General features: G+C 55.6%; 43 protein-coding genes and 1 pseudogene. 7 read left to right on the forward strand and 37 right to left on the reverse strand.

The window, feature by feature from the left end:
• Positions 1 to 805: SDR family NAD(P)-dependent oxidoreductase (locus JWQ61_RS14000; protein WP_304361057.1), on the reverse strand; the 805-nt coding region annotated here is incomplete at its 3' end.
• A 302-nt stretch (positions 806 to 1,107) separates the two neighbouring features.
• Here JWQ61_RS14000 and JWQ61_RS14005 point away from each other — a divergent pair.
• Positions 1,108 to 2,070, forward strand: a pseudogene (locus JWQ61_RS14005) (tyrosine-type recombinase/integrase); the annotation flags it as partial.
• 303 nt (positions 2,071 to 2,373) lie between these two features.
• On the opposite strand, the gene JWQ61_RS14010 reads toward JWQ61_RS14005, so the two are convergent.
• The 15 genes from JWQ61_RS14010 to JWQ61_RS14080 form a co-directional block, all read right to left on the reverse strand.
• The gene (locus tag JWQ61_RS14010; RefSeq protein WP_304361058.1) at positions 2,374 to 2,898 is read right to left on the reverse strand and encodes a hypothetical protein; all 525 of its coding nucleotides are present in this window, start codon (positions 2,896 to 2,898) and stop codon (positions 2,374 to 2,376) included.
• Positions 2,895 to 3,551 carry a glycoside hydrolase family 19 protein gene (locus JWQ61_RS14015; RefSeq protein ID WP_304361059.1) on the reverse strand — a complete coding sequence of 219 codons (657 nt, stop codon included), beginning with the start codon at positions 3,549 to 3,551 and terminating at the stop codon, positions 2,895 to 2,897. The genes JWQ61_RS14010 and JWQ61_RS14015 overlap by 4 nt, the downstream gene beginning before the upstream one ends.
• Positions 3,548 to 3,814, reverse strand: a complete 267-nt coding sequence (locus JWQ61_RS14020; RefSeq protein WP_304361060.1) for a hypothetical protein — start codon at positions 3,812 to 3,814, stop codon at positions 3,548 to 3,550. The genes JWQ61_RS14015 and JWQ61_RS14020 overlap by 4 nt, the downstream gene beginning before the upstream one ends.
• Positions 3,798 to 4,157, reverse strand: a complete 360-nt coding sequence (locus JWQ61_RS14025) for a holin (protein WP_304361061.1) — start codon at positions 4,155 to 4,157, stop codon at positions 3,798 to 3,800. Before JWQ61_RS14025 ends, JWQ61_RS14020 begins: the two co-directional genes overlap by 17 nt.
• A gap of 248 nt (positions 4,158 to 4,405) precedes the next feature.
• Complete coding sequence (locus JWQ61_RS14030; protein ID WP_304361062.1) at positions 4,406 to 5,197, reverse strand: hypothetical protein; 792 nt, start codon at positions 5,195 to 5,197, stop codon at positions 4,406 to 4,408.
• Between the two features lie 19 nt (positions 5,198 to 5,216).
• Complete coding sequence (locus JWQ61_RS14035; RefSeq protein WP_304361063.1) at positions 5,217 to 6,035, reverse strand: hypothetical protein; 819 nt, start codon at positions 6,033 to 6,035, stop codon at positions 5,217 to 5,219.
• An 82-nt stretch (positions 6,036 to 6,117) separates the two neighbouring features.
• Positions 6,118 to 6,819, reverse strand: a complete 702-nt coding sequence (locus JWQ61_RS14040) for a hypothetical protein (RefSeq protein ID WP_304361064.1) — start codon at positions 6,817 to 6,819, stop codon at positions 6,118 to 6,120.
• Between the two features lie 28 nt (positions 6,820 to 6,847).
• Positions 6,848 to 8,467 (reverse strand): hypothetical protein, encoded by a 1,620-nt coding sequence (locus JWQ61_RS14045; protein ID WP_304361065.1) that lies wholly within the window; start codon positions 8,465 to 8,467, stop codon positions 6,848 to 6,850.
• 9 nt (positions 8,468 to 8,476) lie between these two features.
• Positions 8,477 to 8,905, reverse strand: coding sequence for a hypothetical protein (locus JWQ61_RS14050; RefSeq protein ID WP_304361066.1), 429 nt, complete (start codon positions 8,903 to 8,905; stop codon positions 8,477 to 8,479).
• Positions 8,906 to 8,932: 27 nt separating this feature from the next.
• Positions 8,933 to 10,606: a hypothetical protein gene (locus JWQ61_RS14055; RefSeq protein ID WP_304361067.1), complete on the reverse strand. Its 1,674-nt coding sequence runs from the start codon at positions 10,604 to 10,606 to the stop codon at positions 8,933 to 8,935.
• A 129-nt stretch (positions 10,607 to 10,735) separates the two neighbouring features.
• Entirely contained in the window at positions 10,736 to 11,212 is a 477-nt protein-coding gene (locus JWQ61_RS14060; RefSeq protein WP_304361068.1) for a hypothetical protein, read from the reverse strand.
• A gap of 21 nt (positions 11,213 to 11,233) precedes the next feature.
• Positions 11,234 to 11,827, reverse strand: coding sequence for a hypothetical protein (locus JWQ61_RS14065; RefSeq protein WP_304361069.1), 594 nt, complete (start codon positions 11,825 to 11,827; stop codon positions 11,234 to 11,236).
• Between the two features lie 3 nt (positions 11,828 to 11,830).
• The gene (locus JWQ61_RS14070) at positions 11,831 to 12,724 is read right to left on the reverse strand and encodes a hypothetical protein (protein ID WP_304361070.1); all 894 of its coding nucleotides are present in this window, start codon (positions 12,722 to 12,724) and stop codon (positions 11,831 to 11,833) included.
• A 3-nt stretch (positions 12,725 to 12,727) separates the two neighbouring features.
• The gene (locus tag JWQ61_RS14075) at positions 12,728 to 13,213 is read right to left on the reverse strand and encodes a hypothetical protein (RefSeq protein WP_304361071.1); all 486 of its coding nucleotides are present in this window, start codon (positions 13,211 to 13,213) and stop codon (positions 12,728 to 12,730) included.
• Positions 13,214 to 13,218: 5 nt separating this feature from the next.
• Positions 13,219 to 13,707: a hypothetical protein gene (locus JWQ61_RS14080; RefSeq protein WP_304361072.1), complete on the reverse strand. Its 489-nt coding sequence runs from the start codon at positions 13,705 to 13,707 to the stop codon at positions 13,219 to 13,221.
• A gap of 184 nt (positions 13,708 to 13,891) precedes the next feature.
• On the opposite strand from JWQ61_RS14080, the gene JWQ61_RS14085 reads away from it, so the two are divergent.
• On the forward strand, positions 13,892 to 14,230 hold the full coding sequence (locus tag JWQ61_RS14085; RefSeq protein ID WP_304361073.1) for an H-NS histone family protein: 339 nt from the start codon (positions 13,892 to 13,894) through the stop codon (positions 14,228 to 14,230).
• Positions 14,231 to 14,249: 19 nt separating this feature from the next.
• Here the strand turns inward: JWQ61_RS14085 and JWQ61_RS14090 are convergent, their stop codons facing one another.
• Genes JWQ61_RS14090 through JWQ61_RS14100 form a run of 3 tightly spaced genes read right to left on the reverse strand, consistent with a single transcriptional unit; the run spans position 14,250 to position 18,970 of the window.
• Positions 14,250 to 16,613: a hypothetical protein gene (locus JWQ61_RS14090; RefSeq protein WP_304361074.1), complete on the reverse strand. Its 2,364-nt coding sequence runs from the start codon at positions 16,611 to 16,613 to the stop codon at positions 14,250 to 14,252.
• Position 16,614: 1 nt separating this feature from the next.
• On the reverse strand, positions 16,615 to 17,445 hold the full coding sequence (locus JWQ61_RS14095; RefSeq protein ID WP_304361075.1) for a hypothetical protein: 831 nt from the start codon (positions 17,443 to 17,445) through the stop codon (positions 16,615 to 16,617).
• The gene (locus tag JWQ61_RS14100) at positions 17,432 to 18,970 is read right to left on the reverse strand and encodes a hypothetical protein (RefSeq protein ID WP_304361076.1); all 1,539 of its coding nucleotides are present in this window, start codon (positions 18,968 to 18,970) and stop codon (positions 17,432 to 17,434) included. Before JWQ61_RS14100 ends, JWQ61_RS14095 begins: the two co-directional genes overlap by 14 nt.
• A gap of 147 nt (positions 18,971 to 19,117) precedes the next feature.
• On the opposite strand from JWQ61_RS14100, the gene JWQ61_RS14105 reads away from it, so the two are divergent.
• The gene (locus tag JWQ61_RS14105) at positions 19,118 to 19,312 is read left to right on the forward strand and encodes a type II toxin-antitoxin system VapB family antitoxin (protein ID WP_304361077.1); all 195 of its coding nucleotides are present in this window, start codon (positions 19,118 to 19,120) and stop codon (positions 19,310 to 19,312) included.
• Positions 19,312 to 19,683 (forward strand): type II toxin-antitoxin system VapC family toxin, encoded by a 372-nt coding sequence (locus JWQ61_RS14110; RefSeq protein ID WP_304361078.1) that lies wholly within the window; start codon positions 19,312 to 19,314, stop codon positions 19,681 to 19,683. The genes JWQ61_RS14105 and JWQ61_RS14110 overlap by 1 nt, the downstream gene beginning before the upstream one ends.
• On the opposite strand, the gene JWQ61_RS14115 is transcribed toward JWQ61_RS14110, so the two are convergent.
• Genes JWQ61_RS14115 through JWQ61_RS14125 form a run of 3 tightly spaced genes read right to left on the reverse strand, consistent with a single transcriptional unit; the run spans position 19,684 to position 29,498 of the window.
• Positions 19,684 to 20,112 (reverse strand): hypothetical protein, encoded by a 429-nt coding sequence (locus tag JWQ61_RS14115; RefSeq protein ID WP_304361079.1) that lies wholly within the window; start codon positions 20,110 to 20,112, stop codon positions 19,684 to 19,686.
• Between the two features lie 12 nt (positions 20,113 to 20,124).
• Complete coding sequence (locus JWQ61_RS14120) at positions 20,125 to 26,973, reverse strand: SNF2-related protein (RefSeq protein WP_304361080.1); 6,849 nt, start codon at positions 26,971 to 26,973, stop codon at positions 20,125 to 20,127.
• 5 nt (positions 26,974 to 26,978) lie between these two features.
• The gene (locus JWQ61_RS14125) at positions 26,979 to 29,498 is read right to left on the reverse strand and encodes a hypothetical protein (RefSeq protein WP_304361081.1); all 2,520 of its coding nucleotides are present in this window, start codon (positions 29,496 to 29,498) and stop codon (positions 26,979 to 26,981) included.
• Between the two features lie 198 nt (positions 29,499 to 29,696).
• Between JWQ61_RS14125 and JWQ61_RS14130 the strand changes: the two genes are divergently transcribed.
• Positions 29,697 to 30,410 carry a response regulator transcription factor gene (locus JWQ61_RS14130; protein ID WP_304361082.1) on the forward strand — a complete coding sequence of 238 codons (714 nt, stop codon included), beginning with the start codon at positions 29,697 to 29,699 and terminating at the stop codon, positions 30,408 to 30,410.
• Positions 30,411 to 30,419: 9 nt separating this feature from the next.
• On the opposite strand, the gene JWQ61_RS14135 is transcribed toward JWQ61_RS14130, so the two are convergent.
• The 11 genes from JWQ61_RS14135 to JWQ61_RS14185 form a co-directional block, all read right to left on the reverse strand.
• Entirely contained in the window at positions 30,420 to 30,923 is a 504-nt protein-coding gene (locus JWQ61_RS14135; protein WP_304361083.1) for a hypothetical protein, read from the reverse strand.
• A 2-nt stretch (positions 30,924 to 30,925) separates the two neighbouring features.
• Positions 30,926 to 31,924, reverse strand: a complete 999-nt coding sequence (locus tag JWQ61_RS14140) for a hypothetical protein (protein ID WP_304361084.1) — start codon at positions 31,922 to 31,924, stop codon at positions 30,926 to 30,928.
• Positions 31,924 to 32,223, reverse strand: coding sequence for a hypothetical protein (locus JWQ61_RS14145; RefSeq protein WP_304361085.1), 300 nt, complete (start codon positions 32,221 to 32,223; stop codon positions 31,924 to 31,926). The genes JWQ61_RS14140 and JWQ61_RS14145 overlap by 1 nt, the downstream gene beginning before the upstream one ends.
• Positions 32,220 to 32,831 (reverse strand): tail fiber assembly protein, encoded by a 612-nt coding sequence (locus tag JWQ61_RS14150; RefSeq protein ID WP_304361086.1) that lies wholly within the window; start codon positions 32,829 to 32,831, stop codon positions 32,220 to 32,222. Before JWQ61_RS14150 ends, JWQ61_RS14145 begins: the two co-directional genes overlap by 4 nt.
• Entirely contained in the window at positions 32,831 to 34,882 is a 2,052-nt protein-coding gene (locus JWQ61_RS14155; protein ID WP_304361087.1) for a hypothetical protein, read from the reverse strand. The genes JWQ61_RS14150 and JWQ61_RS14155 overlap by 1 nt, the downstream gene beginning before the upstream one ends.
• A 92-nt stretch (positions 34,883 to 34,974) precedes the next feature.
• Complete coding sequence (locus JWQ61_RS14160; RefSeq protein WP_304361088.1) at positions 34,975 to 35,442, reverse strand: hypothetical protein; 468 nt, start codon at positions 35,440 to 35,442, stop codon at positions 34,975 to 34,977.
• Positions 35,439 to 36,221, reverse strand: coding sequence for a hypothetical protein (locus tag JWQ61_RS14165; protein ID WP_304361089.1), 783 nt, complete (start codon positions 36,219 to 36,221; stop codon positions 35,439 to 35,441). Before JWQ61_RS14165 ends, JWQ61_RS14160 begins: the two co-directional genes overlap by 4 nt.
• A 7-nt stretch (positions 36,222 to 36,228) precedes the next feature.
• On the reverse strand, positions 36,229 to 37,059 hold the full coding sequence (locus JWQ61_RS14170) for a hypothetical protein (RefSeq protein WP_304361090.1): 831 nt from the start codon (positions 37,057 to 37,059) through the stop codon (positions 36,229 to 36,231).
• 14 nt (positions 37,060 to 37,073) lie between these two features.
• On the reverse strand, positions 37,074 to 37,718 hold the full coding sequence (locus tag JWQ61_RS14175) for a hypothetical protein (RefSeq protein WP_304361091.1): 645 nt from the start codon (positions 37,716 to 37,718) through the stop codon (positions 37,074 to 37,076).
• Positions 37,718 to 39,154 (reverse strand): hypothetical protein, encoded by a 1,437-nt coding sequence (locus JWQ61_RS14180; protein ID WP_304361092.1) that lies wholly within the window; start codon positions 39,152 to 39,154, stop codon positions 37,718 to 37,720. Before JWQ61_RS14180 ends, JWQ61_RS14175 begins: the two co-directional genes overlap by 1 nt.
• 1 nt (position 39,155) lies before the next feature.
• On the reverse strand, positions 39,156 to 39,443 hold the full coding sequence (locus JWQ61_RS14185) for a hypothetical protein (protein ID WP_304361093.1): 288 nt from the start codon (positions 39,441 to 39,443) through the stop codon (positions 39,156 to 39,158).
• A gap of 166 nt (positions 39,444 to 39,609) precedes the next feature.
• Here JWQ61_RS14185 and JWQ61_RS14190 point away from each other — a divergent pair, with 166 nt between their 5' ends.
• Together JWQ61_RS14190 and JWQ61_RS14195 are read left to right on the forward strand one after the other, a co-directional pair.
• Positions 39,610 to 40,278: a hypothetical protein gene (locus JWQ61_RS14190; RefSeq protein ID WP_304361094.1), complete on the forward strand. Its 669-nt coding sequence runs from the start codon at positions 39,610 to 39,612 to the stop codon at positions 40,276 to 40,278.
• A 128-nt stretch (positions 40,279 to 40,406) separates the two neighbouring features.
• Complete coding sequence (locus JWQ61_RS14195) at positions 40,407 to 41,495, forward strand: GIY-YIG nuclease family protein (protein ID WP_304361095.1); 1,089 nt, start codon at positions 40,407 to 40,409, stop codon at positions 41,493 to 41,495.
• A gap of 50 nt (positions 41,496 to 41,545) precedes the next feature.
• On the opposite strand, the gene JWQ61_RS14200 is transcribed toward JWQ61_RS14195, so the two are convergent.
• From JWQ61_RS14200 to JWQ61_RS14215, 4 genes are all read right to left on the reverse strand, one after another.
• Complete coding sequence (locus JWQ61_RS14200) at positions 41,546 to 42,721, reverse strand: DGQHR domain-containing protein (protein ID WP_304361096.1); 1,176 nt, start codon at positions 42,719 to 42,721, stop codon at positions 41,546 to 41,548.
• A 2-nt stretch (positions 42,722 to 42,723) separates the two neighbouring features.
• Positions 42,724 to 43,356: a hypothetical protein gene (locus JWQ61_RS14205; protein ID WP_304361097.1), complete on the reverse strand. Its 633-nt coding sequence runs from the start codon at positions 43,354 to 43,356 to the stop codon at positions 42,724 to 42,726.
• 6 nt (positions 43,357 to 43,362) lie between these two features.
• The gene (locus JWQ61_RS14210) at positions 43,363 to 44,196 is read right to left on the reverse strand and encodes a Dam family site-specific DNA-(adenine-N6)-methyltransferase (protein ID WP_304361098.1); all 834 of its coding nucleotides are present in this window, start codon (positions 44,194 to 44,196) and stop codon (positions 43,363 to 43,365) included.
• A gap of 210 nt (positions 44,197 to 44,406) precedes the next feature.
• On the reverse strand, positions 44,407 to 45,909 hold a 1,503-nt coding region (locus JWQ61_RS14215), incomplete at its 5' end, for a hypothetical protein (RefSeq protein WP_304361099.1).

Here is a 45,909-nt window from a genome sequence, read left to right on the forward strand (position 1 = left end):
CCGACGGCGTCTTGATGCTCAGCTGCCGCACGTAATCCTGCGCGGTGTCGCGGATCGCCGCCTGGTCCAGGAACAGGCCCTGGGTCAGGAACCGGTTCATGCTCGACATGGCGACATTGGTCTTGACTTCCAGACCGGTCGCCAGGCCGAAGTGCTTGCGGTCTTCCGACAGGTAGCCTATGCCGTGCGCCACCGCATCCCGGGGCGATTTGATTCTCACCGCGGCGCCGTGCACCCGGATTTCCCCAGCGTCGAGACGGTCGGCGCCGAAAATAGCGCGCGCGACTTCGGTGCCTTTGGCGACAAAATCGGCCGCAACTGCCTTGGTCAGGCCGATCGCCGCCGCCTTGGTGGCGCCGTAGACGCAGCGGTTGGGCACGCCTTTGACGCTGGAGGCAGCCGACGCCATGTTGATGATGGAGCCGTCGCCCTGCGCCAACATGCCCGGCAGCAGCGTGTGGATCAGGCGGTACATGGAGGACACGTTGAGATTCCAGGAGAACTCCCAGTCCTGTTCGGTGCAATCGAGAATGCTGCCGTGATGGACAAACCCGGCGCAATTGAACAGCACGTCGAAAGGCAGACCTGCCTGCGCCAATGCGGCCTTGGCATCGGTGACGTCGAGATGCCGGGTGCCGAGCTCGGCGCTGGCGGCGTGGGCCAGTGCGGCGGTCTGGTTCAGCGCGTCCTGGTTGATGTCGGTCGCCAGCACATGCGCGCCTTCGCGCGCAAACATCAAGGCGCTGGCGCGTCCTATGTCCTGGCCTGCCGCCGTCACCAGGATGCGTTTTCCTTGCAGTCTCATTAACACAGTCTCCAGATTATTTTTGCCCATAGCATATTTGCTACCTAGCAATAATTGGTCCGTAGGTCCATTGGCTGGACCAATGATAATCGCAAAATCTTAGCTTTGCAATAAATAAATGGAAGTTGATATCGAAGCCTGATGCGAAATTACAATAAACTCAAACTCCAGGCTCGCATCGTGCCGACAGACTTGTCGAGATGCTTCGGATTCAGGTGGGCGCTGTCAATACTCAACTGCGCGAAAAAGAACCGTTCGCTCTTTTCACCCTTTACCATACCAAGTCTTTGACGACAAGGAAGCAGCTGATCCTATGAGCGATCGTCGAACGCGGCAAGGCGCTGTCGTCGCTGGCTATCGAAGATGCCACGGACTACCGTAGCTTCCTGCGCAAGCCAATGCCGCGCGAGCGCTGGGTTGGTCCGCCGCGGACGAGGTCATCGCCGGAGTGGAGGCCGTTCGTCCGCGGCCTGTCGGCCCGCTCGACCGCCCATATGCTGTCGATACTCGGCGCATTGTTTCGCTGGTTAATTCAACAGCGCTACGTACTGGCCAACCCGTTCGTCGGCCTCAAGGTGCGCGGCAGCAAGCGCACGACGACGCTGGAGACTTCTCACGCCTTCACCGAAGGCGAATGGCTGCTGATTCGCGCCATCGCCAACGGGCTCGAATGGTCGTATCGCTGGGAGGTGTCCGCTACTCGGCGATTGTGTTTCATGCTCGATTTCGGGTATGGGACTGGATTGCGCATCAGCGAGCTGGTCCATGCCACCCTACGAAACATCGAAGTCGATGTCGTCGGCGATCACTGGCTGCATGTCATTGGGAAAGGCGGCAAGACCGGCAAGGTGACTTTGCCACCGCTGGCGCGTACGGCGCTAGACCGTTATCTGTTGGAGCGCGGCCTGCCAGTCAGCCGGACGCACTGGAATCCGGCAACGCCGTTGATCGAAAGTCTGGACGGGAGCGATGCCGGCATCACAGCGGCGCGCTTGTGGGAGATAAAGCGCAGGTTCTTTGCCTTGGCGGCGGACACCATCGCTGGAGATCATCCGGCGGCGGCCGAAAAATTGCTGCATGCAACACCCCATTGGATGCACCACACCCATGTAACACATGCCTTGGAACGAGGCGCGGAACTGACGGCTGTTCGCGACAACCTGCGCCACGCTTCGATGTCGACAACACCGATTTACCTGCACACTGACGAAACCAAGCGGGCTCGACAATTCGGTAAGGCGTCTGGGATTGATACCAACTTCTAGATTACAGAGAATTATCAAAATGGCACCATGTTACCTGTAATGATGGCTTTACGCTCAGAATAGGCTATATGGCGTCAATTCACGCTCAATGGTAAATCTGGTTATAAAAAAAATCTTTATTATTTTTAGGCTTATTGTCCAAAATTGTACGAATCCCTACGGTCACCCGTTTTCATGGCAAGGTAACAATATCAGAACGTTGAAAAGGCCGCACAGGACAGCTTTAATCGAAGCTGGCGCTGGCGCAAAAACACAGCGGCCCTTGGCATAGTTGCCCCTGCAATCTGTTGCGTCCAACAGTCATTAAAACTGTTTGATCGCATTTGTGGCCGTTTGTAGATGTGCATAATACTCGCGCAGCCCTAACGCCAATTCTCGCCAGGCGTGACAACTGGTTGCGTTGCCGGCGTCGACGGCAGCGACCTGAGCAAGCGAAATTCCGGCGGGTTCTCGGTCAGAGTCGGTGGCAGGTCCGGGATCATCACCTGCCCAGGCGGCGTCGTACAAGCGCACAAAGCCGGTATTAACAGCAAAGCGAGCGTTATCTGCCTGTGTAATATAGATCGGCACTTGCTTTTCAACGATTTCTCCCTTGACGTAAATGGTCTTGATGCGATCAACGTACTTGATCTGTGTCTGCGCGACGACGACCCGCTGTGCTTTGGCGATTTTGTTTGAACGCTCGGCCTGTTGATTAACGTAGGCAATGTGTTTTTCACCCTCGCCCTGCTTGCCTTTGTTGTAGCAGATCGTCCCGAACACAGCAGCAGCCGAAGCGAGGGCCAGCCAACGCGCCCACCGTGGCAACACCTCTTTCAATAGGCTCATACGACCCCCAAGGAACTTTTGCATGCCACCCAGCGCGCGCGCCGCGCAGCCAAGCTTTCTGCTGTGATGCCGGCGCCATTAATCCGTGTCGACAGTCCATCAAAATCGCCCCTATCGGCATAGGCATTGCCACCAATCGAGTGCCAGAACCATCCTGCCGAGCGGGCCGCAAGTGCCCTGTCTGTGGAAAGCCGCTGCGGGACAGCAACGCAATCAACACAAAGTGCAGTCGAACATGCTGCATAGTTATCGCGAAACGTAATTTGCTTCAGGCCGCTGCCCCGGTAGCGCCAACCATCGCCGGAAGCGACATCGCCATTTCCGTAGCGATTAGCGTAGACGATGTTGGCGATCCGGATCTGGCGTTCCAGCGGTACGATCTTTTCTCCTGGCTGGCGACCAAACCCAACTGCATAAGCGGCAATACGCTTGCCAAAGGTGGCAATCAGCCCTTGCGCCGAATAATCAAACGACTCGGATAAGCGAGACAGCCCTGCACTTTCATGGCCGATTTGCGCAATGAAAGCCGCACACCTTGCCGGCGTGCCGATGCCGAACTCACTCATAGCCGCGTTGATCGGGATCGCCCAATCCGCAGCACGCGCAGTAGGAATCAGCAAAGCCGTTGAGAGCTGGGAGGCGGACAGATTCATCGTTTCCCCAGGCAGTTGCACTGATACCAGCGCCGCCAAAACCATACGGCCAGAACAGCGACCGCCACATTCGATACCACCTCAGATTGCTCGCTCCAGAAACCAAAGGTATCTGGCCGCACGATGTTCACGAACGACGTAATCGCGACCAGGGACAGCGCGACCGTACCGAACACCTTGGTTTCGAGTTGCGTGTTTAGTACCGCCCACAAGCAAAACACCAGCAGCACCAAGTTAGCCAGCATATTAATTAGTTGAATCATTTTTAGCTCCCAGATACCGGCGCTTGAGCGTGCCGATGATGTCCGCTTCGTTGATTTCCTTAAACATCTCGCGTGCTGTCGCCAGCGCAAATAAACCAACCAGAAATTCGATACCGGAATGAGTTCGCGCACCGGTAATCGCGAACCAATCGATCAGGATCGGCGCAATGTAGACTGCGCATGCCAGGCCGGCGGCGAAACTGGAAAGCTTCTGCCACCAGTTCAAGCCGTCGCCCAGAAATTTCAGAGCGACCGCCGATCCGACTGCCCCCGGCAATAGTGGTAAAACGTATTTCGTGATTCCCAGCCATACTGCCGCTAGCGTGCTTGTTGGTTCTGCCATCCCTCTTCCCATCAATGATCTGCGTCGGCAGGAACACCACATTGCCCTATCGACTAATTACCTTACCTAGTGACCCTATCGCCTTGATAACCCCATCCAGGCGCCCTACTAAAGCAAGCTGCACCTTTTGCTCCAGCTCCCGATTCTTCACCCAGGTATCAAACGTTTTAGATTCCAGAAAGTCCCTCGCATCCGAGATCCCCATACGCATCGCCTCTGGATACGAGGTGCTTGAATATAAACTCAAGCTAACCGCCATGTTGCGCAGGTTTTCCAGTAACTCTTTTCGCGAACTCACTGACGCAGGCTGAAACTGGAAATCGGGCCGGAGGCAACGACTCTGCCTCCGATCCCTCATGTGGTAATGCCACGAATCCCTCATCCATTTCGACCGTCTCAAAGAAGTGCATCAGCAGCTTGTTTCCACGGTGGCGCATGGCATATAGCCCCAAAAATTCCGATTCCGGATATTCACTGATCACCTGCATGCGGTTTTTCAGCCACTCCAGGTAGTTCAGGGAATCCGACGCTGGATCCGGGGTCAGCTCGCCCACCCGTAAAAGCTGCGCAGCCATGACGCCCAGCATCCAATGCAACTGGCCGGCCACCTTTGGAATATGGCCGTGCAATTGTTCAATGGCTTCCGCCATTGCGCCCGTCACGGGTGATATCTGCCATTCGTCGCCGCCATGGCTACCCAGGGCGATGGGGAAGTCCGGTGTGTCTCGACTGACATTCAAGTAGTCCATGTAATGGCCGTCGCCCAGCATGAAATTGGCGCCGCCGCCCTCTTCTCCTGTGGTGTGGGCCAGGTAGTGGCCGACAACCAACATGCGCTCCTGCACCGTCCAGTTTTTCGGGTCGGTGACATGGCGCTCCGTCGGCGCATCGGCCGACTCGATGACCATCTGCAGGAAAGTCGTGGTCGATTCTTCAAAACGCTCGGACGGCACGGCAACCAGCGCGCCGGCATTCACAATGGAGAGCTCGCGCAGTTTGACCGCGAGGCGGCGAGTTCTGAGGGGGGAGAAAGCAATCATAAAATTCAATATTCCTTACTTAATTGGATGAATAGGAACTCGGCGCCATGATTTTCTTCAGGTCGTCGCGATCCAGCGCGGTCAGGGTCGCCAGCGTCAAGGGAATGGTGATTTCCGTGTAATAACCGTCTTGGTCAATAGGGGCGTCAATCGGCTCGCCGATCGTCTCGATCACCATCGGCGCCAAGGTCCGCTGCTTATACTGAAAACCGATTAGCTGGGGCGCAACGGACGGGAACATGCTGTTGATCGCCCCGTCGATGCCATCGCCACCGCCGGCGGCGCGCGCAACCAGGCTATCGCCACTGAGTTTCTGTGGCAGCGCCCAGGCCCATAGCTGCTGCAGCGGTGCTGCCACCTCCCTTTTGGGATCGCTAAACGCGCGAAACACCAGTGACACATTGATTTTAATAGGTGGCATCCCAGTAAAAATCTGTGTCGAGTTCAATTTGGTGATGCCGGTGCGGCCTTCAAATTTCTTAATATTGCGCTCGATTGCACCGACATCGGCACTACCGGGTCCCGACTTCGAGTTCCGTCCGAAGAAGGAGTAAAAATCATTCATTCCGGGTAGTAACGCCCCTGACTGCAACATGGCAATCAAAGCCGGCGCTTTGCTATCAGGGCTGCTTTGCTCGAACGGGGATTGCCAATTCAAGGTCGCTTCCATATTGCCGCCGGCGGTCACCGGTGCATGCACCTCGATTTGTTCCTGCCCTTCCCGCAGCCCCTTGTTGTCAACCGGATAAATCTTGGCGATCAAATGCTCGGAGAGTCCTAGCCACTGGGAACCGAGGATTTGTTGGTCTGCCGTCGTACCATGCCCTGGTGCTGCCATATTTCTGCCTGACATAAAATTGCGGGCAGCCGATTCACCTGGCTGCCCGCTGTATTGAAGTGTTAATTCAAGTTGAGAACGATTACTTGCTCAAGCCCATCTTTCGGTTGAGCCGCATTGACTTCATGCGGCGCATGGTGGCGCTGGCCGTGTGCGCCTTCATCTGCGCCTTGCGAATGCTGACTTTCTGCTTGGCGGTCAGGCGAACGCGGCCCGAGATACGCTTGTTGATCCGCACTTTCTTCCCCTTGCGAATTACCATGCGCTTCTTGTAGGTGGCGTCCAGCACCGCGTCGCTGCCCTCGTCGCCAAATACAAAATTGTCGATATCGGCGCTGGACGCATCATCGCCATCCGGCATGCTAGCGGCCAGAAGATCCCGGATCCGGTCAGCGGCTGCTTCGTCCCAATCGTTGAGGAGCTTGCTGCAATCCTCATCCGAGACACCCTTCTCGGCCAGGTAGTCCCAGGCGAATTCCAATGCCGTCTCCAGCACGTCGGCCTCGTCGTCGCTCAGCTCACCGTCTTTGTTCGCGTCCACCAGGCCAACCATATTCGCCAGGAGGCGATCAGCCAAGGTTTCGTCTTCATCCAGATCATCGGTTTCAACCCACTCCTGGATGGTTGATGCGACGCCCAGTGCGATATGTGTCGCGGCGTAGTCCGCCGCGGCATTGCCGCCTTCGTCATCTGACGCTGAATCCAGTATCGTCTGCCGGCCTTTGTGCGCAACATCCTTGCCAAACAAGGTATTGCGGATCGCTGTTGCAGCTAAATGACTCATCTTCTTCCTTTCATTTTGTAAAGCCCGATTAGCGGGAAAGTGTTTGGGTAACGAACGTTTGGCGATTGGTGCCGTCATATTTCAAGGAATAGGACACGTCCATGCGATCCGCCGGCCGCAGCGCATTGGGTTGCACCACGTACTGAAACGCTTCCCCGTCCATCTCGGCGCTGGGCACAATCCATTTCGCCGTTTTGGCGTCCTTGAACAGCTTTTTGAGGAAGGCATCAGTCTTTTTGACGGACACTTCCATGGGGAGCTGCAATGCCTCTTTGGCAAAGCGCGTGACCCAGTCATCAATCGCGCTGGACATATCAGCCACTGAGATCAGCTTTTTCATGGAGACCGCCGTTTTAGCGCAAGTCAAGGAGTCGCTGAATACGTATTTGCCGCCGCCGTTGTATTTGGCGTAGATCACCGGATTGATCTTGGCATCAGCCAGATCGCTCAAGTCGTCGTCAGGCGTATGGATCTGCACAATACTCGTTCTATCCAGCGGCCAATTTTTACCGGCAATCGGATAGTTTTTTGGCGCAAAGCCATTGGCATCCGTTTGGGCATTGCGCAAGCAGCGCCGTGCCACGTTGTACGCCGAGGTGCCAAGCACCACTTTGCCATTCAAGCCCAGCGGGTCGTCAGACTTCAAGGGCGCCCAGTACGCCTGGCAGTAATGAGAATCGAAATTCAATTGCGCCATGAAGGCAATGGCCGCTTCTGGCGACAGCGTGCCTGGCACGTCCCAAGCAAACTGCCGATTGGTGTCATAGGCCAGCTGGGCCAAGGCAGATAGCAGCGCCGACGCGTGCGAACCGCCACTGACGATATAGGCGTAGTCGTGCTCCGTCTTCTGCAGCAAATCCCGCGCGCGCGCAAAGTCCGCTACACCGTAGGCGGTGCTGCCCTCGGTAAAATAGGCCATCACCGGAGAGATGGCGAACTTGGGCCGACCATTAGTATCTCGCCCGTAGGCATTCGAGGTCGGCGCAATCTGGGCGCCACCGCCCACCAGCACCTCAACGTTATCAGTCGTGCGCTCCACTACATCGGGCAAATAGGCGCTTTGCTGATAATCGTCCAGGGCGTCCGGATTGAGCGAACCCACAAATTCGTACAGCGCATTGCGGTCTTTGTCGCGCAATCGCAGTGTCACCAGGCGATTAGCGACGGGTGCGCCATTCTCCGTCACCGGGTCGGCGTGCAGCTCGACCACCACACCGTCGTTGTAACATTCAAGATGCTTTATCGATAACAAAAATGGCTTTTCGGTCGGTACGGCAGTAGCTACACTGAAAACAAGATCCGTCGCCGGCACTTCCGGCTGGGTCACGATGATGGTCGACAGCACGGCGGTACTGGTCGTCAGGCGCTGCACCACCGCTGAGGCTGCGCCCTTTTGCAAGGCTTCATAGACGTGGATATGCGCCTCATTGAGCGCCGATGCGCGCAACGACTCGCCGCGGCCGAGCTTCTTTTGGAAATTGCCGCGATTGACCCGGAACGGCTTGTCGATACGCCCGCGGGTGGCGCGCATGACGATGCCGAACACCTGATCGGAATTATCCGGCGCGTAGCCATCGGTCATATCCCGCAAAGGATTCAATTGCACGCCCGATTGAGAGCCAAGCTGCCGGTTAAAAGCAGTAGACATAGAAGATCCTTATTTTTTGTCGGTATTGGCCGCGTCGTCCGCTGGCATGTCCGCCGGCGACTTCGATTCAGCACCGGCCTTTTTCTGGCCTTTGCCGGCGGCGGGAGCCTTGGCGGCCACCTCTTCAGGTTGAGCGTCGTCCAACGCATCCAGTGCCATCGCATCAGCCCATTGGTTCAGTTCCGACAAGGAATCCACATCCGACGCAAAGCGCGTCAGCTGGGCGTGATCCTTGAACGTCACATCGATCTGGTTGTCTGGCGCGCTGAAGTTCGGCTTCAGCTCGGCTCGGATATCCGGAAACACCAGGTAGCGCGGTGTGTGATTCGTAAGTCGCAAGTCGAGAGGAAACTCGGATTTCCCGAATGCCTCTTCAACCAATGTATTGACGCTCTTCCCCGTCAGGGAAGAAGCGCCCAAATGTAATGTGCTTGCCATTTGTGCAGCTCCTTCGGTGTGGATGAATTAGTCGAGATTGATCACTTCAATGACAGCACATCCCATGGCCGACGGGAGATGCGGATTGACCGCCGTGAAGTTACGCGCATAAAAGCCTTGCTTGTAGCGCTGGTCTTCGTCGGCGTTCATGTTGATCAACATCGGCGCCACGGCGTCACCGAGGACGAATGGGTTGCGCGCCACCTGAGTCGAGCGACCGATACAGATAATCCGCGAGGTTTTATGATCCACGTCCACGATGCGCGGCGAGTAATACACTTCGTACAGGCCAAACAGGCGGCCGACGCGATAAATACCAGGACGTGCAGTCACGCCCGATGGCGTAAACAGCGTGTTCGGCAAGCCCAGAAGCATCGCCGCCATCTTCTTGGAGACGTACAAATGGGTGATGCCGTGATCCATAGTGTCTTCGGCCATTTGCTGGCTAGCCGCACCGAGAATGCAGGAACCGTCCTGCCAGATCTGCGCGCGGGTCTTTTCCAGACCCTGGGTATCCCATTTAAAATCCCAGACCATGGCGTTATTGGCGCCAATACGCGCGGCCTTCTCCAGCACCTGGTAATGACGCTCATTGGCAAACTGGTTGCGAATGGCCAGCATCGATTCGCCCATGGGATTCAAACCGATTTCGTTCGCCATCTGTGTTTGGCTATCGGTCGACACAAAGGCGTTGGCCTTCCATGGCGAGGCGCGCAGAATAAAGCGTGTCGCAATGGTATTGACGATCGGGATAATGCCCTTGTTGTTCTCGAAATCGATCACCGCTTCGGCGATCACTGTGGTGTTCGCTGGTAAGGCCGGCACAGTCGTGACTTTCACGGCGCCAGTATCCGAGTTCATCGAACCTGAAACAGTAAAAAGCGTGCCGCCCAGGCGGACATAGCCGCTAATCGGCGAGGCCGACGCTGGCGCATCAGCGCTGGTCTCTTTCGCCACCGGCAAGCCATTGATATAGATGATGGTGCGGCCCTTGAGCAACTTGGCCGACGGCGCATCCTGATCGCAGGTATCCGCCGCCAGTTGAATCGGCGTAACCTTGCCGCCGAAGTCGTCACCGGTACGTTTCAACAGGTGGGTACGCTGTGCGGAGGTATAGGCCCGGCCGCTCAGGACGCCGTCCATTAGGTCGCCGGCGCCATAGTGACCGAAGGTGCTGCCGGCTTCGTGTGAGACGATCACCAGTGGCGCTTCGTTAGAACCGATATCGGCAGGCAGATAGTTCGCTACAGGAATGGCTTCAGCCATGGCGGCAGTGATTGAGATCACGGCGCGATTTTGTTGCAAGGACATGGGATCGTGCGCCAGGTTGGACGCCGAGTCGAGCTTGTACCTGGAGCGCGCATTTTCTGATGTCGCGTAGGCCTGGTGAATAGCCCATTGCAACACGTCCGCAGTCGGTTCCACCCCGTGTTCTGCCTCGTAAAAGGCGGCACCATCCAAAATAGCGCCGGCGATGCCGGCACGGCCTTCACCCAACTCATCAAAAAGGATCTGCAGATCCTCTGGAACCTCGACACCGGTAATCGATGCGGACAGGCTCTGGGCGTCGGCAATGAATGCGCCGGCGCTGGCAGAATCAAACACGCCGGTGCTGCTGACCGCTGTTTCCTTCAATTTCGTGTAAAACGTACTGACTTTTTCTGTTTTTGCGTTGTTATATTCCGCATGTTGCTTTGGCATAGATCACCCTTGTCGTAATTAAGATTTGCCCCAATGTCGGCGCAGGTGAAGTACCCACGCGGTATGTGCAATTCCATTATTACGCGGTGACGCAGTGCTATTTTTGGCGGTTTTCCATCTTCGCGGAATTTAGGCCAATGCTGCAATATCTTCCGTGATGGCAGCGATGGCGACATCCAGCGCAGCCGATTTTTCCTGTAGAGCGACTTCCATTTTTGGCGCCGCTGTCCGTATGCTGTCCGGTAACTGGATACGCACCTTCGCCATGGCGGCCTGGAATTTCGAGCGACCGGCATCCATCATGCCGACCATCTCGCCAATGGCCGCTGCCTGGTCTTCCTGGCTTTTAAGCGGCACAATCTTCCCGTTCAGCTTGACCTGAAATATATCTCCCGATTGCTTAATGGAAAACGTCACCACCTGGCTATCGGCAAACGTCAGCACCATTTCGCGGTAGGAGACACCGGATGAGCGCTTGATATTGGGCGACACGTCGCCCTGGACGATATGGGAGCCCGCACGCGCGAAGTAGCGCACCACTGCGCGCGTCGCCGCATCTTTCTTGCTGCCCATGTCGTCAAAACTGAAAATGAGATTCTTTGCCATACCGTTCCTTGTTATTGTTGATTATGCTTTTGCCCGGCCAGTAGGTGGGCCGTCGTGTTCGTCGTGATGGTGCGATTCCACCCCAATACCGTTGCTGACAATCTCTCCGCCGGTATTCTCAATGCCACCGTGAATTTGTGCTCCTGGGCCGCCACCGCCGTTAGATCCCGCCAGCCCAGCCTGATAGGTGAGCAAGCCGACAGACGTCACCTTCTCGGAAAACGTCGCCTGCGGCGTTTTCACGTCGACCATCTCACTGGCATTGATCTCGTAGCGTGCGCAGTTGACACGGAATATCCCGTCCGCGGTCAATTCGATGTTCGCGTGATGCCAGCGCCGCCAGTCGATCGCATTGCCGGCCCTGGCATTGCGAAAGCCGGTAATGATCGGATAGCGCGGATCGCCGCCCTCGAATGCCAACCAGACAAGATCACCTGGCACGATCTCGATCTCGGTCGCATGGCTGGCCGCTTTGCTCTTGTCGCCAATCGGATACTCAATTTCCGCCAGCGGCAGCACATCGGCGCCATCTGTCAGGCCGGGAATTTCGACACGACACTCACGCGAGGCCGCCAAGTAGGAGTAGACAATGCCGGGGATACGGGAAGGCAGCATGCGTTATTCCTCCAGCGTGCCAAGCCAGAACTTGGAATACAGGCGGCTGTCACCGCCGTCCGATCCGCTCTCGAAGGCATGCGCAGCAGTGATGATGGCGTAGTTGATCCGCTCTATCTGAATGACCTTGCCGGCATTAACAGTCGGGAGATAGTCGGATTTCAAGATCTTTTTCTGAATCAAGGCGCGCGTCATGTTCCACAGCATGCGGGTATCGGTCCTTGGTTGATAACCAATAGCACGCACCTTGGAACGATTGCCATAGACAAATGTACCGGACGCATCAATCGAAAAGAAAGACGGCACCTCGTGGCGCTCCATGAAGCCGCTATCGATATTCTCAGTCGTATCCTGCTCCAGACGCAATATAGGCTCTTGCTTAAAAATGTCCTGCAGACGAATGAACGTGACTTCACGGCCATCCGTATAAATGGCGCCACCCTCTTCCTGCAGCACCTTGGCGACTTCGTAGCTCGGCACGCCGCCGGCATAACAGGCAAAGCGTGCAATCGGATAATCCGCATTGATCTTGACGCGTGCGCCACACGCGCCGTAAATACTACCCAGCGTGGCGCCCTCTTTGATTACTGCCGTCTTGCGACGGAACGCGATTTGATGACAAGGCTCAAACAGCGCCACAATGTGTAAAGCAGCCATCTGTTCGCTGCCCTGGACGTTGGCCGACACCTTGCTGCGCTGAACCTGAACGATGCGAAATACGTAGCCCTCACTGGCGATGCTGATGGTTTCACCTTGCTTGAGCCCCGCTACCGTTGCCTCTGTCGCCCTGACGACGGCTTCTAGCGTCATCGGCACCGGTGCTAGATCAGAATGCAGACAGGCGCTCAGCAACAGATCGCCGCGCAGCACCGTGCCCGATGACAGGATCAATTGCATGGTCTACACCGTCACGATAGGCATGCAGAACATCAGGCGCTGCACGTCCACCTCCCTTTGAACGATGTCTTGGGCGATTTCAGAGGCCGAGCGGCCATAGACGTCCACGCCGAGCGAGCGCGACGCCTCCAGGTAGACGGCGTTTTCGCGCTCGACGTAGAGAATGAACAACGGACGCACAATCGCCCATTCGCTCTGCGTCAGCGGCGTGTCGATCTCGACAAAGTCGCTCGTCGGGTACAGGTTGTCCGGAACAGGAAAACGTGGGTACGACGATGAAGACTCCCAGGGATCACGTGCTTCCGACGACATCTCTGCAACAGCCACCGCTGGCAGCAACGCGTCAAATGCGCCATAGCCACCGCAATATCTGGCGGCGGCCAGCGCCTGGGCAAGCACCGTTTCTTCTTCCAACACGATGCCCACCGGCCGTTCCTTTGCCAGAAAGAGCAAGGCCAGCTCCTTCAGCGCTTTAGAAAACTCCGCCATGACGCTTAAATATTGCCCGGAATTTCTTCATTGAAATAATGGAAAAACAGCGTGCCCGAGATATTGAGCACCTGCGAACGGTTTTCCCAATCACGGTCCGGGTTATCCAGCTGGATGAAGCAATCGTAGATCGGCTTCGCAACAGAGAACTGGGACGGCGTGCCTTCATACACCTTGGCATTGAACTTGCCGCCGGTACGAATCAGGTTCAGCATCATTTTAGAGACGTGGCCGGCCTTGGTCTCCATCAAGGTGATTTGGCCTTGCTGGTTGATTTTGACCTGTTGCGCCTCCCATTTCGCCGCGCCGAGCGGCATGGGGATTTCAATTTCACCGGCGCTGGAGAGCTCAGGCCACGGAAACTGCTTGGTCAGCAGCCACATTTGCTCAAAACCCTCGATTTCGAAGGCGGCGTCGCTGGAGATGGCTTTGTCGCCCATCGCCCGAGCGGTGTTGTACAGGCTCTGCAAGTAAGCGGGATTGGATACGGTCATGGTGCCCTCATGCGGGTAAGTTAGATGATGGGCCTAACTTTACCGGCTCATGAAAGCCTAGGACGGGGACGTTTTCCATCTTTGCACAAATCATTTCTTATCAAAACCTGAATGGCACCTTATGTCTGACAAAATCTGATATGTTCTTAATTCCGCAATATTTAATACCGTTTGAATACATTAAATGACTACGAAAACCATTATGAATATATCAAACCTATCCATTATCGAACTACGCGCACTACTTGAGAAAATTGAAGAAGAAATAAAAATCCAAGAACATGACGAGCGTATTCAGGCACGACAAAAGATATTAGCCATAGCGCAACAAGCAGGTATTTCGCTAGAAGATCTGCTCACAGCATCATCGCGTCCTAGCAACCGCCCTGCGAAAGCCAAAGTTGCCGTGCGCTACCGTCACCCAGTAAATACTTCCTTGCAATGGACCGGTCGCGGTCGTCAGCCCAAATGGATACAGGAATGGGAAGCAAGTGGTCAGTCTCTAGATGCCTTGAAGGTATGACCAATCTCCTATTTAATTGCTAGCCACCTACTGACATCCCCCCCGTCACTATATGAGCAATTTTTCGGTCACGTAAATCTTGTCCGACATCAGACTTTGGCGCCACGACCGTCACCGATGCATTGGACGGTCTGGCATTAAGCTGCGTCGCCGGCAATATTGACGCGATCTCGGGGATATCCGGCATCTTCGCTATAGCAGGTGCGGTCGGTATGTTCGGAACGGCAGAGATATTCGGCACCGCCGGCGTTTGTGGCGTCATCGCTAGCGAGGGCATAGTACTCTTCGCCTGCATCGCTCTCGCATCCTGCGCGAAGAACTCGCCCATGCGCATTTTGTTGCCCATATTGTTATAGGCAACGCCGGCAGAGATCGTCCCGTCACCATACAGGCTTTTATTGTTTTTGATGACGGCCTCAATCCGCAAGCGCTCGCTATCGCTGACCTCACGACCACCCACCAGCGCATCCCGCACAGAGGTTTCTGGATTATTTTTCACCGCTTTCAGGATGCGGCCAGCATCCCCGTCACCGAGATTGTGATACGCGAAGACGTTCGCCGCGTCGTCCGTCCCGCCGAGCTTCCTCCCCTTTGCAATATTTTCCCGAGTAAATTCAGCTAGCATGCCAGCCTGAATTTTAGGATCGCTCCGGTACTTCTCTGCATCTTGCTTCGACAATTTCCCGGCGCCATCAACACCATACTTGCCACCATACTTATTGATCATGTCGGTCCAAGTACCATCGATAAACTGGCCGTAGCCGTGGGCGCTCGACAGCTTCTTACCGTTTTTCTGGATCGGGGCGGCGTCCTTATTGAAGCCACTCTCGAAATGCGCGATCTGCGCCACCACACCAGGATCGACACCAGCGGAGCTCGCCCCGCCGACCAGGTAGTCCTTCGCGGCCTGCCAGCGCTCATTGACCACCCGGCCAATGGGTGCGGCCATCTTGGCAACCCGCTCTTGTCCATAATTGGCAGCGGCGCCAGCGGCGGCCGTCACTGGTTTGACCACATGCTGATCAACAGTCTCCACAGCAGCAACAGCCGTATTCTTGACTGCCGTAGCGGCATTGGTCACGTTCGTCTTGACATCAACACCAGTTTTTTCTTTGACAACCTCGTTAGCAGCGTTTCCCGCCTGAACGGCGAGATCCTTCACCACATTGGCGGCATTCCTGGCAATGTCAAATTTATCCTTAAAAAAGCCCGTAATCGCATCCCAGCCGTCACTGAATTTCTGAACGCCAGCGTCCCAGGTTGCCGTGATCTTGCCGCCGATCTCTTTCCAGTCAAAGGTGGATAACCATTCGCCGGTGACTTCCCCCAGCTTGTCACCGATGAAACCGCCGATCATCGCGCCAATCGGACCGCCAAAAGCCAGCCCTATGCCGCCGCCAATCAACGCACCGATGCCACTGCCGGCCCCGACAAAGCGGCCTTTCCGATTTTCTGCCTGCGTTTTGTCAGGATCATCGCTATCGAACATGCTGGCCAGCGCAGAACCGCCCGCCAGCATTGCCCCCAGCAACGGCAAGCGTCGGAACGCCCCTTTACCCAGCCCGAATAGCCCCTTACCACCCTTGCCTAGCAAATTCCCCAGCATCCCGAGTCCGGGAATTTTTGACGCCAAACGGTTCAGCAATCCTCCTGAGCTGCTGCCGGCGGCGGGCTTCTTCTCAATCGCGGCCAGCTTGCGCAGTTGCGCCTTGTTGAATTCCGTCTCATCCCGACGTAACCCCCGTAACTCTGTCCAGAGTCGCTTGAACCAAATAACCTTCTTCTTTTCTTCTCCATCGCGGCCAAGCATCTTGCCGAAACCACGTCCGACCGGCGTCACAATCGCACTGAGCTCCTTGGCGGCGGCGATGGCAGGATCCACATCCGGCGCGCGGTCGATCGCATTCGATGCCATGGATCCCACCGCGCCGATTCTTCCGGAAACAGCCGAGCGGCCATCGGTACTATCGCCCTTTCCATTGCGTTCACTCGGCTGATCTTGCCCGGCGCGCGGCGCATTTGGCGTAATCGCCCGATCTGTCCGCACGAACCTGCCATTGGCATCGCGGCGCACAGTTGTAGGAAAGGCCGCCCGCAGCACATCCTTACTGACAACCGCCGTCTTCAGCAACGATGTGGGCTGTACAACCGCCCTGGAGGTGATCTGTACCACCTTGGCAGCCGCGGCGCTTTGACGGCGCGGTAACGCAAGAGCTGGAGCCGTGCTGCTCTGGGTAGCCCGTTTAGCGGCAGCAGCACTTGAGGTGAGCGCCTGGCGGATGCCACGCACGTCATCCAGAATAGCCGCCCATAATTTCAGCGCTTCGCCCCAATCAGCAGGATCACCTACCAGGAAGCCAAAGCTATCGGATTGAATGGTCATGTCAGGCTACCGGAAAGAAGGAATCGAACTGCGAGAACGTCATTTGAATTTCTTGCACCGTGTCGTCTCGCCGCGACAGGTCAAATTCAATGCTGGCCGGGCGCATATATAGAACGCTCTCGTAGCCGCCGCGATTGCTGGCATCGGTAATAAAGGAATGCAAGATACGGATCTTGACCAGGTATTCGATGGGTACGCCGACGCACCCGTCCCGCTTGGTCGCCGCTGCCGCCTTCGATTCAAACCATTTTTTGAGCGTACCCACCGAATCGTCCATGGTCGTGAGTCGCAGATCGACAGATTCCAAGCTATGCACCGAATCTATCGACGCGGATCCGATCCGCATCTTGTCCCCAGTAATCGTCCAGGGCGAATAATTTACTTCAGTCGCAAACAGGTTGAACATGCTGGCGCCGTCGCCGATCATCAGCTTCGATACCAACGAATCCATGCTGGAAGGCATGAGATCGGTGATTTCAATCAGAAACAGGTTTTTCTTGGCATACCGGGTTGCCGAGCATTCATCAAAAATCGCCTTGGCTTCCGCCGGCGTGATGCCGCCCAGGAGCGGCGTCGGCGTGGCCCAATAGGCTGCCAACGCGGCCAGGCCGTCCACGCGCGGGAAATAATTCGCGAGTAGACCTGAATCCAGGACAGAGAGTGCGGCACCGCCGAGATCGCCGCTTAGCAGCTTATTGCCGACACCCAAGCCCGTATTGACCAGCGCGCCCAAGCGCGGCGGTAGATATTTCTTGGCCTGGCCAATGGCCGCAATGGCGCCGGCGCTCTTCGGCAAGACAATGCTATTGGCAACGTTATCAAACAGTCCCAATGTCGCTCTCCTCGACAGCTTTAGCGGCCATGGCCTTGGCGTAGGCAGCCGCCTCATCTTCATCAAGCAACATTTGCTTCGCCAGGAACATGGCGGTCGTCTCTTCATCCAGACCCATCTCTTTAATCTGGGACATGACCTGCGCCAGCATGGCCGCTGAATTTGCCGACTCCAGGCGCGTTCGCTGCTTCTCTGCTTCCATGGCCGAAATCGAACCGTAGAAATTGATGTTCCAGGGACGCTCTTCCTCAGAAAAGACAATCCCATACCGGTGCATCGTGTGCAGATCAATCACCGAATTGAAGAAGTCGGACAGCGCGCCACGGATGATGCGAGATTTTTCCGCCACTTGGGCGCTGACGCGGAAGAAGCCGCCGTCGCCCAACCCGCCGGATAGCTGATCGGCGAAACCCACCATCGACAGGTCTACCCCCAGCGCGCCACCCAGGAGGCGCGCATGCATCATCACATCCTCGATCGACAGCTCGCCATTGCGACCCGAATCGCCAACCAGCTGCGACAGGTTCGTGAGCTGCTTGTCGCCGTGGTACGGCAGCACCGTAGTAAACTTCTCCAGAATCGGCTGACCATGTTCAATCGCCCACTGCGCACGTTGCTTAGCCTGCTTCAGCATGGTCATGACGCCATCGCCAAATTTCTTCTTCTGGTCTCCCGTCATGCCGTCGCCATTGAACCCCAGCACGCGCTCATCAATCGAATCGGCGAAGCGCTGGCCGATCAAGCCAAGCAATGAGGCATACAGGTGGTCATATGCTTCTTCCGCCTGGTGCAGGAATGAGCCACCCACCATCGACGGCAGGATCGGCAGCTCATCCAGGTCATTCTCCGACAAGGCCATCTTGATAACCTTGTCCTGCACCGCAAATTGCGGTACCCACACCAGCCGCGGCATCTTGAGACGCAGTAGCTGCGTTGTATCCAGCCGCTCGATAGCCTTTGCCCCCGAATACACCATGTATCCTACGGTGCGGTTGCCCTTCTCATAAGCTTGCACCATGGGTGGCCGGACAATCTCACCGAAATACAATTCACGGATGCCACTGCTGTCCACATAGGGCCGGGCATAGCTGTCCCCGAAGGTCGCGCCGTTATAGGCCATGCAATGCGCCATTTGATTGAGCTTGGGCGTTAAGGCAGCATCGATCTCATCAACCATCTTGGCGAGCTTGATATTTTTGATAGTCTCGGCTTTTTTTTCGATGAACACCGTATTGCCGGTCGTCTCATGCCCGCCGAGTGCAGACGTGACGATCAGCGACAGCGCGCCGGACACAATGGGGTCGCCTTCCATAAACGACCATTTCTGATAAATCTGCGCGCGCATACGGGCGGCGCGGCGACCAGTACCCAGGAGAGACTGCGATGCAGCCCCAAAATCAAAAGCATACGGGTCATCTTTGCCCAGGTCGTCCACCTTCTCGACGTTCCCGGAAAACCATTTTTTTGCCGACGTGCCCATTTTACCGAAGAGGCCGGGCGCATTCTTCTCAGTGTCTTTTGCCATGTTCGCTCTGAATCGTCTGTATTCAGCATTGTCGGGCAAAAGATGCGCACGACTATTCGGCGGTTTCCATCTCGGAAAATACATAAAGAACCAATTTAATCATCAATTGATGCTATAATTGGTTCATTTATTTACTAGGAGCCCCCTATGCGTACCACAGTCAATTTAGATGATGCCCTTCTTGCCCGCGCGCAAACATTGTGCGGCTTAGATGAACGCAATGCCCTGCTGAAGGAAGCGCTGAACGCATTAATTCAGCGCGAAAGCGCGCGTCGCTTGGCGCGTTTAGGCGGCAGCGAACCACAATTGCAAGAAATATCACGTCGCAAAAGCGAGGCGTAATGATATTGGTCGATACATCCATCTGGATTGACCACTTGCGCGCCGGCACTCCAGCACTCGCTGGACTATTAGAAATGGGAAGGGGTTATTGTCACCCTTTCGTCATCGGCGAGCTCGCATGCGGCAGCCTCGGCAACCGAAATGAAATCTTAAATTTATTGCAATCGCTACCGCAATTACCAACTGCCACGAACGAGGAAACATTGTTCTTCATTGAACAACACAAACTCATGGGGCGTGGCATTGGATACATCGATACGCATCTGCTGGCCAGCACGGCAATCCATGCTGCCCGCTTATGGACCCGAGACAAGCGCCTCAAGGTCATCGCCGATGAAATGGGGCTGGCGTTTGAACCTATGACGCACTAATTACAAGGGCGTCATCTCGACGCTCTCATCCATCAACACGTAAAACTCGCCATTGCCGAAAAGGTCGAATTGCCGCACGCCTTGAAATTGGGTAGCACCGTACACCTCAGCAAACTCAAAGGCGGCAACGATCGTAACGTCGGCATCAAACTCCCATTGCTCATTCTGACCACTATATGTGCTCGCCAGCAACGGCTCAAGCTCACCAGAGTACGCGTAGCCACGTGCGATCAGTGCTGCCTTCAATGCCCACCAATACGGACCAAAGCGCAGATAATTCTGCGGCGCAGCGCGCACTATCTTGTTGGCAAGCCTCGCCATGAACTCGCTATGCGATTGACCTGGATTGTTTTTATCAAACTCCACCCGATAGTCCACCAGCTTGTCAGCTAGGTAGTCCTGATCGGGCAAATAATTAATGAATTGCATGTGTATTTCCTATTAAGCAATAGAGATGTTGTAGCTGCGAACCTGATCCGCATAGTCCCGCAGGATCGTTTCATAGACCTCGCGCGGCACCACCCACGAATTGACCGGTGCGCTCTGTAACTGCCTGGACGGCCACTTGCCTCGGAACATGGCCTTAAAGCCCATCGTCAGCGCAACCGATTTAATCGTATCCTTGAATGCCATCGTATTGCCGATGATCGCCACGTATTTTTCTAGTGGCGGCATTACATCAGTGACTGTCGCGGCAGGCACCTCGGCAGCCGGCGTCGGCGCTGGCTGCGTGAGCGCCAGGAATTTACGACGATAAGCGGCGTTCACCAATACTGAAAACGTCTCTCTGTAATGCGCGTCGATCGCCGGGTCGTCCCAATCCAGCGCCGCATAATAGGATATATACGCCTGTTTGCACAACCACACCAATTCCTCCGACGTGGTGGCGGCCTCGATGGCGGATACCATCGTGGCGTAGTCAATCGTGCCGATCACGCCATTGACCGCTCTCACCAGCGCCTCAACCAAGTCCGCGTCATCTTCGTCATGAAAAGCTTTCAGCGCCACCGCACTCACTTTCATCCCTTGTGCAATGCCGTACCGTAGCAGCATTTTTGCGGTTTTCTCTAACGACGGCTTGCTGTAACGCTCAACGGTGGCATCGTCCGGCACCAGCACACGAACGTTGCCATTCTGATCTGTGACGTATTCAACCTTCCCCTCCTGTTCGGCGACGATACGCTTAATCAGCGGCAAAGACTGGTCCGCCCCTTGTTTCAGCACGAGTGGAAACATCGGCTCCGGTAAAGTGACTTCATCGGGAAGCGCGCTAATCCTCGGCCCCACCTTCAAGGCGGCTTTCACATCCGCATTCAACGCCGAATACAAAAGCCCGATTGTGGCAGCATTCATGCCGCCTTGACCGCGCGTAATCAGCCCGTCGTCAACAGCCGCGGCCCGCAACACCGTGGCACGGTAGATGGCATTATCCGGGTGTTCCTGGGTAATGATATTGCCGCTAAAGACAATACTTTCATCCGCGCGCTGGAGCTTCGCCGCTTCGGCATCGATTGTACGTACGCTACTTGTCTTGCCATCTTCCACAATCCACAGGCGATTCTTGCGATCAATCACGAAGTCCCCTGTACCGACGATCTGATTGCGGATAATCTTTGCCTCACCGGTTTTAGCTTGTTCAATCCGGCCCAGCGACACGCCGGCGTCGGCACAGAGGCTCAGCGCCTTTGCTTCAGATTCATCAGCAAGCACGCGCGCCGTCGTCGTCTCAGCATCCCAGTTTTGCGCAATCGGCGACTCATCAACGACGGCGAACTGAAACGAGGTATAACGATTGCCGCCGGCGGAACTGGCAACGCTGCTCATAATACCGTTGCGATTGATCCCCTTGACTACCTGCGATCCACGCGCAGTCTCTACCCAGCTAGTTTGCCCAAATGCCTCTTCCAGTGTCTTGAGGCGACTGTCCGTGGCAATCGCGATACTTGCTTTGATCGGATTGGCGATCCGGTCATACACTGCCTGGGCCTTCGACAGCAACTCAGCGGCACGCGCGGTCTGCGCCGGATCCTTGGCGTCGGCATAGCGTGCATATCGCCCTTTCACCGCCGTCAGCTTCAGATAAGCTTCAGCGGCATCGGCTACCTGCTCGCCCAGGTAGATACCGACAGTCGGGTAGCGCGCCACGACTTCCCGCTGCGCCATCATGGTCGAGAGGTTGGCCGTCAGTGCGTCTTTGGCGCTACGTTGCCGCTCCACCGCCTCACGGCTGGCGATTTTTTCGCGTACAGCACGCATACCCTCAGCGCTGCCGGCAGCCTCGGCCAGCATCTCCACATCCTGATTGGAAATGCCGCCAGCAATTTTTACCGAATTACCCTTGCCGGACATCAGCTCGCCGATCCAGTCGGCCTTCTTGCTGACGATGCCGCGCTTGTACTCATCGAAGGTACCGTCGGCGTCGTAATGATAAATCGTCACGCTTTGCAGCTTATTCTCCTGGCGCACGCCGCGCCCGTTGCGCTGATGCAGACTATCCGGCGTCCAACCAACGGTCAGATGGTGGATGGCCTGCGTGCCCTTTTGCAGGTTGATGCCGACTTCGGCCTTCTTGTTGGCGATCACGACCGTAAAGCGGTTTTGTTCGCCTTCCGCATTAAAACCGTCTTGCACATCCTGCATCTGGCCGGCGTCCTTGATCGCCTCGGCATTGACGATGGCAATTGCGCCGGACGGAATGCCGCAGCGCTTGCCCAGCATGATGCGGATCTTGTTATGCAGCGCCAGCATGTCGCAAAACACCAACTGCTTCGCCTTGCCGCCGGCCTTAGGTGCAGCCTGCTCCTGCTGGAAGTTGCCCAAGAACGCAGCCAGCTTGGGCGGGATCGTGACATCCAAGTCCAATTTGAGGGCGGTCGCAATCTTGAGGAACACGTTTTGGGTGGACTGCGACTCGGTATCGATCACGATCTTTTCGCCGTCGATCGCAGCCACGACTCGGACTGTCAGCACCTCAACATCAGCGCCATCGCCGTCACCGCCGCCCTTCTTGATCGTCCGTTTTACTATACTCTCGTCACTTTGCATCAAGGTAGGCCGATTACGCTCTTCCGTCACCTTCTTGGCATTGAACTGATCGACGGCCTGCTGGGCGATCTCCGCTTGCGAAGCCGGGAACAAGTAGACCGAAGTCTGGCGCGCGGTTTCTGGATCCGCAATGAGCTTACTGACCTTGTTAATAAAATTGAATGGGTGCGCCACCAGCTCCGGCGTCTCGCGGCTTTGTTTTAGGTAAGCAAACAATTCATCCTGTTCGTGCGGTGAAACAGGCTTTTCGCGGACGAGACGCGACGCCGTGCTATACAGCCGCTGCATGCGCTTCAGCTCCTCCGTCATCGCTTCCGGCAACTCGACCGCCGTGGGCAGCTCCTGCGCTTCTGGGATCGACAAATCCACCTCTTTCGCCGTCTTGATGTTGGCAATCTGCCCCAGCACATCGCGCAGTAATGCCGTATTTTGCAAGCCACGGAATACGCGCGACAGACGCTCCGTCCCGGCAAGGGATGTCGTTTCTTCTTCCGTGATGTCGCAGAACGCTTCCATGAAAGCATCAGCCCCGCACACGCCGCCCATGCGCCGATTGACTTCCTGCTCGCCCACCGCCAGCGTCAGCATCGCGTAGATTTCCAGCGGGCTGTTCGTGATCGGCGTGGCTGTGAGCACCAACACGCCGTCGCCCAGCTTGCTTTTACCACGCACATACCAAGTTTTGATCTGCGCATCGAGGCCGCGGTCAGAGGTCACTGGCGCCGACAGGAACTTGGCGCCCTTGAAATCCACTGTGGTCTTGCTGTTCTTCATCGTATGTCCCTCATCGAACACCAGCGAATCCACGCCCATGTCTTCGAAGAACGGCACCGCTGCCGAACCCTTGCCGCCGGACTTGGTGACGCCGGCCAGCTTGCCTTCCTTGATGATTGAGGCGGCCTTGCTCTTCGTCTCATCGCCGTCATAGGAAGCGTCGTGCTGCTTCAAATGGCTTTCGTAGTCTTCCAGCGTGGCAGTGCGCATTGGAATCATGGCGAACGCTTCCAGCGTCATAAAGATCTTGCGATGGCGGTTTTCCAGAACAATATTGAGGTCACGCGCGTAGTTACCAGAATTCAATTGTGCGGAACCGTCGGCGGCTGTCTCCAAGCCGACAAACAGGCAATCCTCGGTCGACGCGTAGCAGCTCTTGGTTTCCTTCTGCCAGTTGGTCAAGGTTGAGTTAGGGACCACAAAGAAGGTTTTCTTCTTCACACCGATACTCTGGATGTGCTGCATGGTCGTCAATGAGGTAAACGTTTTACCCAGGCCGACGTCGAAGCCCAAGATCCCACCCATACGCTTGGCATACCGGCGAATCGTGGCATTCTGGTAACCATGCGGTTGAAATGCGGGGTTTAAGCCGGGAATTTCCAGCGGCGTCGTATCGTCCACCTCGCGGAAGAACAGATTATCAGGACGTTCGAACTGCGACTTCAGGCTAGCCTGGATGCTGGTATTGGCTTTCGTCCAGGCGTCAAACTTCTGATTGGTCTGGGTAATGAGCTGTTTTAGGCGCTCGATGCGCACCGGCTCCAGGGTCGAATCGATGGCCTTGTCTTCCTGCTTGGTACGGGTGCTGAGGCCGCCGCTCTTGACGTATTCGGCATAACGTTTCAGGTTGCGGAAATCCTCATCCGCCATCTTGCCCTTCGTACCCTCGAAGCCGATCACCGGCCCGTCCGCGCTAGACACGACGGCAAAGCCCGGATGCAGATACTTGCGCAAGAACTCGGCCTTACGTTCGATCTCGACAAATGGCGTCGCCAGGTTCATCGTCAGCGCCGTCACATCGGGCTTGACCAGGCGCTCATCGGCGGCCTGCCGCTGGCGCACCAGCTTGTCGCGGATGGCGGGATCCGTCACCGCCTCAATTTCCGCCGTATTTCGCTTCAAGAAATCGGCGTAGTTGCCCGCATAATAATCTTCGGCGGACATGGCGCTCTGGCCGTCCGGCGAAATACACCAGGCGTCGCCGCCCATCGGGTCGAAGTCACTGCCCAGCACGTCTTTCAAGTGTGCCAGCGCGATAAAGCCGGCGTCGTCTGCATGCTCGTACTTGGCCCGCTCGTATTTCTGGGTGGGTGCCAGCTCAGCGACCGCTACTTCGGCCAGGGAAGTTCCCATCCAGCGATTGCTGAAGGCGCGGATCTTGACGTTGTACCAAATGCCCAGGAGTGCTGCAGCATCGCGCAACGCTTTCGGCACACTGGACGGCACGACCTTGGCGCCCTTGACCTGGCCCTTGATCGCCTCGCCCAGTTGCGGATAGACCTCGGCATAGTTAAATGGCTCTTCAGGCGCATGCTGATTAACGACGTCCCGCAGTGCCAGCGCTGTTTTAAGGACATCGAATACCGCCGCCTGTTCGCTCAGATTGACCGCATTGTCGATACCGACGACGCAATCCTTGACCCATGCTGGCATACCCTGATAATCCGCCTTCTCGATCATGTAGGCATATAGACGACTGGCATCATTCCATGTAGCGGCCTGAGTGACGGCACGCAGCGGCGAATACAAGCGATCGGCCATATCGACCATCTCGGCGTCTGCCGGCGACTGTTTCACTGGCGCAAACACGCCGTTCTGATAGACCATCGTACGGCCAGCGACCGCAATGGCGTCACCATCGCTGTAACTGATGGGCAGCGTCGGCGTCGCGTTCAAACTGTCCCAATCGATGCGCGACTCGCCAAAGCGTCGCAGCAACTTCGAGATGTTTCCGATGCTGTCATCGCTGACAACCTTCTCGACCTCGCCGAAACGCCCCTTGTCCACGGTGATTTCGCCCAGCATGAAACGCCGGCCAGCGCCCTTAAAGTAGCCGCCGGCCAGAAATTCGTCCCACAGCACACCGGCCTCGTGCAATTTATCAGGATCCTGCTGCTGCAGTTCCTCGATCTTCTCGGCGGCCTCGTTGCTATATTTGCGGAACACAATCACGTCGGTAGTCACATCGGCGCCCGTCGCATCGAACATCTTGTTGGGCAAGCGATATGCACCCATGAATTCAGCCTTCAACGATGCCTTGTAACGCAGCTTCTGCTCGCCGACACTGCTGACAAAGGCTTTACTGGTGATGAAACAGGCCAGACCGCGCGGGCGCAGTTTCTCTAAGGAACGCAGGATAAAGTACGCTTCCAGTGATTCGCTTTGATAGCGAGGATCCTTGAGCTTTTCTTTTCCGCGCGCGGCATTGTCGCCAAACGGCACATTGGTCACGACCGCATCATAGATCTCGTCCGGCGTATTGGCGGCCACGGCTTCGAAGGCGCTGACCGTGACGTGATTGCGCGCGCTGCCATTGACCAGCTGATTGACGCGACCAGAGGTTGCGTCCAGCTCCACCGCATCGATCACGGCATGCTGCGGCGAGGTTGCCCCGAAAATGCCGGTGCCGGCAGCGGGATCGAGCACCTTGCCGCCCGTAAAACCCATATCAGCCATCAACGACCAGACACCCTCGGCAAGCGGCTTCGGGGTGTAATACTCGTATTGGCTTCCGGTCTTGCCATCAGCGCCCGTCATGCCGCCGCCATTACCGGAATACCCGGCCAGGATGGTTTTTTGTTCCGCGCTCAATGCCTCGGTATCGATCTGGCCAGCATCAATCTGCTTGAGCAACGCCAGGGCTGCCTTATTCTTCTTCTGGCGCGCGGACGGTTTGATGTGCTCATCGAACTCAAAATAGGACGACGTATCGGTACCTGCCGCAGCGTCGGACAACTGCGCCCGGCCCAGCAGCGCCATAATCTCGCTGACGCGCGCGGCCAGCTTCAGCATAGTGAGTTGATCCGATACTTGATCGCTGCCCTTGAGCTTGCTGTATTGCACCACCAGGCTACCCAGCTCGGCAGTCAAGCGTAACGTGGTCAGCGAGCCGGCGTCATCCAGCAACGCCCCTTCAACCACGCTCGGGTCGGTCAAGCCCTGGAGATATTCCGGCACGTCGACCGCACGCACCTCGATTGTCGACAGTTCGCCGCCTGATGTGTCTTGAACGGTGACAAATCCACTGCCATCGCGAAACGCATAGCTTGCGTATTCGTAAGGCGCGTCTGCCGCCGACGCATTGCGATATTGGATCTGCCGGCCAGAGATAAACTGGGTGACGAATTCAGCGTCCACGGGAACAACGCTACGCTGCCCCTCCCAGGCTTGCTGAAACGCCGCATCAAGAACCACAGGCGCATCGATCATTTCACTTGTTTCTACAGCACGTACATCTAATACTTGGTTCATGGTGTTCAATTGCTCAGTGTTTGGGAGGCTGCTGCCATCATGGCGGCGGTATAGGTAGAAACGGCACGCTGCCATTTCGCAAGGATCTCGGCGTCGTCGGGATTGCGCGTCAGGATGGCTTCGATATTGGTCGACAGCGCCGGATCAAAGATGTCGACCTGGCCGTCGATCACAGACTGCAGGAATGCTTCGTCTGCCGTCATTTCGGCTGGCAGCTCAGGAATTGCGGGCGCGGATTGTTCAACCGGCGTCGGCTCATTTACCACGGCAGGTTCAGCGACCGCCTCTTGGGTAACTTCCACCGGCGCTGGAACGGCTTCGGCTTCGGCAACGATTGGCAATTCGGTCACCGGCTGCGACTCTGGAACTGGCGTTGGTTCTTCTACAGCCGCTTCCGGTGCGGTGGCGGCCATTGGCGCCACTAGCTCAGCCGATTTTCGCTTACCCTTCGAAAAAGCCCGCTCCAATGCATACTGAATGCCCAAGGCGTTCGTTTCCAGCTTGACGACATATTTGCCGCGCTTACCGGCGACGGTGATCGTCGCGCCGTCAATGGCATCCACCACGCAATTGGTATTAACCTTAAAATCGTTGAAGACCAGCGTGCCCAATGTAGTGCCCACCCGGAGGTTCAACTTGCCCTCGGCATCGGCCAGCGCCTTGCGCGCGCTCTGATTACGAATGAATTCCCGAGCGTAGTAGACCTCCATACCAAAAATTCCACCCTCAACTTCGCCTTTACCGACCTCCGTGTCGCCGGGACGCAAATAGCTACCAAAATCCGTAATCACGGACGCCAGGACGTCGGTGGTATAGAACTTGCCGGCATCTAACGCACGTTGAACGGCTTCAATGACCTTTTGCATATAGGGCTCAATCGTTCCAGCTCCATTGGTCGCGGCACGCCAGCGCGCGGAAGCCTCGGCGATGTTTTCGGATAGGGGGTAATAGTCGCCATCGTCGGCTTGATCGCCTGCGGGATCCGCCACCGCCGCAGGTGCGACAACAGCCGGATCGGTTTCGGCAACTGGATCAACTGTCACAACCGCAGGGATAGCGGGAACAAGATCGGCGGCCGCCAGCGGCAATACCACTTCGGAAATTGGATTGTTCCCCTCCGGCGCTTCAACGGCCGGTGGCGCCACGATCTCTTCCGGTGTAATGTCGCCCGTCTCGACCGAAACAGGATCCGCGACAGGTTCGGGCGGTGTCGCAACCACGACAATTGGTTCAGGGGCTGATTCCGAAGCTGGCTCAGTGATCGGCTCAGCGACAGGATCAGCGATAGGTGCCGCCGGCGTGGTGCTGATACTATCCGGAACACTGGGCGTAGACTCCTTCTCGACGCGCCTGACTTCCAGCTCGCGCTGCAACCGTGCCAAGGTAGCTTCTTTTTCCGTGATCGCTGTCTTCAATGCGTCAATCGCCTGCATGCGCGCAGAGCGCTTCGCATTGGCGCGCTGGAACGTGGCCGAATTCCGTTCGGCTAAGCGCATCAGGCGATTTGCCACCTCGCGCACGTTCAGATCAACGCCACGCTCAGGGGCAGCAACAATTGTCACGTCCTTCTTGTTGAGCATCCACTTCCAGGAAATGAGATCGTCCGTTGGCGTGATCTTTTGCGGCGTCACATCCGGATTGTGAAAGAAGATACTGAGCGTCTGCCCATCCGACAGTTCGTAGACCACCGCTACATTGGCCGTTCCCCGCTGCTTGAACGGTTCGGTGATCTGCATGGCGACCGGCTTGACAGTGCCGCCAGTGCGCTCCATGACGTTTTGCAGGATCTGCATCTTGCGCTCAAGCTTCGCAAATGGCGTCACCAGCGCATCGAAGGTATAGACACCTTCCGCATCATCCAGAATATCCGTCACGCTCAACGGGTCGTACATCAACCCGTCATCATCGTGGCGCCGAATGTCGTACAGCAGCCCGTCATAGGTATTGCCAATGGGAGACTCACCGTCCCACATTACTTTTTTCATGTTGTCGTACCCTAAAATTGGAAGAGACGCCGCGTTGATCGGCTTGGTGTGGTTGCCATGCTTGGCCCACCATTTGAGTTGAGAAATGGGAATCGGGACGATGTCACCCAGCCCTTGCCAGCCTCGGTGATAGCTTTCCAGATAGGCGCAGAATGCCGATTGCGCATCCGGAAAGCCCAGCATGATTTTGTGCTCATCAAACGCACCTGCCTGCTGATCGACCTGGTTAATCACAAAAGCGGCTCGGGATTCTGGGTAATAGCCGATGAATACGTCCAGCGCGTCTCCATCATTGCCAGTCGTACCAACGAGATAGCCGTAATGCGCTGACATTCTGTTCTGCCATGGCCGGCCGGCAGCATCGACGCCGGAGCGAAACGATCCGCGCGGCTGCTCGATGGCGACGGCCATGCCGTGAAGGGTTGTTCTACCTACTTTGTAATTACTCGCCAGTTTCTGCGCCTGAGTCGGCTCCGGCAGATTGTTGTGCCCCATTGCGCCACGATGGGCGTCGGCTTCGATGCGCGTGAATTCGTCCATGTACCCCCTTCATTGCAGTGCATGATAGGGGTAACGGGAGAGCGATTTTAGGAGTGTTTTCCAGCGAAGATAAGGCGAAGAAATTGTAACGTTTATTGGCTGAATTTATCGTCGTTGTTTTTAGTTCAAAATGAGCTAAAACATTCTCAACATTTCTATTTTGCACTACTATATCAGTACAACGTATCTGGGATGATTATGAGAATTGCTATTCTTGACGATGACCTCTCTCAACTCAACTTTGTTTGTCAAATACTGGAAAGTAAAGGACACAATTGTCATGCATTTCAAAGCGGAAAAGAGATATTGAAAGAGCTGCATCGAGAAAGCTACGACATGCTCATTCTGGATTGGCAGGTTCCCGACTTAAGCGGGATGGACGTATTGCGCTGGGTGCGAGAAAAATTATCTAAAACTCTTCCGGTATTATTCATGACGAGCCGCACAGGCGAAGACGATATCGTCGAAGGTCTAACTGCCGGCGCTGACGACTATATGACAAAGCCAATCCGGCATTCCGAACTGGTCGCGCGTACTCAAGCCTTGCTGCGACGTGCATATCCGGTCAAAAATTCGAGCGAACAAATCGTATTTAATGACTATTTGTTCGAGACAAATGCCATTCGCATCACCGTTGCTGGCGAATCGATTGAAATAACGCAAAAGGAATTTGATCTTGCGTTGCTATTCTTTTACAACCTCGGTCGCCCGCTCTCACGTGCCTATATTCTCGAAAAAATATGGTCGCGTGACATCGAAATTCCTTCACGAACAATGGACACGCACGTCTCGCGCTTGCGAAGCAAGTTACACTTACGACCAGAAAACGGATATCGACTGGCTCCCGTATATAGCTATGGATACCGCTTGGAGCAACTAAATTCCAAGGACGACACACTCCAATTGGCCTAACGTTTTGAATTATTCGGCTTTAAATCCGTCGATATAAGTCAGGTCATCACGCTTGTTCAGTATGTATTTTCTGTTATACGGTGCAATATTGATGTCGCCATCAATCGCCACAATTTCATAGGCGATTTTTACCTTCGCATGCAGCAGGATGTACAGCACGTCCTTGGTCTTTGCCGTAAAGTGCGCGGGATCCTCCACCGGCCTCAATGCCTCGATCAGCGCGACAATTTGCGGCTCGGCGTTATCCAACGCATCGCCACGGGTAACCACCGTCGATGGCTGGAAATTCTCGACAATCAGCAACTTGGCGTCACCCAACAGGTCCCATTCTACATCCGGCTCGTCTGACGAATCCAACACGCCGAGACCACCCAGCGTCGGCATACCACCCATGCTGCCGTCTGCGTGACGCAATACGCGTTGTCGAAAAGCGTGACATGGAATGCCGTTCGGATGGCGCAACGTGACGCTACGCGCCGCCTTGTTGATTTGCGTTGGAACGCTATGTAACATGATTAGCCCTTCAATTTCATTGTGATCACGTTAAAGTCCGCTTGGGAGAGCTGGCCGGCATCCTTGAGTTTTTGGAGTGTCTTTTGTGCCTCAATAACCGCCATGCCTGCCGCCTTATCCGCCTTCTTTGCTGCAGCCATCACGGCACTCTTCAGACTTGCGGAAGATTTTCTCGGTTGCTTGACGTGGATAGCGCGATTTTTGCGCGCTTGTGCTGCAGCGATCTCGCGTGCCTTGGTTTGCGCAATCACCGCTGACTGTTTGATAGCGCCCTTTTGTCCGCGCTCCACCATGCCAGCCACGATCCCTCGCACGGCCAAGCTGCTGCTGAATTCTTTCATCACGCGCAGCGCATGCTTGCAAGCCACGCCGCTAAGCCTAGGATTCCGCAATTTGGGATAGGCGGCTTCCTGCCGGCCTTTGACGAAGCCGCCCACAGTGGCGATATAGCGATACCAGTAGGTAAAACGGCCGCAGTCGCATTCAAACTTCAAGGGGCTGTCCTTGACGAGCCATTTAGCCAGTGCCTTGGGATCTGTCGGCGACGCTACCGCCGCATCGAAATTCATGATCTCCACCGAGACATAATGCCGGGTGACATCCGAGTCAGGCGAAGCGTCTGTCACAAACCGAATATCTCCCCTGTTCGTTCCCGTCGGCACAGCCATCCTGATCTGCTCATTGGCCCGCTCCCGGTCCTCCGGTAACGACAGATTGATAATTTGCTGCGCCGTTAAGCCTGGCTTGAGCTTGCTGCCGAGCGTCTTGGCGTTCTTCCTAAAGACCACCAAGTCATCGTTGGTAATCAGTCGCACCTCACCACCCAAAGAAGTCAGTAACAGGCGTTCCGCGCTATATTCGCCTTTGACCTCATGCGGACGGAGGAGATTGACTGCCTTGGCACGACGCTCCGCATCGGCCTTTCGGAGCTGATCCGCAGCCTTCGCTGAACCGCGAATGCCCAGTACTGCGGCCAATTTCGCGCTATTGATGTTTGCCATTAGCCGAAGCTCCCAAACCGCGCAGTCGTCTTCAGCGCCAGCAGCTGAGACTCCGTCGGCAGCACCAGCAATTGCTCCGGCAATTCCTGCTCGACAGAATCCAGGCCGGCCGCCGCCATCACCACCAGGAACTCATCCGGACGCCCATAGACGCGCCGGGAGATCAAGGTCATATCAAAGCGCTCGTCGGGCTTGGACTGATAGCGGATCGCCATACCCCATACCGGTGTTTTTTCCACAAAATCTCGCACCTGGCGATAAAATATCGCTGTCGATGCCGTGTTCTTGTTGACGCTCATGCTGAAACCAATGCAGTGCTGGCGTCATCAGGTGCAACCGGCCAAACGACGGGATGTGGAAAATGCGTTTGCTCCGGAACGCGGTTCAAATTCACCCGATATTTTTTCCACGCTTTGAGCGCGATAACATCGTCATCACTGGCCACCTCCACATCGACTCGGTCCTGATACTTGGTTACCTGGTCATTGGCGCGACGCAGCTCACGCGCAATACGTGATAGCGCCGCATCCAAGAGCTCGGTATGAGTTGGAAAATAGTCCGGTGCCGGTCCGCGCTTACCAGACTTACACTCGGCATAAATTGCACGTCCGTGTATCTCAATATCATCTTCGCATGCTAAGAAAGTCAAATAGTCATCCCTGGCATCAAATTTGACCGAACATCGATATCCATTTGGAAGCCGTACGATATTTTTGATCTCGGAATATGCGAACGGATCGACCTGTTCTAGCGCAATTGCTGGCGCTGGCAGTTGTGGTGGCACCACAACTTTCGACGCTGGGATGGGCATAGGATCGACAATAATAGGCAATTCCGTCTCTGCCGTGATCTCTTCATGTTGCCCATTTTCTGACACCAACTCCATTGGTTTTTCTATCATTTCCATTACGCTACCCTTTGCCATAAAGCCGTTCGTGTGCCGCCGCCGCCATCGCCGCCCGACCCGAAGTCGTAGGCATAGCCGCGCGGTTCCCACGCGCCGGCGACCTCAGGAGAAGTCCAGTTCTTGTTCAGGATGTACCCGCCAATGCTTTGGTTTTGTAATCCCGGACCGGTCAGTTGGTTCGCATAGACGGCATTGACGGCGGAGCCGACCGCCAGCGCGGTGCGGTTGTAGATAGAGAACTCGTTGTGACCGGCTTCGATGGCCAGAATGTAATAAGGCTGATTGCCCAGCGGATTCTCCGCGTACCGTAGCGGCATACCAGCCCATTTATCGGCGTTACCTGCACTGGTCGCATAGTTGGCGCTATTGGCATAGCTGACGTTGAAGTTAGACGGGTTGTAGACGCGTACATCACCTGGCGCATTGCCGCCGAGAAGCCAGGAGGGCTGGCCACCCATGCCGGACCATGCCAGGGCGATGCCGGCGCCGTTGACTTTGCTGCCGGGATCGAAATTACCGGAATGCCAGAACTTGCTCCAGCCGCTCCAGGTCGTCCCCTTGCCGGACCGATACCAGACATTGTTACTGTCGGTAAATCCAAACTGATGTGCGTTACCGCCGCTGAAATCCACGCCTTCGCCCCAAGGGCGAAAGGTCATGGCGCCGTGATATGAGCCGCCATCATTCAAACCGGCAGCGGCGTTGCTCTTCATGTCGAAGTAGGCGCCGACATTGCGATCCTGGGGCGCGTAGTTGCTGGCGCGGGTGTCCCTGGAGGCAACTATGTCGGCGATACCAGCAGTGCGGGCATAACCCACCCGCAGATTATTGGTCGTCATCAGTCGGGCGCTGGTCGGGCCGTCGCTGCCCCATACCCAGGCGGTTTGTCCACCTGAATCGCCCCACATAAATTTCATCCAGTCGGCGCCGTTGGTCACCGAATTGGCTTTCTGCGCCGAATTGACGTCGAAATTCAAAGGGTCATACAGGTTGACGTCGCCGGCGGCGGCACCGCCCAACAGCCCGGACGGTTGCCCGGCAAGACCTTTCCAATTAATGCGAATTGACCGGTCCCCAAACACAAAGCTACCCATGTCCGTTTTGTCGACCGTGGCCTTTAGCCCTGCGCCATCTGACCAGCCAACCTTGACGGCATTCGCCGTTTGACCAATACCGGTGCCTTGCTGGATCGGCGTAAACCCTAGCTTGTCTTGCTTGGCGCCTGGATCAAACGTCGCGGCATCCCAGAGCAGTTTCCAGTCATGGCCCTCAAAGGGATTATTGGCGCCCAGGTAGCCGGTACGTTCCCAGGTGCGGTGGGCAATCGTGGCCTCTGCATAGACCTGCTGCACGAACTGACCGCCGTTCTCGGTGGTCAAGGTGCCGTAACCATCGGCGCCCATCGGCAGTCTGGTGGCCGCGATGACGCCGCGATCATTGGCTACCGAGACATCGCGCACGCCTGTTTCCAGCAGAATGTCGCAGTCGGTATCGCTATTGGTATACGCTGGCAGCTTGCGGTAATACCGGCTATCGCCACGTACCTGAGTTAGATATTGCGGATGAGGATCGCCGGCAGTCTCGTGTGCACCAATCAATTGAATTGCCGTATTAACGTTCGGATCGACCAACACCGACACTGAATCAGACGGTAGTGCGGTTAAGCCCAGCGTGTAAGAGACAGTGGTAACACTGTCATCTGCAAAATACAGAATGGGCTGATCCGACTTGCTGTAGACCGCGAACAGAGTGTCGCCAGCATAAAAGCCGATTTCACCACACCAGAATGGTGATCCAGCGGGCGCGATCGCTTCAGCATGCACCTGAATCTGCGTCGGAGACACCTTACCGCCGCCGGCAATTGCTACCCGCATCATTTCATGCTGCAAGCCTATTTCGGCGCCATTCGGCCTATATTTACCCGTACCGAAAGCAATATGGCTGACGGCAACCTCAACCCCGGTTTTAGGGACATTAATCGCGGCCATCACGCCGGCCCCGGTGAGGGTCGGGCTAATCGTTCTTGGTTGCGTCTTGATTTGGGAGCTCATCGGATGGAGAGCGATCTTGATGACCGCCGTAGCTGAAAATGTTGGTGCTATTTTCTGCTACGCCGTTCCCTACTATTGGTGATGTTTTCCATTCAGATCGTGATGAACCCGCCCTGCCCAGCCTCGAGAAACCAGTCTTGCATTTCCATCGCGCTGCCGATGCCCAACGCCTTCTTGACATATAGCGCCGTCGCCAGCACCGCCACCTGCCCACACGTGATATCCGGCGACACGCGGTACAGACGCTTGCCAAAATCGCTCATGCCGTCCGGTTCCAGCTTCTGACGTGGATCACAGCGCGCGGCCTTGTCGTCAATCATCAGTGTTTTGCCATTAGAGCGAATGAAAAACTCTTCGATGGCGTCCATGAAGTCGACATCAGTAAACAAGCAGTCCCGTTCGGCCAGGCCGACGCCACCGATCAGAATCGCATCGCTGAAACGGTCGGCGCGGTATGCCGCCTCTTTACTGACCAGCAATATGTCCGATTCCGCCTCGTAGAAGGAATACACAGTCGCGGGCGCCATTCCATAGCCGGAGATCGAGGCTTGAATCTTCATAGTTTCGGCGTCCCATGATGCCAGGACACATCTGGCGCACCATCAACAACATGACTATGGACGTTCTGCACCAAGTCGTGCGAGACCACTTTCCCTACTGCCGGATAGCCATGCGGATTATCGGCACTGCCATCGCCCTTCCCGTCGTTCGGTTCCCCCGCCTTTGGCTCAGAAAACAATGGAATCGTCTCTTTCAGCGTCAGATCGATCGCCAAGATCGTCAGGTTCTTCTGGCCAGAGTCGATATTCATGGCCGGCACGTCAGTCGCCTCTAGCATCACCGGCCATTGATGATTGATGCCGGCAAAGCGGTATGTCGCATCAAACCGGCGATTGACGACCGCAGCAATAAACAAAGTGAACTGGGCGGCCATGCTGCGTGCCGTCTCATCCTCGGCGGCGCAAATGACAATCTGGGCACGGCGTTCGCCCTGCATCTGCCGCAGCTGAAAAATCCGATTGTGCGGATCTCCTGGCAGCGTCACCCACTCCGACTCCGGTACTTGCCGAGAAAAATCCCCCAACACCGGCGAATAATCCTTGCCAGTCGCCACAATCATGACCGGCAGATGGGCGCTGCTGCCCGGCCCGCCGTCATTGTCGTTCTTGCGCCAGGTGGCTAGCATGTCCTGCACCTGGTCAATCATCCGATCCGGCGCCCAGACGATGCTCTTACTGATTCCCCGCTCAGCAAATGACTTCATCGCCCTGGTGGTTGGCGTGAGCGAGACGTAATAGCGTCCCATGTACCGGCCAAAGGCTTCTTTCAATTCAAGCATGGGATCCTCAGCGGCGCAGCAGGCGATTGACCAGATTGTCGACACCTCGACCCTCTGGCTGATCCGGCACAATGATGCCAGGCAAGATCGCCCGTTTGAATTCAGCAGCATCTGCGCGCATCGCATTCAACCCGGCCTTGCTGACCATCATGGGAAGCGATCCAGCCGAATCCAACGTGGCCTGTCTACCGACCAGCATAGCGAGGTATTGCTCGTTTTCCTCCTCCAGTCTGGCAATGACCGTCAGCGCACGCTCATGATCTGCCCGAGCATCCCCTAAACTGGCTTGTGCGCTGTCCAGCAGCGCCAGCATGCCGTGCAGATTCTGGTTGTAGTCGGCAATCACAGCATCGTCCAGAATCGCGCCACCGTCATCTGCGCTTGCCGCATCCAACACGTAGCCGCGGTTGTCATCGAAGTTGGGCTCATTGACGTAATCGAAGCCAAAGAAGCGCCCTTCGACCTCGCTCAATGCAGACGAGAAGCCACCCTTTTTGCTTTCGAACATCTTTTGCGCGGTACGGCCAGCATCCGTCTCCAGGAACTCTTCCTCATGCTCGATGGTGCCATCTGGGAAGGCCTTCAGATGCACCGTCGCAATGGCAGGCTCCAACTTGACCAGTTTACCCTGATAAATCCCACCTTCCGGAGGCATCATGCCAAATTTGACGCGCGGCCAATGGCCGTAATAACCAAACATGTCGCGCTTTTGAATTCGCTCCTGCGTCCTGGCACCATTGATAAAAGCGGCTACCTTGCCGATATTGAATTGCCGCGGCTTCCCCGTCAGTTCGCGACCGCGCTCATTGAGGTTGTACTGAATCACACCTGTTCGCATCCTACTCTCTCCTGTCAGTGCGGTGAAGGCAGCAACACTTCGCCTTCAGCTCGATAAAATTGCTGCGCCATGGCGCCGTTAAAAAGACCTATCTCATTCTCAAAGCGCTTTAGCAGCGATAGCTGCAGCACATACTTGGCGGCAATCACCGCGCGCAATGCGGGCGCCACCATCGGAATATTCATTCCCATTTCTCCTTCATCATCGATCGACACCCGGATCCGGCTGGTCAGATAATGGGTAGCGCTAGGATCTGCGCTGCCAATGCTGCTAGCACTGCTCAAGGCCGTTGGATAGGACTTGTTCTTATCCTGCCAAAGCTGCTCGACAATCCAGCCATTCGGCCAGAGCAGTTGCAGATACATCCGAAGGAAATGCAATCCCCGCTTGGGATTGCGCGCGCGCCAGGCTTTATAGAGATAGCGCATGGCCGGCTCTTCGGTACGAATCAGCGCCAGCCCCTCCCGTTTGACGTGCCGCTCGATCAAGGGCAAGGAACCCAGGTGCGGCACGCCGTAGACGTTTAACTCTCGCTCAGCATCCCGCAAGTGGGTCTCGAACAGAAACAGGACAAGCTGCTTTAGCTCAGCTTCCAGCGCATTGGCATCGTGGCTGTGCTGGAGCGGCGCAAGCGATGGGATTCTGCTGTCGACGCCCATTACTGGCCCCAGGAACCAAGGTTGTAATTGGCCAAAGTCACGGAGACGTGCAGGCTATCCGGCGTCATGTAGCGGAAATGTTCAGGCAGCTGCTTACCTTGCATCGGTGTAATCGTCACTGAAAAATCACTCCCCGAATCCTGCAACGCCTGAACGTTGTTCTTGAGCAGCGCGTAGATCGCCTTGTATTTCACCACCAGCATGCCGGCGCGAATTGGCACAGCCTTCTCACCGTATTCCTTCAGCAGTACATCCAGAATCTGCTTTTTAACAGCAACGGCATCATGAATACGCGCTACCTCGGCGACGATGGTCATACCGATAGCAAGAATGGCTGGAGTGATGAACACGATGCGATAGGAGTCGTCGGCGGCTTTGATGACGCGCACAATCTCTTGTTCGATCGATTCGCGCGTGGCGCCATCGGGTGGAACAAAAGAGACGAACAGCCGGTTGATATTGTCCAGGCTCGACCCGCGTACCAACTCTTCAATCGTTTCATTCCAGATCGAGAGGAATTTCAAACCGGCGATATTGCGGCGAACCAGGAAATCAAACTCACCCAGGTACACCGCCGTCTGATCATAGGCGGACGGGTATTTGCAGAGCTCTCGCAGCGTCGCAATATCAATAGGCGCGGCGCCCGGAATCAATAGCGAGTCCATCGTGATTTTAATGAGGCCGTCTTGCGGCGCTATCGCATAATCCAGGGCAAAGGGGCTGCCGGCGTCCGGCCGCACGTCCCCGGTGGTCTCATATACAGTCAGGGTGAGAATCTCGCCGACGCTGGGTTGAAAGCCGACATAGCCAGCGTATCCAAAGACGACAAACAAGCGCCGGTATTCGTCGCATTCCACATGGAATACCTTGTCGCCATTGGCAACATTCGTAAATTCCACACTATATGTATACGGTGTTCCGGCCGCATCGGCGACTGAGATGCCGCTGATAAAGCGCCCATCGCTGGGCTGCGGCACCTCAATCTTATAGAACGGCTGCGAGAAGGTCACAGTATGCTCAATGGCGCGAACCTGCTTTTGCATCAACTCAGCATGCCCCACGCCGCCGGCCGACACCGTCACCGGCGAGTCGGCAACGTACATGCGGCCGCTCGAATCCAGCAGGCCGCGACCGGCGCCAATGGAAAACGCAGCATTGGTAGGATTCTCAACTTTCACCTTCACGCGCGCCGGCGTTGCCATCGGCATCAGGCCCTTCAGCGAGGCATCAGCCAGCACAGTCGAATCTCGCACCTTGTCAAAGGGCTCCATCGCGCCAAGCTCGATCTGCTGCGACATCATCGCCATCATCTGCGCAATGGCAGATTGCGCCTGCAGCAGCCGCGGATCGCCCACCTGGTACAACGCCGCCAGCTCAGGGAACTGCGAGACGGAATTGACGATCACCCGATCAAAATCTTCTTTGGAATAGGCCATGTCAGCTCACGCGCTCCTGCCAGCCGGCGACGTCAACAATCAACTCGCGGCGATCCGGCAGCGCATCCACGTAGAAGACATTCACGGCGCCAGCCGGCATCGCCTCCAGCGCCGGCACGTCCTCGCGCATCTTGCCGATGAAAGCATCGCCGATGCCGGCGGCCATGGGATTTTGCAGCAACGACTGGGGATCAGCGCCATAGTCGGAACCGAGATAGCCGTTAGGTGGCGTACTCAGCCAGTGGCTGACCATGGCTTGAATGTCTTGGGCGGTGATTGTCGGTGTCATGGCGATGATGATAGGGCCATCGCCGAGGGTGAGATAAGGGGGTTTTCCTACTGATCAGAGATCTAATGGAAATGTGTTCAGACTGCTATTATTTGCCTGTAAATCAACATTTACCGTACGACGTATAGACCTGATGTGTTGAAATCAACAGCTTGCATAGGTGGAAATGATGGCGAAAAAAACGAATACCCCAAGGCCGGAGTCGGAAACCGTCGCGCAACAGCCAGAACGCATTTGGTGGAAGAGAATGTTCGGCGCTGCAACGGTGGCTATTGTGGCGTCCACTGGAGGTGTTCTAGTGGAAGCGTATACCGGCGCACTCACCAGCTTTATCAAGCCCACCTTGGCTGCAGGTTGGAAACAAATGCAAGATCACCTGTTCCCGATGCCTGATGACAAGCTCATTGCGGTTTCTCTGCAGTTCTTCATCCCTCCCAACGTCAATAAGGAGAGATCGGCCGAAGGAATAAGTGCGACTTTTTGGCCGGCGCGATGCAAACGACCTGAGGGAGACTCCTTCAAGAGGCCATTTGATGGTGGAGAACGCGATTCTTACACCAACGCCATCGTAAACATTTCGTGTCGGGCTTCGGGTAGAACCTTGATTACGCTCACCCCTCAAAGTGGAACTACACATACGCTGTATGACGGCATCCTCAAGGATGGTGAGAAGCTAGCCTTTCCTGGCGTGCCAGGAAGCTACTATGCCGGCATAGTAAGCTTATATCTGCTCGACACCAAGATGCCGGATGGCCCTTGGCGTCCAGTCAACAAATGCCAAATTAACAATTCATGTGCTGCCGAATTAGGCGCGAATACTCAAGTGCAGCACTAAGCTGGGCGGCCTGGCGCGCTATCTCCAATCCTGATGCGGCCCCGCTGTCGCCGTCTGCTCCGCCTCCTATACACGCCCTGCGACGACGCTTAGATTTTGGATAATTATGCCAACTGTGAGGGCATAGAATGACAGAAGATCAAAACGAACATTCACGCGCTACCATACAGATCACCGAAGAGTTTCTGCGCTCTGGCGCCAGTGCGCGCGGAGGCTGGACCCGTGAACAACTCTGCCTGCTCAGCGTCGGCTGGCCAGCTCCCAAGGGATGGAAGCGATCCATCCTCGGTCAGACCATTGACATCGCGCAAGCGCAGGAATTCCTAGCGATAGGACTAGCACGCCGAAATCCCGGCGCCATCGAACCTGCCAAGCTCTCCGTGCGCTCGAACCCTGCCACGTTGTGGCTCTACGTGCTCGAACTGGCGAATAACAATTTCTACGTCGGAATGACGCGCAATGTCGAGGCTCGATTCAAACAACATCATTCCGGAGTAGGCTCGCAATGGACAGCCCAGCACCACCCCCTGCGAGTGATGCGCTGCGCTAACACCGATTTGACATCGGATAGCGAGGCCGCGCGCATCGAAGATGCCCTGACGGTCCAGACCATGGAACAGTTCGGTCGCCAGCACGTGCGAGGTGGGCAGTACTGCATGCTTGATCAGGCAGAGGTGGACGCGGCGCTGGTGCGCCAAGGTCAATGGGAACGTGTCCAGCGAGCCGCCCTGAACCGCAGCAGCTATGAGCTACAGGGCAGTTGGCACGTGGCACTTGAAAATATACTGACGCTGGCCCTGCTGTACTACGAATCGCCGTCCCCCAGCCTGCGCGATGAATTGTTTTCGGCCTTGTACGGATTGACGCGATACCGATTTTGGCACAGCGATTTCGATGCCGCACTGGAAGGTGCATTCTGGGATGAAAAAGGAATCTTGCCGGTCCTGCTCAGCTTCCGTGGCAACCGACCCGCGGCTTCCAATTGCCAAGATGCGTTCTGCGTGCTAGGTGGCGCAATGGCGCGCAGACGCCGGAACGGCCCGCCATTCCATCACCTGTTTCTACTCGGATGGACAGCATTTGTGCCGTTGGCCACAAGCGCGCAGGTAGCGAGAATCGAACAGTGGCTGCGTGAGTTGCCCGCAGAGCGCGACCGTCGTTATGACGAGTTCACAGGTATTCTGCTACCGCAAATGCGCTACCTGTTGCGACGTTGACCGGCGATCAACCTGATGGAACGGTAACGCTTCCTGCTTACTAATTTCCGCTAGAAAAGCTTATGATTTCCGTCTAACCCAGATTGGGTCATAAAGGTTTTGAATAGATTCGATTCGCCGCTCGTACCAGGATTGAAACGATCAACTGTGAAATCATCGTCATGTATATCGATCTTCTTGAGCACCGTTAGGAAGTCCGCTTTTGAGGTAATGTCGCCCTTCCAGCGCAGATCTAAATAGACTGGCTTCAAAAATCGCATCAGTGCTCGAAAGCCGTTTGTCTTATTCAAGATCAAGCCTTCGCCGCCGGTGAGCCATGCAGTTGGCCAACGTTCTGCGACGGCCGTGAAGTAGTTAAAGATAATGTCAGTAATTTCCAGATCTCGTTCCTGAATGAACAATGAACGGAAGATAAGCTTGTCCGCCTTGGACTCTTCCAGTTTTGGCTTCTTGTGCCGACGATATAAATCACGGTCGAGAACTTTATCATCCGTAAGATAACCAATGAGCGCCTCAACGAATGTCGCCTGGGTGAGCGTCTCTGTGAACTTCCCCTCAGTCGCAGTACCAAGCCGTTTGATCTTCGAATAAAACGGGCTCTTGTCGTAAGAATTGAGCGCGACGGCTATCTGGTGACAGGTTTTTTGTGGGCTACGCGCCTTCGACAACTCAAACAAGTCATACACCAAACTCTTATTAACCTTAGTTTGCGCCAGGTTCACCGTCGAGAAAACGTACGCTTGGCTTTCAACGTCCATGTCCACAAAGATGCTTACGTTTACATCAAATTGCTCTCCGCCGTAGGCCTGCAAGCCGGCAATGCGGTGCTGACCGTCGAGCACCTGAGCAATACGCGTTGACTCGAGATTTTCGTTTTCGCTTTCTTCGTCAGTGAAATTGCGCAAGATCATTCGATTTTCGCTTTCGATGTACTCCACATACCTACCATCGATGGCCAGGATGATAGCCGTTGGAAAGCATGCATCTACCGTATTGACATACTGTCCGATTTCTTTCACTCGCGTTGGAGATAGTGGGCGCTGAATGCCCAAATACTGCTCAAACTGGCGATCCTCCTGTTCCATGCGGCGCACGTCAGAATAGGTAATTTGGCAGAGTGTCTTTGCGTCAATGGTCGCAATAAAGAAATCACCAATGGGCTGGCGCAGCTTTAGGCAGGGAATGGACTCTTCGAATTTCTCGGTCAGGATGGTTTGTTGTTTCATGACTATTGCCCTTTGTTCTCTGCGTGCGCGACCCACCGATCGGCGAAGACTTTATCCTGCTTCGGCCCCGATGCATCGGCAGTCGCCAGCATCTTTTGGTAGACCACGGTTGTATAACGCAAGAATAGAGCGACAGCAAAAACATAATAGGACATACTCTTTACTGCCCCCATGTTGAGGCCCAAATTGATGTTTGGTGCCACAGTTTGAACTTTCAGCAATCCGGATATAATCGCCGCAACTATGGCAAAGACCCACAGTGCGACGACATGCCAAATAGCTCCTGGAAAAGGCACTTTTCCTGAGCGATCCTGCGCCGCGACAAGTAAGATCGGGGCAGCAAAGGATACCGAAAAGATCAGAAGCTCACCGTTCGATACGGTCTTCAAAATCAAGTCGAAGGTGCTTGTCGATGAGTAAACGACTAGTACGCTCATGATGACCACGGTAATCCAGAAAGTCGTAGTGGAAAATACCAAGGCGAGGAAGAATTCTCTCACAGCCAACTTATGGTCGCGACCGGTACAATCAGCCAACCCTCCAACGAGCGGAAGCTGTCGCAACGACGAAAGCAGAAAGTCTATAACTTTCTTGAGGACGTGCGCAAAAACCGCGCGAACTTTAGATAGGCTCATGGTTCTTTAGGTGGATACGATAAGTAATTCCTCATAGGCCTTTCTGGCGGATGAGGATCCAGCAATGACGCTCATACGTGATACGGGCGTCAGCGAAAAGCCTTCGTTGTACAGGGCTTGAACGCTTTCGTGGTTTGCATTAGTCATAATGACCTTGGCACCGCGCGCAGCCGCACGCACTAAGGCATCGCGCAAGCGGATTTGATCTTGCCACGAGAAGATGTTCTCGTTGTACTTGATAAAGCCGTTGTGATTATGGTGGATCGTGTAAGGAGGATCAGCAAAGATCACGTCGTTCCGGCCAGCGAGGTTAATAGTTGCCTCGAAGTCACGGCAATATAATTCGGTGCGGCTAAGCAGTTCAGCGGTAGCTGGAAAGTCGTCAGTATCTAAGATGACCTTGGTTTTGGTACCAATCGGGACATTAAAATCACCGGCAAGGTTCACGCGGTAAAGGCCATTCCAGCACGTCCGGTTCAAGTAAATGAATTGTGCCGCACGCGTGTGCTGCGCACGCATGATCTTGGCCCGCACCTCGTAGTAATAATCCTTAGTGTGCTGGCGATGATGATGCCGCAGAACAGTATTCACTTTTTCAGCATCGTCTCGGATACTCGCATACGCGTTAATAAGGTCTGCGTTTAAGTCAGACAGCACTGCGGCCTTCGGCTGGAGTGAAAAGAAGATTGCTCCACTGCCAAGGAAAGGCTCGTAGTATGTTGAAAAATCATCGGGAATCAGGTCGAGCACGTGTTCGGCAAGCCAGCGTTTTCCGCCGGCCCATTTAAGGAATGGCGTGAGTGGCTGAGTCGTGGCTTGAATTATGGCTGTAGCGGTCATTTGGCGTATTAGGTTGGGCGCCCGGATCGGCTGTTACTAAAAGTTTATTTTTTGCGCAGCCATGGGGGCCGATCTTACTTCATTTCAGAAATTTTTGGTACTTTTTGACAATATTTCGCATCATTAATTGCGAAATTAGTAATTATCAATTTATTCTATTGATAGATATGTGATTTTTGTAATTCATCACAATGAATAAATAAGCTAAATCTAGGCTTCGGCAAACGCATCTGCCGCAGCCCTACGCGCCGCGTTCACGCCGGATAGATCGGCGTAATCGTCATCATTTCCAATGTAATGAGCGCTCTCCAAGAAAGCCATGCAGACTGTATCCCACAGATCAGGCGACGGAATACCCTCTTCCTTCATTTTGTCCTTGGGTTCAATGTGATAGCGGGCCTTTTCATCGAAGAAATAGGGGATCTTGGACGCCTGATCGAGCAGGTCCTGGACGTGTTGGCTGGAGAACGTGATCCGTGCGTCCTTCACGGCCTCGGCGGCCAGCACTGAACATTGCGCCCGGAGGTTGAAGAAGCGATCCTTATTTTTCTTCTTGAAGCATGGATTGCCCCAGTTGATCTTGACGACGTTGGGGCAACCGAGGTTTTCGAGCATCTTGGCGAACTGGATACCTTGGCCGCCGACGTCGACCAGGATGGTGCAGTTGGACAGGCGCTGCGTGTAATGGAATACTTCGCCGGCGATGTGCTGCCAGTCCAGGGCGCTCGAGAAAATCGGCACGTCCATGATGTCCACACGCCGCGGATCCGCATCGATGCGGTCGCCGTTGCCGATCACCCGCGCGTAGGTGCCGACGGTCTTGTCGCGGAACACGCCGGCGGCCACGTCGATAATGAACAGGTTGCCGTAAGGCTCACCGGCGCTGATCGTACGTTCAGCGCCAACCAGCTTCTCCACCTGGCTGCGGCCAAGCAGGAAGCGCTCTGACTGCTCGGGGAACAGGCCCAGCACGCGGATCTGATACTCCACCGAATCCCGGCCACCACTCTCCTTCTCGCGCTCCTTGAGCCATTTGGTCGTCGCGAATGGTGAGCGCTCCGAATTGAAGCGCAACGCATGCCAGGAACCGCCATTGCGCACCGACAGCTTGTGGTGGGAGGCATGGTGCCTGCCACTGCTGCGGACGCCCTGGGAGGCGATCAGCGTCCGGTTACATGGCTGCGTCTGGGTGCCGTCGATCACGTCGAAATGGTCGTCGCTCACGCCGGCGGCCTCATCGACAATAATCAGCTGCGCCCAGCGGTGCTTACCGGCGATACCAACGGACTGCCCCTTGGCAAGCGCGACCCGACCAACAAACCATTGTTCTTCGAAGCCGGTCACATACACGCGGGTCTTCGTGATGACGAAATAATCGCACAGCCAGGCATGGGGACCGTTCGCCATAGCAATCTTCGAGTCCTGCATTTCCTTCCATACCCCGTCTGCGACCTGCTGCAGGTTCGGCGCGCCGATGTAGGTATTGGAGCCAATCTCAAGCTTGCCGTCGTAGACCGCATAGGGATAGCACAGCAGGTGCCAGAGCGCGATACGGCCGAACGAGTTCGTCTTCCCAGTGGATGTGCCGGACACCACACTGACCTTGGCATCCATGGGCTCCATGGCCTGATACAAGTCAATCTGGTCCGCGCTGGGCGATACGCCGCATACCTCGACGGCGAAGCGCAGCGGGTCGAACTGATACCGCTCTAC

The organism is Collimonas fungivorans (assembly GCF_028292705.1).
In the GTDB taxonomy this organism is placed as follows: Bacteria; Pseudomonadota; Gammaproteobacteria; order Burkholderiales; family Burkholderiaceae_D; genus Collimonas; species Collimonas fungivorans_B.

What these genes read in the sequence shown, in the direction of transcription:
- JWQ61_RS14010 (WP_304361058.1), bottom strand. Translation starts at nt 2,898, where the DNA reads ATGAGCCTATTGAAAGAGGTGTTGCCACGGTGGGCGCGTTGGCTGGCC.
- JWQ61_RS14015 (WP_304361059.1), bottom strand. Translation starts at nt 3,551, where the DNA reads ATGAATCTGTCCGCCTCCCAGCTCTCAACGGCTTTGCTGATTCCTACT.
- JWQ61_RS14020 (WP_304361060.1), bottom strand. Translation starts at nt 3,814, where the DNA reads ATGATTCAACTAATTAATATGCTGGCTAACTTGGTGCTGCTGGTGTTT.
- JWQ61_RS14025 (WP_304361061.1), bottom strand. Translation starts at nt 4,157, where the DNA reads ATGGCAGAACCAACAAGCACGCTAGCGGCAGTATGGCTGGGAATCACG.
- JWQ61_RS14030 (WP_304361062.1), bottom strand. Translation starts at nt 5,197, where the DNA reads ATGATTGCTTTCTCCCCCCTCAGAACTCGCCGCCTCGCGGTCAAACTG.
- JWQ61_RS14035 (WP_304361063.1), bottom strand. Translation starts at nt 6,035, where the DNA reads ATGGCAGCACCAGGGCATGGTACGACGGCAGACCAACAAATCCTCGGT.
- JWQ61_RS14040 (WP_304361064.1), bottom strand. Translation starts at nt 6,819, where the DNA reads ATGAGTCATTTAGCTGCAACAGCGATCCGCAATACCTTGTTTGGCAAG.
- JWQ61_RS14045 (WP_304361065.1), bottom strand. Translation starts at nt 8,467, where the DNA reads ATGTCTACTGCTTTTAACCGGCAGCTTGGCTCTCAATCGGGCGTGCAA.
- JWQ61_RS14050 (WP_304361066.1), bottom strand. Translation starts at nt 8,905, where the DNA reads ATGGCAAGCACATTACATTTGGGCGCTTCTTCCCTGACGGGGAAGAGC.
- JWQ61_RS14055 (WP_304361067.1), bottom strand. Translation starts at nt 10,606, where the DNA reads ATGCCAAAGCAACATGCGGAATATAACAACGCAAAAACAGAAAAAGTC.
- JWQ61_RS14060 (WP_304361068.1), bottom strand. Translation starts at nt 11,212, where the DNA reads ATGGCAAAGAATCTCATTTTCAGTTTTGACGACATGGGCAGCAAGAAA.
- JWQ61_RS14065 (WP_304361069.1), bottom strand. Translation starts at nt 11,827, where the DNA reads ATGCTGCCTTCCCGTATCCCCGGCATTGTCTACTCCTACTTGGCGGCC.
- JWQ61_RS14070 (WP_304361070.1), bottom strand. Translation starts at nt 12,724, where the DNA reads ATGCAATTGATCCTGTCATCGGGCACGGTGCTGCGCGGCGATCTGTTG.
- JWQ61_RS14075 (WP_304361071.1), bottom strand. Translation starts at nt 13,213, where the DNA reads ATGGCGGAGTTTTCTAAAGCGCTGAAGGAGCTGGCCTTGCTCTTTCTG.
- JWQ61_RS14080 (WP_304361072.1), bottom strand. Translation starts at nt 13,707, where the DNA reads ATGACCGTATCCAATCCCGCTTACTTGCAGAGCCTGTACAACACCGCT.
- JWQ61_RS14085 (WP_304361073.1), top strand. Translation starts at nt 13,892, where the DNA reads ATGACTACGAAAACCATTATGAATATATCAAACCTATCCATTATCGAA.
- JWQ61_RS14090 (WP_304361074.1), bottom strand. Translation starts at nt 16,613, where the DNA reads ATGACCATTCAATCCGATAGCTTTGGCTTCCTGGTAGGTGATCCTGCT.
- JWQ61_RS14100 (WP_304361076.1), bottom strand. Translation starts at nt 18,970, where the DNA reads ATGGCAAAAGACACTGAGAAGAATGCGCCCGGCCTCTTCGGTAAAATG.
- JWQ61_RS14105 (WP_304361077.1), top strand. Translation starts at nt 19,118, where the DNA reads ATGCGTACCACAGTCAATTTAGATGATGCCCTTCTTGCCCGCGCGCAA.
- JWQ61_RS14110 (WP_304361078.1), top strand. Translation starts at nt 19,312, where the DNA reads ATGATATTGGTCGATACATCCATCTGGATTGACCACTTGCGCGCCGGC.
- JWQ61_RS14115 (WP_304361079.1), bottom strand. Translation starts at nt 20,112, where the DNA reads ATGCAATTCATTAATTATTTGCCCGATCAGGACTACCTAGCTGACAAG.
- JWQ61_RS14120 (WP_304361080.1), bottom strand. Translation starts at nt 26,973, where the DNA reads ATGAACCAAGTATTAGATGTACGTGCTGTAGAAACAAGTGAAATGATC.
- JWQ61_RS14125 (WP_304361081.1), bottom strand. Translation starts at nt 29,498, where the DNA reads ATGGACGAATTCACGCGCATCGAAGCCGACGCCCATCGTGGCGCAATG.
- JWQ61_RS14130 (WP_304361082.1), top strand. Translation starts at nt 29,697, where the DNA reads ATGAGAATTGCTATTCTTGACGATGACCTCTCTCAACTCAACTTTGTT.
- JWQ61_RS14135 (WP_304361083.1), bottom strand. Translation starts at nt 30,923, where the DNA reads ATGTTACATAGCGTTCCAACGCAAATCAACAAGGCGGCGCGTAGCGTC.
- JWQ61_RS14140 (WP_304361084.1), bottom strand. Translation starts at nt 31,924, where the DNA reads ATGGCAAACATCAATAGCGCGAAATTGGCCGCAGTACTGGGCATTCGC.
- JWQ61_RS14145 (WP_304361085.1), bottom strand. Translation starts at nt 32,223, where the DNA reads ATGAGCGTCAACAAGAACACGGCATCGACAGCGATATTTTATCGCCAG.
- JWQ61_RS14150 (WP_304361086.1), bottom strand. Translation starts at nt 32,831, where the DNA reads ATGGAAATGATAGAAAAACCAATGGAGTTGGTGTCAGAAAATGGGCAA.
- JWQ61_RS14155 (WP_304361087.1), bottom strand. Translation starts at nt 34,882, where the DNA reads ATGAGCTCCCAAATCAAGACGCAACCAAGAACGATTAGCCCGACCCTC.
- JWQ61_RS14160 (WP_304361088.1), bottom strand. Translation starts at nt 35,442, where the DNA reads ATGAAGATTCAAGCCTCGATCTCCGGCTATGGAATGGCGCCCGCGACT.
- JWQ61_RS14165 (WP_304361089.1), bottom strand. Translation starts at nt 36,221, where the DNA reads ATGCTTGAATTGAAAGAAGCCTTTGGCCGGTACATGGGACGCTATTAC.
- JWQ61_RS14170 (WP_304361090.1), bottom strand. Translation starts at nt 37,059, where the DNA reads ATGCGAACAGGTGTGATTCAGTACAACCTCAATGAGCGCGGTCGCGAA.
- JWQ61_RS14175 (WP_304361091.1), bottom strand. Translation starts at nt 37,718, where the DNA reads ATGGGCGTCGACAGCAGAATCCCATCGCTTGCGCCGCTCCAGCACAGC.
- JWQ61_RS14180 (WP_304361092.1), bottom strand. Translation starts at nt 39,154, where the DNA reads ATGGCCTATTCCAAAGAAGATTTTGATCGGGTGATCGTCAATTCCGTC.
- JWQ61_RS14185 (WP_304361093.1), bottom strand. Translation starts at nt 39,443, where the DNA reads ATGACACCGACAATCACCGCCCAAGACATTCAAGCCATGGTCAGCCAC.
- JWQ61_RS14190 (WP_304361094.1), top strand. Translation starts at nt 39,610, where the DNA reads ATGATGGCGAAAAAAACGAATACCCCAAGGCCGGAGTCGGAAACCGTC.
- JWQ61_RS14195 (WP_304361095.1), top strand. Translation starts at nt 40,407, where the DNA reads ATGACAGAAGATCAAAACGAACATTCACGCGCTACCATACAGATCACC.
- JWQ61_RS14200 (WP_304361096.1), bottom strand. Translation starts at nt 42,721, where the DNA reads ATGAAACAACAAACCATCCTGACCGAGAAATTCGAAGAGTCCATTCCC.
- JWQ61_RS14205 (WP_304361097.1), bottom strand. Translation starts at nt 43,356, where the DNA reads ATGAGCCTATCTAAAGTTCGCGCGGTTTTTGCGCACGTCCTCAAGAAA.
- JWQ61_RS14210 (WP_304361098.1), bottom strand. Translation starts at nt 44,196, where the DNA reads ATGACCGCTACAGCCATAATTCAAGCCACGACTCAGCCACTCACGCCA.